General features: G+C 69.2%; 50 protein-coding genes and 11 pseudogenes. 27 read left to right on the forward strand and 34 right to left on the reverse strand.

Features of this window, described 5'->3' with window-relative positions; translation table 11 throughout:
- Positions 1–1,129: 1,129 nt before the first annotated feature.
- The gene (locus tag ACZ3X1_RS28390) at positions 1,130–1,336 is read left to right on the forward strand and encodes a hypothetical protein (RefSeq protein ID WP_467281445.1); all 207 of its coding nucleotides are present in this window, start codon (positions 1,130–1,132) and stop codon (positions 1,334–1,336) included.
- 723 nt (positions 1,337–2,059) lie between these two features.
- Here ACZ3X1_RS28390 and tpg read toward each other — a convergent pair.
- From tpg to ACZ3X1_RS28415, 5 genes and pseudogenes are all read right to left on the reverse strand, one after another.
- Positions 2,060–2,611 (reverse strand): annotated as a pseudogene (gene tpg / locus ACZ3X1_RS28395) (telomere-protecting terminal protein Tpg).
- 235 nt (positions 2,612–2,846) lie between these two features.
- Complete coding sequence (locus ACZ3X1_RS28400) at positions 2,847–3,128, reverse strand: GlsB/YeaQ/YmgE family stress response membrane protein (protein ID WP_467281446.1); 282 nt, start codon at positions 3,126–3,128, stop codon at positions 2,847–2,849.
- Between the two features lie 542 nt (positions 3,129–3,670).
- Positions 3,671–4,042: a hypothetical protein gene (locus tag ACZ3X1_RS28405; RefSeq protein WP_467281447.1), complete on the reverse strand. Its 372-nt coding sequence runs from the start codon at positions 4,040–4,042 to the stop codon at positions 3,671–3,673.
- Between the two features lie 31 nt (positions 4,043–4,073).
- Positions 4,074–4,756: pseudogene (locus ACZ3X1_RS28410) on the reverse strand (ATP-binding protein); the annotation flags it as partial.
- A 206-nt stretch (positions 4,757–4,962) separates the two neighbouring features.
- Positions 4,963–5,727 carry a hypothetical protein gene (locus ACZ3X1_RS28415; protein ID WP_390077303.1) on the reverse strand — a complete coding sequence of 255 codons (765 nt, stop codon included), beginning with the start codon at positions 5,725–5,727 and terminating at the stop codon, positions 4,963–4,965.
- A gap of 675 nt (positions 5,728–6,402) precedes the next feature.
- On the opposite strand from ACZ3X1_RS28415, the gene ACZ3X1_RS28420 reads away from it, so the two are divergent.
- Positions 6,403–7,065 carry a pentapeptide repeat-containing protein gene (locus ACZ3X1_RS28420; protein ID WP_467281448.1) on the forward strand — a complete coding sequence of 221 codons (663 nt, stop codon included), beginning with the start codon at positions 6,403–6,405 and terminating at the stop codon, positions 7,063–7,065.
- A gap of 47 nt (positions 7,066–7,112) precedes the next feature.
- Here the strand turns inward: ACZ3X1_RS28420 and ACZ3X1_RS28425 are convergent, their stop codons facing one another.
- A complete protein-coding gene (locus ACZ3X1_RS28425; protein ID WP_467281449.1) occupies positions 7,113–7,343 on the reverse strand; it encodes a hypothetical protein in 231 nt (76 codons plus the stop codon).
- Between the two features lie 2 nt (positions 7,344–7,345).
- A complete protein-coding gene (locus ACZ3X1_RS28430) occupies positions 7,346–8,365 on the reverse strand; it encodes a helicase-related protein (RefSeq protein WP_467281450.1) in 1,020 nt (339 codons plus the stop codon).
- Positions 8,366–9,576: 1,211 nt separating this feature from the next.
- On the opposite strand from ACZ3X1_RS28430, the gene ACZ3X1_RS28435 reads away from it, so the two are divergent.
- From ACZ3X1_RS28435 to ACZ3X1_RS28450, 4 genes and pseudogenes are all read left to right on the forward strand, one after another.
- A complete protein-coding gene (locus ACZ3X1_RS28435) occupies positions 9,577–9,990 on the forward strand; it encodes a hypothetical protein (protein WP_467281451.1) in 414 nt (137 codons plus the stop codon).
- Positions 9,991–10,449: 459 nt separating this feature from the next.
- Positions 10,450–11,718, forward strand: coding sequence for a HEAT repeat domain-containing protein (locus tag ACZ3X1_RS28440; protein ID WP_467281452.1), 1,269 nt, complete (start codon positions 10,450–10,452; stop codon positions 11,716–11,718).
- A gap of 72 nt (positions 11,719–11,790) precedes the next feature.
- Positions 11,791–12,078 (forward strand): annotated as a pseudogene (locus ACZ3X1_RS28445) (HNH endonuclease); the annotation flags it as partial.
- 803 nt (positions 12,079–12,881) lie between these two features.
- Complete coding sequence (locus tag ACZ3X1_RS28450) at positions 12,882–13,247, forward strand: hypothetical protein (protein WP_467281453.1); 366 nt, start codon at positions 12,882–12,884, stop codon at positions 13,245–13,247.
- Positions 13,248–13,791: 544 nt separating this feature from the next.
- Here the strand turns inward: ACZ3X1_RS28450 and ACZ3X1_RS28455 are convergent.
- The 4 genes from ACZ3X1_RS28455 to ACZ3X1_RS28470 all read right to left on the reverse strand — a co-directional run bounded on the left by ACZ3X1_RS28455 (position 13,792) and on the right by ACZ3X1_RS28470 (position 16,374).
- The gene (locus ACZ3X1_RS28455; RefSeq protein ID WP_467281454.1) at positions 13,792–14,055 is read right to left on the reverse strand and encodes a hypothetical protein; all 264 of its coding nucleotides are present in this window, start codon (positions 14,053–14,055) and stop codon (positions 13,792–13,794) included.
- 110 nt (positions 14,056–14,165) lie between these two features.
- On the reverse strand, positions 14,166–15,014 hold the full coding sequence (locus ACZ3X1_RS28460; protein ID WP_467281455.1) for an endonuclease/exonuclease/phosphatase family protein: 849 nt from the start codon (positions 15,012–15,014) through the stop codon (positions 14,166–14,168).
- 282 nt (positions 15,015–15,296) lie between these two features.
- On the reverse strand, positions 15,297–15,881 hold the full coding sequence (locus ACZ3X1_RS28465) for a DoxX family protein (RefSeq protein ID WP_467281456.1): 585 nt from the start codon (positions 15,879–15,881) through the stop codon (positions 15,297–15,299).
- A 172-nt stretch (positions 15,882–16,053) separates the two neighbouring features.
- Positions 16,054–16,374, reverse strand: coding sequence for a cupin domain-containing protein (locus tag ACZ3X1_RS28470; protein WP_390077287.1), 321 nt, complete (start codon positions 16,372–16,374; stop codon positions 16,054–16,056).
- A gap of 71 nt (positions 16,375–16,445) precedes the next feature.
- Here ACZ3X1_RS28470 and ACZ3X1_RS28475 point away from each other — a divergent pair, with 71 nt between their 5' ends.
- From ACZ3X1_RS28475 to ACZ3X1_RS28495, 5 genes and pseudogenes are all read left to right on the forward strand, one after another.
- Positions 16,446–17,438 (forward strand): GlxA family transcriptional regulator, encoded by a 993-nt coding sequence (locus ACZ3X1_RS28475; RefSeq protein ID WP_467281457.1) that lies wholly within the window; start codon positions 16,446–16,448, stop codon positions 17,436–17,438.
- A 607-nt stretch (positions 17,439–18,045) separates the two neighbouring features.
- The gene (locus ACZ3X1_RS28480) at positions 18,046–19,002 is read left to right on the forward strand and encodes an AAA family ATPase (RefSeq protein ID WP_467281458.1); all 957 of its coding nucleotides are present in this window, start codon (positions 18,046–18,048) and stop codon (positions 19,000–19,002) included.
- Positions 19,002–19,850, forward strand: a complete 849-nt coding sequence (locus ACZ3X1_RS28485; RefSeq protein ID WP_467281459.1) for an HNH endonuclease — start codon at positions 19,002–19,004, stop codon at positions 19,848–19,850. The genes ACZ3X1_RS28480 and ACZ3X1_RS28485 overlap by 1 nt, the downstream gene beginning before the upstream one ends.
- A 762-nt stretch (positions 19,851–20,612) precedes the next feature.
- Positions 20,613–21,089, forward strand: coding sequence for a transglycosylase family protein (locus tag ACZ3X1_RS28490; RefSeq protein WP_390077277.1), 477 nt, complete (start codon positions 20,613–20,615; stop codon positions 21,087–21,089).
- 236 nt (positions 21,090–21,325) lie between these two features.
- Positions 21,326–22,018, forward strand: a pseudogene (locus ACZ3X1_RS28495) (IS5 family transposase).
- A gap of 75 nt (positions 22,019–22,093) precedes the next feature.
- Here the strand turns inward: ACZ3X1_RS28495 and ACZ3X1_RS28500 are convergent.
- Entirely contained in the window at positions 22,094–22,357 is a 264-nt protein-coding gene (locus ACZ3X1_RS28500; protein ID WP_467281460.1) for a hypothetical protein, read from the reverse strand.
- A 237-nt stretch (positions 22,358–22,594) separates the two neighbouring features.
- Positions 22,595–23,101, reverse strand: a pseudogene (locus ACZ3X1_RS28505) (IS5 family transposase); the annotation flags it as partial.
- A gap of 25 nt (positions 23,102–23,126) precedes the next feature.
- Between ACZ3X1_RS28505 and ACZ3X1_RS28510 the strand changes: the two are divergent.
- Both ACZ3X1_RS28510 and ACZ3X1_RS28515 read left to right on the forward strand, forming a co-directional pair.
- Positions 23,127–23,846, forward strand: a pseudogene (locus ACZ3X1_RS28510) (transposase).
- 191 nt (positions 23,847–24,037) lie between these two features.
- Positions 24,038–24,493: a GNAT family N-acetyltransferase gene (locus ACZ3X1_RS28515; protein WP_467281461.1), complete on the forward strand. Its 456-nt coding sequence runs from the start codon at positions 24,038–24,040 to the stop codon at positions 24,491–24,493.
- Positions 24,494–24,807: 314 nt separating this feature from the next.
- Here the strand turns inward: ACZ3X1_RS28515 and ACZ3X1_RS28520 are convergent, their stop codons facing one another.
- Positions 24,808–25,167, reverse strand: coding sequence for a transposase (locus ACZ3X1_RS28520; RefSeq protein WP_467281462.1), 360 nt, complete (start codon positions 25,165–25,167; stop codon positions 24,808–24,810).
- Positions 25,168–26,359: 1,192 nt separating this feature from the next.
- On the opposite strand from ACZ3X1_RS28520, the pseudogene ACZ3X1_RS28525 reads away from it, so the two are divergent.
- Positions 26,360–27,045 (forward strand): annotated as a pseudogene (locus tag ACZ3X1_RS28525) (IS5 family transposase); the annotation flags it as partial.
- 304 nt (positions 27,046–27,349) lie between these two features.
- Here the strand turns inward: ACZ3X1_RS28525 and ACZ3X1_RS28530 are convergent.
- From ACZ3X1_RS28530 to ACZ3X1_RS28555, 6 genes and pseudogenes are all read right to left on the reverse strand, one after another.
- The gene (locus tag ACZ3X1_RS28530; protein WP_467281463.1) at positions 27,350–27,808 is read right to left on the reverse strand and encodes a DUF6228 family protein; all 459 of its coding nucleotides are present in this window, start codon (positions 27,806–27,808) and stop codon (positions 27,350–27,352) included.
- A gap of 762 nt (positions 27,809–28,570) precedes the next feature.
- Positions 28,571–29,464 (reverse strand): isochorismatase family protein, encoded by an 894-nt coding sequence (locus tag ACZ3X1_RS28535; protein ID WP_467281464.1) that lies wholly within the window; start codon positions 29,462–29,464, stop codon positions 28,571–28,573.
- A 284-nt stretch (positions 29,465–29,748) separates the two neighbouring features.
- Entirely contained in the window at positions 29,749–30,360 is a 612-nt protein-coding gene (locus ACZ3X1_RS28540) for a phosphotransferase family protein (RefSeq protein WP_467281556.1), read from the reverse strand.
- Positions 30,348–30,665 (reverse strand): annotated as a pseudogene (locus ACZ3X1_RS28545) (NUDIX domain-containing protein); the annotation flags it as partial. The gene ACZ3X1_RS28540 and the pseudogene ACZ3X1_RS28545, both read right to left, overlap by 13 nt.
- A complete protein-coding gene (locus ACZ3X1_RS28550) occupies positions 30,662–31,447 on the reverse strand; it encodes a class I SAM-dependent methyltransferase (RefSeq protein WP_467281465.1) in 786 nt (261 codons plus the stop codon). The pseudogene ACZ3X1_RS28545 and the gene ACZ3X1_RS28550, both read right to left, overlap by 4 nt.
- Before the next feature lie 150 nt (positions 31,448–31,597).
- A complete protein-coding gene (locus ACZ3X1_RS28555) occupies positions 31,598–32,014 on the reverse strand; it encodes a hypothetical protein (protein ID WP_467281466.1) in 417 nt (138 codons plus the stop codon).
- A gap of 306 nt (positions 32,015–32,320) precedes the next feature.
- Here ACZ3X1_RS28555 and ACZ3X1_RS28560 point away from each other — a divergent pair, with 306 nt between their 5' ends.
- From ACZ3X1_RS28560 to ACZ3X1_RS28585, 6 genes and pseudogenes are all read left to right on the forward strand, one after another.
- Positions 32,321–33,151, forward strand: a complete 831-nt coding sequence (locus ACZ3X1_RS28560) for an ATP-binding cassette domain-containing protein (protein ID WP_467281467.1) — start codon at positions 32,321–32,323, stop codon at positions 33,149–33,151.
- Positions 33,148–33,807, forward strand: a complete 660-nt coding sequence (locus ACZ3X1_RS28565; RefSeq protein WP_467281468.1) for a hypothetical protein — start codon at positions 33,148–33,150, stop codon at positions 33,805–33,807. Before ACZ3X1_RS28560 ends, ACZ3X1_RS28565 begins: the two co-directional genes overlap by 4 nt.
- Before the next feature lie 146 nt (positions 33,808–33,953).
- Entirely contained in the window at positions 33,954–34,106 is a 153-nt protein-coding gene (locus ACZ3X1_RS28570; RefSeq protein ID WP_390079558.1) for a hypothetical protein, read from the forward strand.
- 254 nt (positions 34,107–34,360) lie between these two features.
- Positions 34,361–34,777: a hypothetical protein gene (locus tag ACZ3X1_RS28575; RefSeq protein ID WP_467281469.1), complete on the forward strand. Its 417-nt coding sequence runs from the start codon at positions 34,361–34,363 to the stop codon at positions 34,775–34,777.
- 74 nt (positions 34,778–34,851) lie between these two features.
- Positions 34,852–35,106 carry a winged helix-turn-helix domain-containing protein gene (locus tag ACZ3X1_RS28580; protein ID WP_362628176.1) on the forward strand — a complete coding sequence of 85 codons (255 nt, stop codon included), beginning with the start codon at positions 34,852–34,854 and terminating at the stop codon, positions 35,104–35,106.
- Between the two features lie 559 nt (positions 35,107–35,665).
- A pseudogene (locus ACZ3X1_RS28585) lies at positions 35,666–35,833 on the forward strand (Tn3 family transposase); the annotation flags it as partial.
- 344 nt (positions 35,834–36,177) lie between these two features.
- On the opposite strand, the pseudogene ACZ3X1_RS28590 reads toward ACZ3X1_RS28585, so the two are convergent.
- Positions 36,178–36,827, reverse strand: a pseudogene (locus tag ACZ3X1_RS28590) (IS982 family transposase); the annotation flags it as partial.
- Between the two features lie 73 nt (positions 36,828–36,900).
- A complete protein-coding gene (locus ACZ3X1_RS28595; RefSeq protein ID WP_467281470.1) occupies positions 36,901–38,388 on the reverse strand; it encodes a SulP family inorganic anion transporter in 1,488 nt (495 codons plus the stop codon).
- A 423-nt stretch (positions 38,389–38,811) separates the two neighbouring features.
- Between ACZ3X1_RS28595 and ACZ3X1_RS28600 the strand changes: the two genes are divergently transcribed.
- From ACZ3X1_RS28600 to nhaA, 3 genes are all read left to right on the forward strand, one after another.
- A complete protein-coding gene (locus ACZ3X1_RS28600) occupies positions 38,812–39,222 on the forward strand; it encodes a MerR family transcriptional regulator (protein WP_390079568.1) in 411 nt (136 codons plus the stop codon).
- Positions 39,223–39,270: 48 nt separating this feature from the next.
- On the forward strand, positions 39,271–39,405 hold the full coding sequence (locus tag ACZ3X1_RS28605) for a hypothetical protein (RefSeq protein WP_467281471.1): 135 nt from the start codon (positions 39,271–39,273) through the stop codon (positions 39,403–39,405).
- 176 nt (positions 39,406–39,581) lie between these two features.
- Positions 39,582–40,904, forward strand: coding sequence for a Na+/H+ antiporter NhaA (gene nhaA / locus ACZ3X1_RS28610; RefSeq protein ID WP_467281472.1), 1,323 nt, complete (start codon positions 39,582–39,584; stop codon positions 40,902–40,904).
- A gap of 263 nt (positions 40,905–41,167) precedes the next feature.
- Here nhaA and ACZ3X1_RS28615 read toward each other — a convergent pair whose 3' ends face one another.
- The 3 genes and pseudogenes from ACZ3X1_RS28615 to ACZ3X1_RS28625 form a co-directional block, all read right to left on the reverse strand.
- Positions 41,168–42,418, reverse strand: coding sequence for a cation:proton antiporter (locus tag ACZ3X1_RS28615; RefSeq protein WP_467281473.1), 1,251 nt, complete (start codon positions 42,416–42,418; stop codon positions 41,168–41,170).
- A 6-nt stretch (positions 42,419–42,424) separates the two neighbouring features.
- Positions 42,425–42,895, reverse strand: a complete 471-nt coding sequence (locus tag ACZ3X1_RS28620; RefSeq protein WP_267038973.1) for a cation:proton antiporter regulatory subunit — start codon at positions 42,893–42,895, stop codon at positions 42,425–42,427.
- 289 nt (positions 42,896–43,184) lie between these two features.
- Positions 43,185–43,736 (reverse strand): annotated as a pseudogene (locus ACZ3X1_RS28625) (transposase); the annotation flags it as partial.
- A gap of 845 nt (positions 43,737–44,581) precedes the next feature.
- On the opposite strand from ACZ3X1_RS28625, the gene ACZ3X1_RS28630 reads away from it, so the two are divergent.
- On the forward strand, positions 44,582–44,794 hold the full coding sequence (locus tag ACZ3X1_RS28630; protein WP_467281474.1) for a hypothetical protein: 213 nt from the start codon (positions 44,582–44,584) through the stop codon (positions 44,792–44,794).
- 462 nt (positions 44,795–45,256) lie between these two features.
- Positions 45,257–45,577, forward strand: a complete 321-nt coding sequence (locus ACZ3X1_RS28635) for a hypothetical protein (protein ID WP_467281475.1) — start codon at positions 45,257–45,259, stop codon at positions 45,575–45,577.
- A 179-nt stretch (positions 45,578–45,756) separates the two neighbouring features.
- On the opposite strand, the gene ACZ3X1_RS28640 is transcribed toward ACZ3X1_RS28635, so the two are convergent.
- The 3 genes from ACZ3X1_RS28640 to ACZ3X1_RS28650 all read right to left on the reverse strand — a co-directional run bounded on the left by ACZ3X1_RS28640 (position 45,757) and on the right by ACZ3X1_RS28650 (position 49,624).
- Positions 45,757–46,671: an RICIN domain-containing protein gene (locus tag ACZ3X1_RS28640; protein ID WP_467281476.1), complete on the reverse strand. Its 915-nt coding sequence runs from the start codon at positions 46,669–46,671 to the stop codon at positions 45,757–45,759.
- A 1,253-nt stretch (positions 46,672–47,924) separates the two neighbouring features.
- Positions 47,925–49,010 (reverse strand): NAD(P)H-dependent flavin oxidoreductase, encoded by a 1,086-nt coding sequence (locus ACZ3X1_RS28645; protein ID WP_467281477.1) that lies wholly within the window; start codon positions 49,008–49,010, stop codon positions 47,925–47,927.
- Positions 49,007–49,624, reverse strand: coding sequence for a flavodoxin family protein (locus ACZ3X1_RS28650; protein ID WP_390079592.1), 618 nt, complete (start codon positions 49,622–49,624; stop codon positions 49,007–49,009). Before ACZ3X1_RS28650 ends, ACZ3X1_RS28645 begins: the two co-directional genes overlap by 4 nt.
- 159 nt (positions 49,625–49,783) lie before the next feature.
- Here ACZ3X1_RS28650 and ACZ3X1_RS28655 point away from each other — a divergent pair, with 159 nt between their 5' ends.
- The gene (locus tag ACZ3X1_RS28655) at positions 49,784–50,386 is read left to right on the forward strand and encodes a TetR/AcrR family transcriptional regulator (protein ID WP_467281478.1); all 603 of its coding nucleotides are present in this window, start codon (positions 49,784–49,786) and stop codon (positions 50,384–50,386) included.
- Positions 50,387–50,777: 391 nt separating this feature from the next.
- Here ACZ3X1_RS28655 and ACZ3X1_RS28660 read toward each other — a convergent pair whose 3' ends face one another.
- On the reverse strand, positions 50,778–51,716 hold the full coding sequence (locus ACZ3X1_RS28660; RefSeq protein WP_467281479.1) for an NAD-dependent epimerase/dehydratase family protein: 939 nt from the start codon (positions 51,714–51,716) through the stop codon (positions 50,778–50,780).
- Positions 51,717–51,757: 41 nt separating this feature from the next.
- A complete protein-coding gene (locus ACZ3X1_RS28665) occupies positions 51,758–52,831 on the reverse strand; it encodes an alkene reductase (protein WP_467281480.1) in 1,074 nt (357 codons plus the stop codon).
- Positions 52,832–53,043: 212 nt separating this feature from the next.
- On the opposite strand from ACZ3X1_RS28665, the gene ACZ3X1_RS28670 reads away from it, so the two are divergent.
- Positions 53,044–53,607 carry a MarR family winged helix-turn-helix transcriptional regulator gene (locus ACZ3X1_RS28670; RefSeq protein ID WP_467281481.1) on the forward strand — a complete coding sequence of 188 codons (564 nt, stop codon included), beginning with the start codon at positions 53,044–53,046 and terminating at the stop codon, positions 53,605–53,607.
- A 351-nt stretch (positions 53,608–53,958) separates the two neighbouring features.
- Here ACZ3X1_RS28670 and ACZ3X1_RS28675 read toward each other — a convergent pair whose 3' ends face one another.
- From ACZ3X1_RS28675 to ACZ3X1_RS28690, 4 genes are all read right to left on the reverse strand, one after another.
- On the reverse strand, positions 53,959–54,633 hold the full coding sequence (locus ACZ3X1_RS28675; protein WP_467281482.1) for a GntR family transcriptional regulator: 675 nt from the start codon (positions 54,631–54,633) through the stop codon (positions 53,959–53,961).
- Positions 54,634–54,734: 101 nt separating this feature from the next.
- Positions 54,735–55,121 carry a sensor histidine kinase gene (locus tag ACZ3X1_RS28680; RefSeq protein ID WP_467281483.1) on the reverse strand — a complete coding sequence of 129 codons (387 nt, stop codon included), beginning with the start codon at positions 55,119–55,121 and terminating at the stop codon, positions 54,735–54,737.
- On the reverse strand, positions 55,118–55,339 hold the full coding sequence (locus ACZ3X1_RS28685) for a histidine kinase (RefSeq protein ID WP_467281484.1): 222 nt from the start codon (positions 55,337–55,339) through the stop codon (positions 55,118–55,120). The genes ACZ3X1_RS28680 and ACZ3X1_RS28685 overlap by 4 nt, the downstream gene beginning before the upstream one ends.
- A complete protein-coding gene (locus ACZ3X1_RS28690; protein WP_467281485.1) occupies positions 55,336–56,007 on the reverse strand; it encodes a hypothetical protein in 672 nt (223 codons plus the stop codon). Before ACZ3X1_RS28690 ends, ACZ3X1_RS28685 begins: the two co-directional genes overlap by 4 nt.
- Between the last annotated feature and the right edge of the window lie 304 nt (positions 56,008–56,311).

Raw genomic sequence — 56,311 nt, forward strand, 5'->3', positions numbered from 1 at the left:
CCCGCCGGGCCGGTCGCGTGTCCCGCTTGCGGCATCGTTTGCCTTTCCTTGCCGCGCCGGCCTCGGTGGCCAACGACTGTCGCAGCCTAGACCGGGCCCACGGGCGCCAAGAAACCTGGGTCGGACGGGATGACACAGACAGCGGACCGCCCGCCCCCGGAGATGGCGGACGTCGGGCTGATCGCCCGCCGCCTCGTGTTGAACGCATACCGCACCCTCTGTGATCATGAACTATCTGGTGTTTCCAGGCCGGTGTCCCTGCGGGGCACCTTGACGGCTTAACTGCATGAGGTGTCTTTCCTCGAGATAGCCGAGGGAAGAAGCCCGCTCCGATTCTGGTGGCGGGCGGCGGTGTGAAGGGGCCGGGCGCCAAGGGACGACCCGTCGTGGGCCTCCCGGAGTCCCAGCAGTCCCTGCCCGAGGTCGACAGGCTGGAACACCTGCGGGAAGCACTCGCTGCTGTGGCCATCGCCCTCGCCCACGTACACGGACGCCTGGCCTGGTTCCTCGGCGCAGCTGCCACCGCCCTCACGCCAATCCTGCACTGGCGCGCCCTCCCCGCCGAAGACGGCCCCACCTGCGGTCACGGCCGGCGGCGGCCGCTAGGAGCACGACGAGCACGTGGGGGCTGCCGCGGCCTCCCGGCGCGAGCGGGTTGTTGTTCATGGAAGGACTCCTTCCCATGGTCACTGCCCGGGGGTGCCCCGGGAGGGCAGATGCAACGACCGGGAGTTCCGGAGCGGCTCTGCACACCCATTTCCGCATGCCGCCTCGGGCGCATTGCGGGAAACTTCGCGGGGGTAACTCCCGTACGGCTTTCGGCGGATCCCGGTGCGCAGGCAATCCGGACGGGGCAGGCTGGACGTCGTGGACCGGCTGGCGGGCTGGTCTGATCGTGCGCTGCGGGAGGGGCTGGTCGTGGGGGACGGGGTGCTCAAGGCGTTGGGGGCCGCACACGAGGGTCGGTGGGTGTGCTGCTGGCCGATGGCAGCGAGCCGGGGCCGGTTTACTTCGAGGTGGGCAGCGGTTCGCACATGCCTTCATCGCGGAGTGGCCCGTCTATGACGGCCGGTTCGGCCTGCCCCGGGCCACAGTGCTGCGGGGCAGCTGCTCGTGCGGCTGGCGGGGGATGGCCGAGTACCCGCTCGACTGGACCACCCTCCCCAAGGACAAGCCGCTGTACGAGGCGGACGTCGACCTGTCCGGGCCGATCAAGGACTACGAAGCACATCTGTCGGTGATCCGGGACGCGGCCGTCCACCCCCCCCGGACCTCACCGGGCTCCTCACCGAACTCGTCCGCCGGCTCGACGGCCTGGCTGCCGAGTAGCCGCTGATTGCGTTGAAGGCCCTGGCCGACCTGCGGTACGTCATCGCCCAGGTTGGCCGGGACGCGGCGGGCGATGTCGCCGCCGGGAGGTACCGATCGAGCAGGTGGCAACCGCGCTCGGCACCAGCGAGGCCCCGGCCCGCAGCTACCTCAGGAGCTACCTCCACCCCTGACCCCACCCCACCCACGCCCGCCCGGCACCGCGGAGCCGCTCCAGTTCCCGCACGCCGCAGCACTCGGCCGGTAAAACGGCGCGCCCGCCCGGGTGACGCGCGCCTGACGTCCCCGCTTGGCCTATCAGGTGTTCTGGAGCTGGGAATGCCGCACGGTTCGAATGACGCTCCCCGCCAGCTGGTGGTTGGCTGGACGACGGAGCGGCGTCGCCGGTACGCGAACGACCTGGGTTCGGACGTGGCCTTGGTCAGGGTCACGGCCCGGTCGAACCGTCAGAAGAGTGACCAGGACCCGGCGACGTGGATGCCGGTGCCGGCGGTGAGCAGGTACATCGGTGAGTGGGTGGCGACCAAGCATCGTTGGGGTCTGGCGGTGGACCAGGCCGAGCGGGAGGGGGTTGCTGGGGTACGCGGCCGGCTGCCCGAACGCGAACCTCGCCTTCGAGCGGGCCAGCTGAGACAACCCCTGCCCCGGGCAGGAAACGGCGGCGGCGACCAGCGCGACCGCCGCCGCCGTTTCCTGGAGGGGTATGCCTGCTCCGGGTAGACGTGACCGCCTAGAACGACACGTCGATGTAGTCGATGTCGGTGAATCCGACTTCGAGCTGGTCGGCGCGGGTGCCACCGTCCTTGAAGTACACCCCTGCAGTCCTTCGGCGACGATCCCGCGCAGTTCCGGATCGTGGGCGCCGTGCTGCTGGGCGTCGAAGAGGCGTTGCGCGTACGCGGGCGGGAGGTGGACGGTCAGCCAGCGCATCCGGCCGTCGTCGGTGGTGCCGATGGGTGCGGGGTATCCGAAGCGGGCGCGGGTCTCGACGGTAATGCCGGTGCGGGTGGCGGCTTCCTTTCGGCGGCGGTTGCGCACCACCGGCTGCCAGCGGGCGCGCGCGGCGGTGTCGATCCGGTCGGTGATCGCCTTCGGCGGGTTTTGCGTTCGCCGGTGCGGTCGCGCTCGATCGAGCGCTGGCCGACGCCGAGTTCCGCGGCGACGGCCTTGGTGGTCTTCAGCTTGCCCATCAGGAAGTTGATGCGGCCCTTGAGGGTCTTGGGCGGCTGGCGATGAAAGCCTCGCGGTCCGCGCGCTCCAAGGCGTCGTCGATGTCCCCCACGGCTTCTGTTCTCCTTCGTCCGCGACGGCGTCGCCGCCCTTGATGTGCCTGGCGGGGTTCAGGGCCTTCCCCATGAGGCCCACAGGCACAGCCCGGTACCGATCGGCCTGCCCCTCGTCCTCCAAGGGCAGACCAGCTTCCGTACCGGGCTGCACGCTGCAGATTGCGCGATGAACGAAACGGCTCCGCCCTCGAGGAGGGGGAGCCGTTTGCCGTGGGAGGCCGGATGTGTGGTTCAGGCGTGGCTGTGGTGGTGGCGCTTGTTGCCGGTGACGAGCCGGTAGATGGCGAGGAGGATGACGGAGCCGATGATGGCGGCGATCCAGGTGGAGAGGTCGAAGAAGCCGTCGATGGAGTCGACGCCGAAGATGACCTTGCCGAGCCAGCCGCCGAGCAGGCCGCCCACGATGCCGATGAGCATGGTGATGATGATGCCGCCCGGGTCCTTGCCGGGCATGATCGCCTTGGCGATGAGACCCGCGAGCAGCCCTATGAGAATCCAAGCCAGAATGCCCATGACACGTCTCCTACCTCGATGGATAAAGCTGCTGTCAGCAATCGTCTGCGCCGCGACGGCGTTTCCAAACGTCCCGGTCTTCTGATCCTGGCTCTCGCGATGGCACAGAACAGAGGCAAGGCGCGTCGCTTCCGCGCTTTGGGAACGGCCAGTTCTCCCAACTGCTGCCGGGCCGGGGTCTCGGCGGAGTCGGCGAGGTGAGCGGAGCGCTTGCCGTAGCAGACCGAGAACGGAGAGTGAACGACGTCGTGACCGAGTCGCCGGTGTCCGGCCCGGAACTGAGGGCCGGCGAGTGATCACTGCGGCTGCTACGTACTGGGCGGGATGTCTGCGGACTTGGACGCGCCCGGTTGCCGGAGCCGGCGATTTCCAGGGGTCCTCGTTGCGCTGCGACGCATCGACCTCGGCATCGGCCCAGACGGCTTGGATCGCCGGTGTCAGTGCTACGGGATCAGCCCTCGATGGGGGTTGTCGCGCCGTCGATGTGGACGTTCGCGCAATTCCCCAGGTGCCGTCTGGCTGGGGGCTTGTGACTCGTCTCGTCAGAGGTCGACGCGATGCTCGGCAGCCGATGGGTCATCGACGGAGCCGTAGCGCAAGACGACGTGCGCCGGCCGGAACGGCAGGTCGTTCAGGAGGGGTGCCATGACAGCGAAGAGTGCATCGGCGTCCGGTCCGTAGGCGTAGAGGACTACCTCGCCTCCTCCGTACTCGTTTCCGTCGAACTCGCCGACGTCCGCTTCCTCGATCGTCTCGGTCAGCAGGGACTGGGCCTGGCGGACGACCTCCCGTTGGCTTGGTTCGCCGAGGCCGTCATCGGACAGTCGATAGTGAGCGATGACGGCATGCTCAACGTCGGCTTCTGCTTCGTCTGTGTCGGCCAGGCGGGAAACGATCTCATCCCGGACCGGCATCCTCGCCAGCCTGGCCCTCCCGGACGCGGTCCTAGGTGATCGTGGGCTTGGCAGGCTTGTCGGTCGGGTTCTTGGGCCGCTTGTTCGGGCGGTAGCTGGGGCCGTTCAAGATGAACTGGTGGCTGGTGTTGATCAGCCAGTCCAGGAGTGACTCGGCGACGACAGGGTTGGGGAAGGGGGATACCAGTCGCGGGGAGCCCGGTTGCTGGTGATGATCAGGGACCGGCCCTGGCCTTCGCTGACCAGCTCGTATAGGTCATCGGCCTGGGCCGCTCAGAGCTGGCGCATGGCGAAGTCGTCGAGGATGAGCACGTCGAGCCGTACCAGTTCACGGATCCGCTTGTCCCAGGTGCAGTCCGCGTGGCCGCCAGCGAGGTCCGCGAGGATCCGGCTGGTCGTGGCGAACCGGACGTGGGCGCCCTGGCGAACCGCGAGGTGACCGAGGGCCTGGACCACGTGTGTCTTGCCGACCCCCACCGGTCCGAAGAGGATGACCGACTCGCATGAATGGAGCCAGCGCAGGGCTCCGAGGTCGCGGATCTGGGCGGCCGGGAGCTTCGAGGAGGCGGTGAAGTCGAACTCTTCCAGGGTGACCTGCTGCTCGAACTCCGCCCGCGCCAAACGCCGTTGGAAGGCAACGGTCCCGCGGCGGGTGATGTCGTCCTGGCAGAGGACCTGCAGGAAATCCAGGTGCCCAAGCTCGCCGCCATGAGCAAGGTCGCGCGGCGGTGCGTCGAGCGCTGCGATGTCCGCTGCGGAGGCTGCCGTCCAGGGCTTGGCTGCGTGGATCAGCCCTTCGGCGGGCTGTTGGTCGAGGGACTGCAGAAGGTCTTGGAGGGGGGAGCACGGTGAGAGGCTGCGGCGCGCGCCTCGAACGACGTCGAGCCAGGCTCACAGGACCGCCGAGCACGCAGGTCAGGTCAGCTGCTGGCTGCGTCGCGCAGGGCGAGGGTGGTGCGTGCGGCGGTGGAGAGGTCGGTCTCGTGGACGTGGCGTACACCGACGAGGTTGGCGGCGTCGCTCCATGCACACAGGGTCTGGTCGCCGTCGGGTCCGCTGACGTGGCCGCAGGCGAGGCCGCCGCCGTGCTGGCCGGGGTCGAAGCGGGTCACGTCGCGGGCCTTGGTGGCGGCGAAGAGGTTGCGGAATTCCTGGGAGATGGACTTGGTGGCCTTGGACTCGGCGACCTTGGGGTCCCAGTCGGCGCTGTTGACCATGACGAAGAGGTCGTAGGAGCCGTCGGCGTCCTGGTCGTAGTAGCCGGTCCGGATGCTGTGGGGGAGTTTCCGGTCGGCCAGGACCTCGTCCTCGGCGCGCGTAGCGTCCTCGCCCTTCAGCAGGCGGAAGCGGTCGAAGAGCTCCGGGAGGATGATGACGGGGTATTCCTCGGTCCCGTCCGCGGCGACCGTCTCGAAGGCGCGGGGCTCGGGGTCGTAGGAGGCGAAGGCCTTCACGCTCGCGACGGCGGCGATGAACACGCTCACGCCCGCGATGAACCAGGTCCGCTTCCTCTTCCCCCGCACAGTTTGTGCCGGATCACTGCCGGGCGGGGTGGACTCCTTGCGCCAGGCGTGGGTCAGCCACCACAGCACACCGATGCCTATGGCGGCGGCGGTCATGTAGCCGAAGACCTCGCCGAAGGCCCAAGCCTGCGAGGTGGGGTCAAGAGAAGAAGCAACGATCACGCCCGGATCGTACAGGCGACCGAAACCTGCTGAACTGCAATTGCGTCACGGATTAGGCTCCATCCCGGCCCGTGCCGGAATGGAGCGCGCCGGACAGGCCCCGGTCCCCACCCATGGGACGCAGGGGCCGCCCCCACCTTCCGACGCCGCCGCGCCCCGTCGGCGGCCACAGGCGCCCGGGACGGGCGGGCGCTGCGCCGGGCCGGGCCGGCGCGAGGGCGACCGCTCGTACCCTGTTCGACGTCGTGATGACGACACCGTTTGAAGGGACGTAGCCCGTGGAGACGATTCCCGGCCATCCGCACGGGAGGCGCTTCCGGTACTGCTACGCCTGCGAGGGCAGCTTCTGCTCCTGCGGGCGGCCACTACCGCGGGGAGGACACCGGCCCCCGCCTGGAGCTACCCCCCGCGCCCTTCAACCTCCTCGCACCCAACGGGGACTGCGCGGCGAGCCGTAGTATCCGGTGCGGTGCGCCCCCACGCTGGCCGGATGCTCCGGACCGGGCGTTCGCCGTGTCCGGCCGTCGGCCCCGGCACGGGCGCGCCGGAGCGGAGGTCAGCCGTTGTCGTCCGGGTTGTAGACGTCCTTGTCAGCTGGGACATCTACCTGCATGGGCTTGTTGGCAACGCGAATCAAGCGGCGATTCGACAGCATCGGGGAAATCGTTGAAACGCATGGTTGGGGAGATCATGTCATCTGGTACCCGTGAGAACTGGGAGCCCAAGACGCTTCCGGTGGATTCCGAGGCATCGGACCGGCTTCGGGAATGGCTCACTGAAGAGGGCTTCAGCCTCTTCGGTGTCGAGCTCGACTTCCGAGGTGCGGACCTGTCGGGCGGAGATTTTTCGAGCTCGTGGTTCACTGACTCGGTCCTGGCGGGCGTGCGGCTTGCGGGAGCGGTCCTCTATCGCGCCGACCTTCAGTCGGCGGATCTCACCGGCGCGGATCTGACCGGCGCCGACCTGGTCAGGGCGAACCTCGACAGGGCAGCGCTCAGATCGGCGCGGCTCGATGGCGCCGACATGGTCAAAGCCTCGTTGCACGGGGTCGATGCGTCACGAGCGAGCTTCAGGGGAACGCGCATCATGGGTGCATCCCTCTACGGTGTGGACATGAGGGGAGCGGACCTGACCGACGCGGTCCTGTTCCAGAACACCTTCAAGGTCTCAGTCGACGACTCCACGACGGTGCGCGGCCTGATGGGCAGTGTTTTCGGGCCGATCTCCGTCTTCAGCGGCGAATCGTCCCGAGAAGTGGGCGGCGCGGAGCTTGAGGCATGGGTCGCCGAGCGGGGTGGGAAGGTTGAAGTGATCGCTCCGGGAAGTTCCCCGCAATAGGTCCCGACGGCGAGGCGTGGATTCCGCCCGCGCCGGTCCCGCCCGGCTCACCGGGGGCGCAGCAGCAGTCTGTCCTCGGGCTTGCCCTCCTCGGGCGCCGCCCCGAGGGGCAGTGACGGGTCGACGTACCTCCTTGGCGGTTCCTGGGGGGATCGCGAGAGCTCGACGGCCTCTTCGCCGTGGGCCCGCAGCCCTTCGAGGACCTTCACCAGCGGCCGGTAGCTGCCCGAGGTGAACATGTCCTCCGGCTCCTCACCGGGCCGCAGGAACACGGGCACGATCAGGGAGGCGAATCTGCCCTCTCCGGCTTCTGGCGCAGGGCCCGGCCGATGGCCTGGACGATGTCGTGCGGAGCTCCCTTGGGATCCAGGAGCGCCACCGAGTCCACTGCCCGGATGTCGACGCCTTCCCCGAGGACCTTGCAGTTGGCGAGGACCGCCCGCCGGGCAGTCGAGCCGAACTCGGCCAGGACCTCCCGGCGCCGTTTGGGCTCGGGTTCACCGCACAGCCAGTCCGTCCACATCGGGCGGGGGTGGGTGTCGGAGTCGTCGACATGGAGTTTCGCCGGGACGGCCGGCAAGCCCTCGGCGTAGGCCTGGGCCTCTATGGTCCGGTGGTGGAAGGTGATGGTGGTCTGCAGCCGGTGCGCGGCCATGGTCCGCAGCAACGCGGCCTGCAGCCCGCGATCCTCTGCCCGCGCACCTCCTCCCCGTGCCGCTCCGTACCGCGCAGCTTTTTTGGGGGTGAGGACCTGGTCCTGGATCTCCACGACGGTGATCTGGTACCGGGCCAGCAGCCCGCGGGTCACCGCCTGCGCCATGGTGAGCCGGTACAGGACGGGCCCGAAGATGCTCTCGTCGTCCATGGAAGCCGCCATCTCCCGCGGCAGCCGGTTGCGCACCCCCTCGCCCACATCCCGGGGTGCTGACCGCTCCTGCCAGATCCGGGCGTGGCCGTCATGTACAGGCGGCGGGCCGCCGGGATCACAGTGTGGGCGTGGATCTCCGCCCACGCCTTGCCCATCGACCCGCTCGTGCTGCGCCTCGTCCACGACCGCGAGGTCCACCGGCGCTAGCTGCGCGTAGGTGGCGTAGATGGTCACCGGCCCCTGCCCGTGCCACAAGGCCAGCTGCACCGGGTTCGTCGTGCAGCGCACCTTCAGGGACCACAGCTCCGGATCGTCCTGCAGCGAGCACACCGCCACCGCCGGCCCCGTGTGCCCCACCGCGTGCCACGCCTTCACCGTCTGCGCCAGCAGCTCCGGCGTCGGCACCAGGACCAGCACCCGCCCGCCCGGCACGAGCCGCCGCGCCGCCTCCGCCGCCCATGATCGTCTTCCCGGTTCCGCACGCGGCGACGTCCCCCCCCCCCCCCCCCCCCCGCAGACCGTTTCGGCCAGGGCGGCTTCGCTGGCGCTCCGCCACATCCCGCCTTTGGGTTACCGGGTCGTGTGGGCGGCCCGGGGCCCGGGGGCGTCACCTGTGGTGGCGCCCCCCCCGGGACTGGTAGCCGCCGATGCCCGCGGCGACGAACAAGCTCAGGCGCCGCAGCGCAACCGTCTCTGGCAGGATCACCCCATGACGTTCTGCAGAGAGGACCATGCCACGTAGACGGTCCGGGCGTGTCCGCGCCGCGCAGTGGCCGCGGCACCGGCTCACCTATCAACCCCCTGTTGCCTGCCGCAGTTGCGAGGGTCGAGGGGAGCCGGAACTACCTGTGGCCTGGCGTCACGGCTGAGTCCGTGAGGATTTGACGAGGTTTCGTGCGGGACCCGTACCGCCTCCTCTGGAGTGAGTACGAGGATGGCGGCTGCGGTGTGTGGCAGGGCTGCGGCAGCCCCTTCGAAGCACGAGAGTTCTTGGAGGCCGTGATCCACGGTATGTCCCGCCGCCGAGCTCGTGAGCTTCGCTTCCTCGTAGACCAACTCGACAACTCGTACTGAGCGAGTTCAGGCAGGACGTCCAACGGCGAATTAACCGCGTTCCCAGTAAGTACAGGAGCGTGGGACGTCCCTGGCCTCTGCGGTTGGGTCGGGACAGAGCGAAGGCATACCACTCGGAACGGGAGCCCGCTCCCAGTGCGGTGACATCGAACCAGGATTCTCCGATTGGTCCAGGTAAACAGTGAATGCATCACATAACAGCACGAGAGCCAACCATCCCGTACCTGCCCACAACCAGACCTTCCGCGACACCACTCCCCCTCGACCCCGATCAACCCGGGAACAGCTTGCCTGGCACACCCACGCGGCGTTCCCCCAGCCTCAATACTTGCTAGCCGAAGTCGGGGGCGGACGCGGTGTTGGCGGTGCAGGTCGGCCGGATCCAGCCGTGATCGCGCTCGCAACGGGAGCCGCCCGGTGCCGCGCCGCCGAGGCGGCTGCCCCTCCGCCGGTCTCAACGCGTCCTCGTTGAGGCCCGCCTCACCCGCAGCAGAGCACGGCAAGCAGCTTACCGCCGGATCCTTGACCGCTGGGGGTCGCGCAGAATCAGGCCGCGTACCCTCGGCTGCGTGCCTCGCCATTCGAAGAAGCCCAGGCGGCTGGTCGTCGACGGACGCGTGTTCATGTGGACCATGCGCCACAGCCACCGAAGGGACGGCGACGGCCGGGCCGTGGACTGCTGCCAGACCCTCACGCTGTCCCCGCAGCCGGCCGGCACCGGAGGCCCGCTGCGCATTGTCTTTGCCGACGGCCCCGGCCGGTACGTCCCGGGTGGGGCTCCCTTCGGCTCTGGGGACGTGGGCTTCATCCGGGGTGCAGACCTGAACCTGCACGAGCCGGGCGCCGTGCGGGCCCTGCTCGACGTGGCGATGGCCCGAGGGTGGCAGCCGGGGGAGCGGCGGGCGGTGGAGCTCGACGGCTGGTCCCTGCTGGTGGAGGCGGCCGCCGCGCGAGCCGGGGACGCCGACCCCGAGAGCCCGTAGGGTGGGCGGCCGACGGGACAGGCGGTAACTCGTCCGATGCTCGGCCTCCACCCGATCACGGCCGTCCAGTGGCGCCGCCGCGCCGCCACCGACTGGACTGCCTACCTCCAAGCACGCCAGCGCGCCCTTATCGACGAGCCTCCACACCCCGGGCGCTGATCCGGTCGTCAGGGAACTCCGCCGGGGAGAGCCGGGCAGGCAACCTCAGTACAGGGGGGGGGTGCCGCTCGTCGGCGCATGAGCGGCTCACGTGGGGACGCCAGTCGGCCTGCATGTGCCGGGCGGGCCCAATGCGGTCGCAGACACCACGGTCGGCCGTGCTACCCGTTCATACCGATTCACTGCGAATTGATGGTATTGGGCAGGTTATTGCCCTGAGTTCCAGCATGGGTGCCCATAGGTGGGGCTGGATGGGCAGACCTAGACTGGGCTGCGGGAACACGGCGGGGGAGTGAAGTCATGGATGTCGGTGAGCGCGTGAGCGGTGTGGTGGAGGCTCCGCTGATCGCCGCTGCTCGGGCTGGGGACACGTTCCTTGTGAAGCAGCTTCTGGAGGATGACGGGGATTACGGGGACTGCGACGAGCGGACCGCCGCGTTCGCTGTGGCTGTCCAGGCGTTCCACGGTGACATCGCTGAACTGCTGCTCTGGACGGGGGCGGATGCCAGCAAGTGCGCGCCGGACGAGCTGCTGCCCCTGCGCGAGGCGGTTGATTCGGGTTCGCCCGCGCTGGTCGACGCCCTTCTGACCCACAGCATCCGGGACAGGTACGCGGCGTCCGAGCTGATGGAGATGCGGGATCTCGCGCGCAGATGGCACGAGGCGGGGGCCGAAGCCGAACTGCGACGCCGCACCGGATCCCAAGACGATCTTGTCTATACCCGGGTCCAGGACGTTGAGTACTACACAGTCGGCGAGCTCACTCTCGGCGGAATGACCGTGCGGGACGGGCACGGGGCGATCCTCACGGGCCTGGAGGAAATGCTCGGCATCCGTGCCTCGTGCGAGGAACTCATCACACGCGCGCTGGACCGGGACCAGGACCACGCAGCGTGGGGACGGGCCGCGATTCTGCTGTCTCACCGACGTGAGCATGAGACCTGGGCGGCCGCTGAGACCTTGCGCGCTGATGCAGACCCGTCCTGCCGGTTGTTCGGTGCCGAGCTGATGCGGCTGATCGAGCTCTTCGCCGACAGCCACGAGGAAGAGTTCTGCGTCCTCGCCGTAACCGCCCTCACCGACTGGTCGGCAGAGGAGACGGACAACGCCGTCCTCACAGAGGTGCTGCACGGCCTCTATTCGTCCGCCGGACCGTGTGCTGAAGCGGCCCTCCTGGCACATGTCGGCCACCACAACGCTGGCGTCCGGCGAGCGGTGGCCGCCGGGCTCGGTACGCGCTCGGACTCCACATACCTGTCCGACGAAGCTCGTGAGGCACTCCTGGTGCTGATGAGCGACCCTGACACAGACGTACGGATCGCGGCCTGCCTCAGTGTTGGCGCGGTCGGGAACGGCGATCTCGCGCTGACCGATGCCATGGCGGCTCTCCTCGACCACCCGGAGCGCCGGGTCCAGCTTGTTGCGGTGTACGGTCTCGCACTCCACAACGACGAGCGGTGCGCGGAAGGGGCAGACCGTCTGGGCCAGCCGCGGCGCGGCTTTCGCAACGAGGAAGCGGGCTACCTCGACGCGGCGTGGCGGTATCAATGGCGCCGCGACCACAACTGATGTCAGCCTGCCCCTGTTGTCAGGTGCATCGGAGCCAGGAGTACCGCACGACTCGAATAGTGCTCCCCGCCAGCTGGGGCGTCGGCGTGGACGGCGGCTCGTCGTGAGGCGTACGCGAACGACCAGGGCCAGCCGGCCTCGCTGGTCGCGGTGACGGCCCGCTCGAACCGGTCCAAGGCAGACCAGGACCCGGCGGAGTGGCTGCCGTCGCCCCCGGACGCGCTGTGCCGGTATGGCGCCGAGTGGACCGCGAACAAGCTCCGCTGGGGCCTCGCGGTCGATGAGACGGAGCGTGACCGGCTGCTCGACATCGCGGCTGGCTGCGGCGGCACGGATGTGGAGTTCACCCCCGCCCCGTAGGACAGCCCGAAGCCGAGGGCCGCCACCGGTCACGGTGGCGGCCCTTATTCGTGCTGCTGGGCTGCTCGTGCCCGCGGCGTGGCCGGGACGTGCGTTGTTGGCAGGCGGGGGTGTGGGCGGCGCGGGCGGTGCAAGGCGGCAGGCGGGAGGGAGGCCAGCGGCTTTTTGGCGGGCCGCGCCGGATTGGTCGCCCAAGCGCCCGATGCTGACGCCCGACCAGTCACCCATGCTGGCTACAAGGCGTCCCAGGCGTTCGACCCGCTCCAGATTCGCTTTCTGCGGCCGTCGCTGGACGCCTGGCTGCTCGAGGCCACTCGGCCCGGTTCGTTGCCGACCTGGTCGACGAGGAACTCGCCCCCTCTCACCAGGTCTTACCGGTGCGCTGCACACCGCTGTGCTTGATCGTCCGGGACGTCACTTCATGTCTCGATGCGGGCCCCGGTCGCGGTGACGTACGTCCGGTGCGCCCCTGTGCGGGGCCCTCGGCGAACTGGCCCTCGGGGGCGGGCTGGACCTGGCGCTGGCCTGGGCCGCGTTCTGCCGCACCTTGAGCGTCTGAAGCGTGATGGCGTGGTCTGTACGGATGCGCTGCCTTCCGGATGCGGGGATCACGTGATCATCCTGCCCCTCCCGTGCACTGTGCGGTCTGAAACCCCAGCTCGGGTCACGCTGTGCAGGGTGGAGCTACCTTCTGGTGTTGATCACCGAATAGGTTCCCGGAACGTGTGTATGCAGGAAGTGCCGACGGGTTTGCGACGTCTGGACTGTATTCCTGCTCGGTAACCATTTTCATGGGGGAATCGATGAAGCGTAGGTTGGCTGTCACCGGCGCGATTGCGGCCGGACTGCTCGTGCTGTCGACCGGAAACGCTTGGGCGGGGACGAACATCACCGTGAAGACAACGGACAGCACTCCGGGTGGAGGCGCCACCTTCCAGGCCAACGGCGACAGGGTGGTGGTCTGCGATCTTCAAGAGGACGGGCTCCCGGCGGTGGGGTATCTGCGCCGATACGACGGCGCACTGTGGTCGACCACTGTCGCCGGGGGCTACAACACCTGCAAGGAACGGTCCATCGACATCCCGGAGGGTCAGAAGGTGACGCTCACCGTCTGCCTCATCAAGGACGGCAAGGACGTCTTCTGCCGGACGGCCGCCGGCGCCGCCTGACCCGCAGCCGCGAAGATTAGCCCGCCCCCTCGTGCCGAGGGCGGGCATTTCGCGATCGCCGTACCGTCGGGCTCGCGTCCGGTCGCCAGTCAGTGGTTGCGGCGTGCCCGTCTTCAGGCGGCGGGGGAGAGGCGCTTCCCACTCAACTCCCGGCTGGCTGTGCTCCAGGGAGACGATGTGGTCTCCGACTTGATGCTGGGAGAGGCGGGTCTCCTCAAGGCGCTCCTGCTCGCTGCGGGCCTCGCGACTACCGCTGGAGATGTGTCCCGCTTCCCGTCCGGGCCCGCTGGCCGGACGGCCCATGAGGGTGCTGCGTCCGGGCCAGCGGGTCAGGAGCGTATCTAACACATGCGGGCGGATGTCAGCCGTTGTTACAGAGCCACCGGGCGGCACGGATGACTTCGTCGTGGCGACGATGGGGCGACCGCCGATCCGGCCCGGCTGGCCGGCCAAAGGCTCCGGGCGTCGGCCGTCCAGGGTCGGCGCCGCCCCGGGGGCCTTGATCTCGCGACGTACGTTGCTGCAACGGGATTGATGGCGCACGTCATCGTGGCCAGCCGCCGAAGGTCGTCGGCGTCGCGGCGAGCCTGCGCGCGAATGCCGTCGACGGCGGTCTGCGCGTCCAACCCTGCCGAGCCCAGGCTTCGGCGAGCTGGTGGGGCAGGGTCGCCACCTCATGGCTTTCGGTCAGGAACTGGATGACGCGCCCGTACCGCGTTCCAGCCGTCCCGGACTGCCGGAGCTTCGTGTATTTCACCCCGGTCGCCTGCTGCGTCTTGCGGGCGCGGCGCTGGTGCACCTGCGTCACCTGCTTGTGAGGGGAGCAAGCTGACCGGTCAGGGCTGTGACCCGGGTGGGCTGGGCACGCCGCGGCCCCTCAGGAACCGTGCGGTTCCTGAGGGGCCGCGGTTGCTGCGGTCAGTGCTCCCAGGCGGCGGCGCCACGCAGGAGGTGGTGGTCCGACATACCCGGAGTGCAGGCCGCGGAGTCACCGCGGACGGTGGTGAACCAGTAGTAGCTCAGGAAGATGTAATCGATCTTCCCGGGTTCGCTGACCTTGGGTGAACACCCCGGCTCGGCGGTTGCTTCACCGCTGCGGCAGCGATCCCCGCTCTGCGGACAGTCGACTCCGGTGAAGTAGTCCTTGTCGTTCTCGTCGACCTCCTGGAACACCCCGGTCCCACCACTGTGGGCGTAGAGGGGTGCCATGTCCACGTCCTTGGGGAGCTGATTGAAGTCACCCGCGAGGACCACCGGGTCGCCCCCGTTCGCAAAACCCCTGGTGATATCGGCAACCCTCTGAATCTGCGCCTTGGGGTTGTTGAGGATGGTCGGGGGGACCTTGGGGTCCGGGTCGGCGATCACTTTGTACGAGTAGTCGATGTGGGTGTTGCAGGCACGGACCGTGCGCCCGGTAACGGTCGTCCTGGCGCACAGAAGGATACGGTCCTCTCCCGGTGTCTCCTCCGGAAGGAAGTTGACGGACCGGGTGCCGTTGTTGATCGTACCTGGGGCGCCCTTGGCGAAGATGGCCAGACCGTAACGCTTGTCGGTGCCCCACTTCGCACACCCGCTCGTGGATGCCAGTGTCGCGCCCCAGACCGAGTCGTACTTGTTGCCGCTGGGGCGGTCCTCCAGCGAGTCGCGCAGCAGGGTCCACTGCCCGTAACACATCTCCTGCAGCATGACCAGATCAGCGTCCCAGCCGTCCATGGCGTTCACGATCTTGTTGCGCCACGCGTCCTTGATTCCTCGTAGATGGCGCACGCAGCCCCGCAGACGTTGTAGCTGATGAACCTCGGCTTCGGCCAGTTCTGCGCATCGGGAGTGTCGGCCTGCGCGGGACTGGGCCCGGAAGCAAGAACCAGTCCTATGAGGAAGACCGCTGCGAAGAACGCTCTGAATGCCGCTCGCATCGGGGCACCCCTTTCATGATCATCGGATGCACATCGTGGCAGTCATGCAAGGCATCCGAACGGGCAGTGGCTGGACAAGCTGTCCCTGTCCGATACGACTGTCGTATCTCGACGGAGAATTCGATTCGCTCGGTCAGTCGCCGGTGGTCGATCCGTGTGGTGGTGATGGCGGTGTGAGCCCCCCGCTCGCGGAGCCATCGCGAAACGATGTCCAAGCCGGGACCCCGCCGGCCCGGTGGGCGGACGCGGCACGGGCCGGGACGTAGGCCCACAGCGCGACACCGATGAAGACCACCTGCTCGGGGATCCTGAACCACAGAGGTGTCGCCGTCTCTCCGTTGAGCGGGATCTGCTCGACGGCCGCGTGGATGTTGGCCGGGAGCATCAGGACGAACAGCGCGGCGAGGCCGAGCCCGGCCGTCGGCCGGGTGGTCTCCCGGATGAGTCCGGCGGCGCCGAGGAGTTCCAGGACGCCGGTCGCGTAGACCGCGAGGCGGGGGAACGGCACGAACGGCGGAACCATTGCGGCCAGGTCGTGGTGGCCGGGCACGGGGCCGAGGGCGGACGGGACGAAGTGCGCGCCCGCCGTGAACACCAGCATGACCGCGAGGCCGTGCAGGACGGACACCCGCCAGCTCCCGAACCGTCCGACGCCGAACGCGCCGAGCAGCCTGAACAGCACGGCGGGGACGGCGAAGAGCATGAGTGTGCCGAACATGGGAGGAAAATCCCTTCACTGGGTGGGTGGGTCTGCCGGTCGCGCTCGGCCCCCATGCACATGCCCGGCATGGCGTACGCACAGAACAGAAGCGTTTCGCCATCCCCGGCTGACGCCGACCGGACTCGACTGGCACAGCACCGCGCCCGCGCGCCGGGCGGCGGCCGACCGGTCACCCGAGAAGGGTGATCCCGATCATGCGCGCCCCGGTCTCCGTGCGCGGGCGGTGCGTGCTGCCCGGCGCGAACACCACGTAGCTCCCGGCCGCGAGGCGCCGACCGTGGTCGATGAACTCGCCGGACACCACGTAGTAGCGTTCCTCGGTCTCGTGCACGTCCTCTTCGGGCCATTGCGCACCAGGGGCGAAGTCGTACACCCACCCACGCGCCCACGCCGTGGCGGGCAAGCGCCTGCGGACGATGCCGGGAGCGACCTCGGTCGGGTCGATGTCATCGACGTGGACGATCTGTACGGTGTCGGGTTCTTGAGTCACGGAGATCATGCTCGCGGCCGATCCGCCGCCGCCCCAGAGTCAGGATTGACGCGGAGAGGTACTTTTCTGCCATGAGCCTTCACCGCGTGGTGTGCCTTCTCCTGCCGCCGCAGTCCACGTTCGAGCTGGCCAGCGCCGCCGAGGTCTTCGGCCTGAACCGGCCCGGTCTGCCCGCCCGTTACACGTTCGAGGTCTGCACCGAGCGGCCCGGCCCCCTGCCGACGCTGGCCGGCTACGACATGGCGGTCACGCACGGGTTGTCGGCCTTGCAGCGCGCGCAGACCGTTCTCATCCCCGGTTGGCAGCAGCGCGCGAGCGCTCCCTCACCCGGCGTCGTGGACGCGATACGGCGGGCGCATCGCCGCGGCGCCCGTATCGTCGCGCTGTGCTCCGCGGCCTTCCTGCTCGCCGAGGCCGGACTGCTGGAGGGCCGCAGGGCGACCACCCACTGGCGCATGGCCGACGAACTCGCCGCCCGGCATCCCGGGATCCAGGTCGAGCCGGACGTGCTCTACATCGACCTGGGCGACGTGGCCACGAGCGCGGGCACAGCCGCGGGCATCGACCTGTGCCTGCACCTGATCCGCACGGATCAGGGCGCCGCCTACGCAACCCAGGTCGCCCGGCACATGGTCATGCCGCCCCATCGCGAGGGCGGGCAGCTGCAGTACGCCACGCTCCCCCTCACCGACCGCACGCCCGACTCCCTGGCCCCCGTCCTGGACTGGGCCGCCGAGCGGCTGCACGAGCCGTTGACCGTCGACGACCTCGCCTCGTTCGGGGCCGTCTCCACGCGCACGCTCGCCCGCAGGTTCGCCGAGCAGCTCGGCACGAGTCCGGGCAACTGGCTGCTGCGGCAGCGGGTCATGGCGGCCCGGGCGCTCCTGGAGGAGACGGATCTGGCCGTCGAGACGATCGCGGTCAGGACCGGCCTGTCCTCGGCCGCCAACCTCCGCCGGCGCTTCCACGCGCTGGTGCACACCACGCCCGCGGCCTATCGCCGCTCCTTCCGGCACGAGACGGTGGGAACGCGCAAGCGGGGCTCCGACGTGGCCCCCGCCTGACCAGGTGCGGCACGGCCCCTGGTCCAGCGTCGCGGCGTCGGCGCGAGGCGGCGTCGCACCCACCGGAGCGACTGCCTCGGCGCGACGGACTTGTCGCCACGAGGGCGGGTAAGCATGCAGGGTTGGCTCGCCCTCACGCGAACATCGCGCGGGGGCCGGAGGGCGAGCAGGGATTGCGGGACCGGTTGGAGACGGACATAGTCGTCGAGGCGCGCGTATACCGGCAGCCCCCAGGCCGACGGCCGTACTCGAGCCGGACCGGTGGGACGACTTCGGGTTCCGCACCCAGTACGCCCTGTCGATCCTCAACACCGACGGCGCACGGCACGAAATCGGCAGCGCCAAGATCGCAGATCGCGGCATAGCGGAACGCGAGAGCGGTGCGATGCTCCTGCCACCGCGATTCACCGCACTCGACGACACCTTCTTTCCCTCGGGCAGGACGACACTTACTACGAGCGGCTGCGCCAGCTCGGGGACAGCATCCGCGTCAGCGTACTGGCCGGGCTGCGGGACATGCCTTCGACGGACGTGCCTATGACCTCGCCATGAGCCAGGCAGCCACCCGCACATCGCTGCTGCGTTTCATCCGGCTCGGCTCGGCACGGTGCAAGAGCAGTTCCGCCGCATCGCCCGTGGCGGGGCCGTTGCCGACCCGCACGCCGACCCGGAAGCTGTCGGCCGGGTCATCGAGGACAACCGCGACCAGAGCCGGTCCTTCGCCAACCTCGTGAGTGTCTCCTTCAGCGCCTTCGACGACCTGCCCTTCCTCCCCGAGGACGACGAGACCTTCCCCACCATCCACGTCGGGCTGCGCACACCCTCAGCCGGCCGCACCCCACGCATGAAGTCGCGGTGGCAGCTCAAGCGCGACTTCGCCGACAGCGTCGAAGCCTGCCTGACCGGCGAACAGGGACACCGCTGGCTCAGCGCCCTGCACACCCTGACCTACGCCGGCAGCGGCCTGCTGGGCGAGGACTGGCTGGGGGACTTCCAGGGCGCCGACAACGCCGGCCGCCGCCGCGCCAAGGCGCGCAAGCTGTTCGCCTCCCTCAGCTCCGGCCACAAGGTCGTCCTGCTGACGGTGACCCGGCTGGTGGAGCACGTCGGCGAGCGCACCCTGGTGATCCTCGACGAACCCGAGACCCATCTCCACCCTCCCCTGCTGTCCGCCTTCATCCGCGTCCTGTCCGATCTGCTCACCGACCGCAACGGCCTCGCGATCGTCGCCACCCACTCCCCGGTGGTCCTGCAAGAAGTGCCCGCCCACTGCGTGTGGATTTTGCGCCCCTACGGCGACCGCGTGATAGCCGACCAGCCCGGCATCGAGACGTTCGGCGAGAACGCGGGCGTCCTGACGCGGGAAGTGTTCGGCCTGGAGGTCACCGCCACCGGCTTCCACCGCGACCTGGCCACCCTCGTCGACGACGGGCACTCCTACCAGAGCATCATGGAACGCTTCGGCGGCCGCCTCGGCGGTGAAGCCCGCATCATCGTCCGCTCCCTGGTCGCCGACCGCGACCTCGGCGACGAAGCCTGGGTCATCCCGGGGGACAACTCCTGATGAAGCCGCTGCCCAAGCCCGTCCTCGACGCCCGCACCGCGTACGCCACCTGCATTTCGAAAGCCCGCCCCGCGAAGACCAAGGCGCGCCTGCAGAAACTGGAGGACCAGGTCGCCACCGCAGCGGCTGACTACGTGAAGGCCGCCGCCGGCGCGGCGCTGCACACCCTGGACCACCTGAAGGGTCAGCCGGACGGCGACGACGAGAACGCCACCGGCAATAAGGCCCTCACCGGCTGCTACACCTCCCGCATGGCCCGCAAAGGCAGCCCCGGCCGGGCTCTGTACGAGCAGCTTCTGGCGGCCGCCAAGGGCCTGTGCCCCCTGTGCGGGCACGGCTACGCCAACACCCTCGACCACAACCTGCCCAAGGCCACCTACCTTCTCCTCGCCGTCACCCCGGCCAACCTGGTACCGGCCTGCCTGACCTGCAACCATGCCAAAGGCGAAAGCGCGCCGGCCAGCGCCGCCGAACAGACCCTCCACCCGTACTTCGACGACATCACCGACCACGCCTGGCTGGCTGCCCGCCTCACTGCACCACCCGGTCCGGGCGTCTTCCACTACGTCAACCCCCACCCCGACTGGACTCCGACACTGACCGCACGGGTGAAGCAGCACTTCCGCACCTTCAAGCTCGGCAATCCGTACTCCGCCCAGGTCGGTACCGAACTGGCCGCCCTCAACGACTACCTGCGCAGCAAGCCGTACACGGCCATCGTGGACGAACTGCAACACCGTGCCGCCAGCTACGGCAGCCGCAACTCCTGGCAGGCAGCCCTGTACCGGGCCCTGGCCGCCAGCCCCTGGTACGTCACATCCGGCTACCTCAACGAGTGGGACGACTGACCGGCGCAGCGCTACACCGCCGGGGTCTGCAGGGGTCTCGAACAGGGTCTGGCCGTTAATGGGGCCAGGGCTGTGGGAAGGTCCGGCGGGGCACAGGCCGTAACCGCTACCTGCCCCCTCGGCCGGGGCTGCAGTGGCGCTGGCGGCGGCCGGCAGGCGGCGCCTGCGGCTGTCCCATAGGGCTGGGGCGGGAAAGATGACCGTGGCCGCAGTTGCTTACTGCCGTGCCGCGTCAACGGACAGTGTCGCGTTGGGTGACCGGGTAGCCACCACTGGCCCCGCGGGCGCAACAGGAGCATCGCTTCCGAAAGTACATCGGACGTTGCCGCTGGTTCTGCTGTCGCACGCCAGCTGGACCATCTCCTTTGAGGCGGGTCTTCCGCGCCCCGTCCCGTGGGTGCGCAGGCCGTGGGCCGGAGTCGGGCACTGCGGCAGACGCCGCAACAGGCCCCGCCCTGCGGTAGCCGGACAATGCCGCACTGGTGCCGGGCCAGGTGCGTCAACTCGATTTCACTGAGGCGGAGTTTGGCGAGCGGCCGCCGGGTGAGACCGAGGAGGGTGGGTGCGTAGCACGGTGGTCTTGCGGGCGTTGTACTCGCCGATGACGGCAATGGTGTGCCGGGTCGGCTCGGAGGGCGCGCTGGTTGGAGCCGTCTCCTCGGCGTGTCACGTTTCTGGGCGCGTTCTTTCTGCGCAGGGGGGACCTCCCGAGGGGGCTGCAGAGCGTCCGTTCGGGTGGCGTCACTCCTTCGCCGACGGTAAGTGCTGCTGAAGGTGCGTCGGTCCGTGCTGTGCTGTGGCAACGACCTGGAACGTGGTCGTTCGCGGGCCCGCCCGCTGTTCGTGGCGGGCCCGCCCAACAGCGAAGGAGGACTGATGTCGCGTCAACGCAAGGACCGGCGAGGCCGGGGCATGGTCAGTCAACTGCTTTCCTGTGCAGTCTTGTTGACTGTGGCCGTGCTAAACGCCTCCGGGGCCAATGCCGCTGCGGTGCACTCCAAACCGAACCGCGACTGGGACGCCATCGCACGGTGTGAATCCGGCGGAAACTGGCGGGCGAACACTGGCAATGGCCATTACGGCGGATTGCAGTTTACGCAGTCGAGCTGGAAAGCGGCAGGAGGTCGCAAGTACGCACCACGCGCGGACCTGGCCACAAAGGCGGAGCAGATTGCGACGGCGAGGAGACTCGCCAAGATCCAGGGCATGGGTGCTTGGACCTGCGCCCGCCGCCGCTAGCCCATGCCCGGCAGTTAGGCCTGGTCAAGCGCCTGACTGGCGGCCCGCTCGTGAAAAGCCTTGCCGACGTCGGCTATCAGGGCCTGGGCGCCCAGACAGCCGTACGTACCGCAGTGCCTGAGTGGAGGGGGCTGCCGTCGGCCACGTGACAGGGGAGCGGCGCCTTACTGATCGTTTCGGAATGAGTTGAGCTGTGGGTCTTGCGCTCGGCGATCTTGGTCGGCAGGGTGTCCGGGGTGCGTGCTGATCTTGTTCCGGATGACCTGTGGGAGAGGGTGGCACCGCTTCTGCCGCCCGCTCCCGAACGGCGCCACCGCCACCCGGGTCGACTGCGTGTTCCAGACCGGGCGGCCTTCGCGGGCGTCATGTACGTCTTGCGGACCGGTGTCGCCTGGCGCGATGTCCCGGCCGAGACCGTGGGCTGCTCCGGCGTGACGGCCTGGCGCCGGCTGCGGGAGTGGACCGAGGCCGGTGTCTGGCCGCTGTCTGCACGCCGCCCGCCCGTCCCGGCTCCAAACACCATCTGATCGTCGACCGCCACGGCACCCCGGTCGCCGTCACGCTCACCGGCGGGAACCGCCACGACGTCACCCAGCTCCTGCCATGCTGGACGCAGTCCCAGCGATTCGAGGTCTACGAGGCCGTCCCCGCCGCAAGCCCCGGCGCCTGTACGCCGATCGGGGCTACGACTTCGACAAGTACCGCCGTCTGCTGTGGAAACGCGGCATCAAGCCGATGATTGCCCGACGCGGCGTCGCGCACGGCTCCGGGCTGGGCAAGGTGCGCTGGGTGGTCGAGCGCGCCTTCGCCTGGCTCACCAGTTCAAGCGGCTCCGCATCCGCTACGAACGACGCGCGGAGCTCCACCAGGGCCTGCTCGAACTGGCCTGCAGCCTCATATGCCTTCGCCGCCTCCGAACTTCATTCTGAAAGATCAGTAAGGGGTGACACGTCGGAGTCGGTGGCAGGGTAGCGAAGTCGGTCTCCTGTCCTTGCGAGCTGCACTCAGGTGAGGTCGAAGGTGACGTTCACGGAGCCGTCCCAGTCCGGTGCCTCCGTGAGCGTGAGGGTTCCATCCCGTGCCTCGACGACTCGCACCATGATCCCTCCGCGGTCCTCGCCGGGAAACGCAATGGAGAAGTGGGGATCCATCTCCATGAGGAAGTCCCAGCCCTCGCGTTGGGCCGTGTCAAGGGCGTTGGTATGCCGACCGGTTGCCCGCCACTGGCCGACCGCGTCGACAGCGACGGTGATGTCGATGTCGTACATCTCAAGGCAAAGTCGAGTGATTGGCCCACCATTCGAGGCGGCCCTGACCCACGAATTGATCCATGAGCACACTATGCACGGTGCCTAGGCTGGCCGGGCAAGCCTGCACGGCTGCATGGCCGTCGTGGGCCAGGCCGCGAGACAGAACTGTACGGGAAAGACCCGATAGGGCCTCGCCTCAGCCAGCGGCGCCCCATATACCTTCGCCGCCTCGCGACCTCATTCTGAAACCATCAGTTAGGCGGTGTCTGACAAATGATCACGGACTGGTTTCGCGAAGCCAGAGGATCAGCGAGGCCGGGACGACTCCGGCGCGGTAGCGGTCGGCGAGCTTGTCGAACCTGGTCGCGATCGCGCGAAACTGCTTGAGGCGTGCGAGGCATCGTTCGACCACGTTGCGGTCGCGGTAGACCTCCTTGTTGAAGCCGGGCGGCCGGCCACCGAGGCGCCCTCGGCGCCGGCGGTTGGCTGCTTGGTCGCGGCGCTCGGGGATCGTGACGGCGATGCCGCGGCGTCGCAGCAGGTGCCGGATCGCCCGGCTGGAGTAGGCCTTGTCGCCCAGGACTCGGGTCGGTGTCGTGCGCGGGCGGCCGGTGCCGACTCTCGGAACGCGGATCCCGTCGAGGACCTGACCGAAGGCGGTGGAGTCGTTGACGTTGCCGGGCGTGAGCACGATGGACAGGGGCAGGCCCCGGCCTTCGACGCGAGGTAGACCTTGGTGGTCAGCCCGCCTGTGAGCGGCCCGGATCTAGCGTCATATGTGGCTGACGTGTTCGCCTCTCTGAGGCGCAAGGACCAGCGGGTCAAGAGTGACTGTTACCTGCGGGGACTGATGCTGGACGGCCGTCGCAAGTCGATCCATGCCATGGCCGCGCGGCTGCCGGACGGCAACAAGCAGAACCTGCAGCAGTTCGTGAACCAGTCCACCTGGGATCCGGTGCCCGGTGCAGCGTCGGATCTGCGAACGCATGCTGCCGCTCATTGCCCCGACGGCCTGGGTGATCGATGACGTCTCGCTGCCTAAGGACGGGAGAATGTCGATTGTCAGGTCGCGGTCAGCGTCCATGCCGCGACGGACACCGCCTCTTGCCCGCTGCAGTGGAGGCTGTTTCTGCCTCGATCATGGGAAGCGGACAACGATCGCAGGACGTCCACCCGCGTTCCGTCCGAGGTCACACACCGTGAGAACGTGGTGGCGGACGCCGCCTACGGCACCAACGCACACTTCCGGGCCGCGCTCACCGACCGCGGGATCCACTACGTCTTGCCCGTCCGAGCGGACGTGAGTGCCCATCCGCTCGACGCTCAGCCCGAAGCACCGCCCCGCAACGGGCCGGTCGGCTGCTGGCCCCAGCCCGCCACCGACACCCCGCACCCTCGGCGGCAACCCTGGCCGCAGGTCTCGGGCCGAAAACAGCAGGAGGTGGAGTCGACGCTGACCATGCTCCAGCCGAGTCGTAGGCCACGAGCTCGGATGCGTAGAGCATGACACGGACGCCGGCCGGACCGGCGAACTCATCGCCCTCGGGCAGCTCCTCCAAGCCTGCTCCCGGGGCGTCTACCCCCACCTCGCCCCGCTCATCGCCCGCCGGGCCGAGCACCTCACCGGCGTCCCGTCCCCACGCCGCTCGGCGAGCGACTACTGCGCCGAGTGGGCAGGCCGAGTTCTAGGCTCAATGCATGAAGATCACTGTGCGGTCGGCGGTTGAGGCGGACCTGCCAGCATTGCTGGCTCTCTACAGCGAGTTGAACCCGGACGATGCCCCGTTGCCCCGGGCGTCCGCAGATGCCATCTGGGCAGCTATATCAGGGCAACAGGGACGGACGATCCTGGTGGCTGATGCTGGCGACACCGTGACCGGAACGGCGGATTGCATCGTCATACCGAACCTCACGCGCGGCGGGCGGGCCATCCTGTTTGTGGAGAACGTCGTGGTGGCCAGCTCCTTCCAGCGGCGTGGTGTCGGCCGTCAGCTGATGGAGTCCGCCGTCCAACTGGGTGAGTTGGCTGGCTGCTACAAGGTCCAGCTGCTGGCGGCGGATGACGAGTATGTCCACACCTTCTACGAAGCGTGCGGTTTCAAGGCCCTGGCAGAGGGTTTCCGCCGCTACATCCCTCAGGAGCCTCCCCGTTGAGGCGATGTCTTCCGAGGAGGTGACAGGGCATGTGCTGTCTTGGGCGCGGGCCTCCCGGCCCCTCAGCTGCGCTTCCGCTTCTTGGTCTGGTTGAGGACCCAGCGGCCGGGCTCCACCGTGTCCCGGCCGGCGCGGATCCGGAGCACGGGCCACCGGCTGGGCTTCTTGTATCGCGCGTGGGCAGTCCCGGTCTCGCCGGGGTGGAGGCAGGCGGCTGCGTGCCTCCTGCCCGGCCTCGGTGAGGGAGCGAGTGAGCTTGGCGGTGTTGGCTCCGAGCTGGGAGGGAATGCTGCGACGGATGATGCGGACGCACTTCAGGTAGGACACGCGGTCGGCGTCCACAACCGGGGGGCGAGCGCCGCTGCATGGGCGACCTGGCGGATCGCGTGGTGGACGGCAAGGTAGGCCCACAGTTCTTGCCGGACACCCTCCGGCGTGCGCGACCTAATCGGCCCACCGGGATCCAGGTGGTTCTTGATCTCGTCGAAGGCCAGCTCGATTTCCCAGCGTTCCCGGTAGAGCGCGACCAGCTCGGCGGCCGGGTACTGCTCGGGGTCCAGGAGTGTCGTGCCCAGGTAGGCGACCTTGCCGTCCTTCGTAAAGGGCAGGGTCCGGCCCTCCCGTGCGGGTGGGAGCCGGACCTCTAGAGGCCGCTTTTCCTCAGGTCGGACCATGCACGCCTCGGACCGGCCCGGCCGGCAGGCGGCCGACCCGGCACGCTCCGGGACGTCGCGGGGGCTCCCTCCCTGCGGACGGTGCTGCTGGATATCGCGGACCCGGTCTCCTGCGGGGAGGCGATGGCCCGGGTGGAGGAGATGACGGCAGGTGGGGTTTGGGCGGTGGTGAACCGAGGTGGACGAAAGAAGGAGACCGGCCGCTGGTGGACGGCGCGGATCGGGGTACACGGGCCGGCATGGCACCGAAGACGCAACACCTCAAGTCCCTGCGGGCCGTACGCCAGCTGCGCCGAGTCCGCACCTTCTACACGGCAGGCGTCCTGCTGTGGGCGGCCGCCACGGTCTGGACGGGATGGACTCATCCCGGGAGCCGGCAGATGTGGGTCTCCGTACTCCTTTTGGCAGTCTTCACCGGCCTGCTCGGCGTGGCTTCCCTGTGGTTGCAGCGTCTCCAAGCCGCCGCAGGACACCTGCCGGCGCATCACGCCGCACCCCGACGAGCCATCGCCCCACGGCATGCAAACGCTTGAACCCCGACGACAGGACGCTTATGGGCCAGAAAAGCCGGCGTCGGCACCAGGGTCCCAGCACCACCCCGCTGTAGGTCCCTGCGGGTCGGTGACCATGGGCCGCTGCGATGACTCAGGAGTCCAGGAGGGTGGCCACCGACTGCTGCATATGCCGCTGGGTGCCTGGACCATGCCGTAGCGGTCCCGCAAAATGGCGGCGTCGGCCGCGTTGGGGTGTCTGGGCACTCGGAGCAGTCCGGCTTCTTCACCGGAGGCTGCGTGGACAGGAGGGGTACTAGGTCCGGGCCGAAGGGGGACTTGTCTGCCGGTTCCCCCGCGCTCCACCACAGCGACACGTACTGCGGCGCACGTGTGTACTCCAGCACCGCCGTGCCGTGAACCACCCGGGACTCGTAGCGGCGCGACAGCACTAGGGGTTTGCTGCAGAGCAGGGTGTCTCCCGAGTTCGCCCAGTGATCCGTCAGGGCAGCCCGGTCCCGGCGAAGGTAGGTGACCGAAGCTATCGCGCACAGAAGGTCGTAGCCGGCGGGTTGCGGGAAGTGCACGATGCGATCGGTGCTCAGGTCCCCACCCGGCTCCAGAACGGTCACTGTGCCCGGCCGCCCGAAGACCTGGCCCTGGGCGGGGAGGACGTAGCGTTCCACCTCCGTTCCCCGCCTCCCCGCCGCGAGATCGTCGACGCGATCCGCCACGTCGTGGACACTGGCTGCAAATGGCGGGCTCTGCCTGCGGATTTCCCGCTCTGGCGCATGGTCCGGGGTTCATGGCCCGCTGGGCCGCCGCCGGGATCATCGGTCAAATCCGGGACCAGCCGGCGGGGCGGATCGGCCGTGACATGGGCAAAGGCCCTCGGCCCCCGAGCGGTGGCCACCGTGATCGACTCCCGGAAGTGAAAGCCGCTGAGACCATCTCCAAGGCCACCCGCGGCTACGACGCGGGCAAGAAGATCACCGGCCGAAAACGGCACCTGGTCGTCGACACCCGCGGCCTGCCCCTCATGGTCATGGTCACCCCGGCCGACCTGCGTGACGCCGCAGCGGCGAAGGAAATTCTCTTCCGCCTGCGCCTGATGTACCCCGAGATCACGATCGTGTGGGCCGACTCCGCTTACGCCGGCAAGCTCGTGGACTGGGCAGAAACAGCACCTCAACCCCACCACCGCCGGTCAACCGTCCCAAGGATGTCGCGGCTTCGTCGTGCTGCCCCGCCGCTGGGTCGTCGAGAGGCCGCTCGCCTGGATGACGCACGCCCGCCGCCACGCAAGGGACTACGCACGACTCATCCAGACTCCGAAGCCCTGATCACCTGGGCCGCCATCACCCCCATGACCAGGCGTCTCGCCCGTAAGAGCGCCGCGCTGGCGCGAGTGTGCCCGTACGCCGAGCGGCGTGCCCTGCTGGAGAACCTGTTCACCGAGGACGCCCTGACGGCCCCGTGGACTCTCTGCCCGATGACGACGGACCTGGCCAAGGCGGGGGAGTGGCTGGAGTCCTGGACGGACGTGTCGGGCGTGGAGGGGATCCTGGTCAAGCCCCTGAACGGCTGCTTCTGCCCGGGTACCGAGGGTGGTGTGTTGACTGCACCAACGAGGATCGATTCGACATCGGCGGATGTGACTCAGTCCTGACCGGTCGAGGGCCAACCCGATGTCAGCCGACGCGGTCTTCGAGGAAGTGACGGATGTCGGAGGCAAAGGATGCCATCTGCCCGCCGGCTTCCAGCTCTGTGGTCACCGAGGCACTCCAGCCGCCTGCGGCGTTCCGCCAGGGGCGCAGCGTCCAGGTCAATTCGACGCGCCCACCTGACCGGAAGACTGCGGCCACGGCGAGGTCGCGGTCGTTGCTCTCCCAACACCGCTCGCCCTCCCAGCCAGTGAAGTCCGCAACCAGCTTGTCCAGGAACGGCGCAAGATCGCTGGCGTCCCCGATCCACGCCACGGCCTCGTCGAGACGCGCGCTCAGTCCTGGCGCCTGTACTTCGACTGCGTAGTGCACGCAGTAGTCGTCAGAGCTGTAACGGTCAAGGAAGCGGACCCCCACGGACGAGTTGTCCTGACAGCGGATGGCCACGCACGTCCGCTCATCGAAGTTGTCGCCTCGGGAGATCACGAAGAGAAGCCTAAGGGCTGTCCCGTAATCCCCGGTGGATCAGCGCGCGGCGTCAGACGCGGTGCATCGCAAGGCGGAGGAGCGTGCTGATACTGGGCGTATCCGGGCGTTCCGACAACGCGGCGAGGTGCCGTGGCTGTCGTCGTGCGCCCGCCGGGGATTACGGGACAGCCCTTAGGTCAGCGCAGGACCTGCCGTTCAATGTCCGGAACGGATCCCGGATCGCAGGACAGGACAACCACGAGCGAGAGCGAGCGCGGGAAAGGCTGGGGGGTCGGGCCGTCGAATGCTTTCGTGGGCTGCCCGCTGCTGGTGGTCCGCTCGCACCACCGAAGGCCGGCCGTTCTTCGCCGGCGCCGACTCGGTTCCACCGGCACGAGGCGGACCGTGGCCAGCGCCAACAGCCGCCCGGCGCCCTTTCCGCGACGGGGTCGACGCCCTCGGGCCGTTTGGCGGAGCACCATCGTTGCTCTGCCCGCAGCAGGGTCCCGAAAAGCTGCCGTTGTCCGGCGGCGTCGCCCGACAGCGCCTCGTCCGCAGCCTCGACGATCAGTAGTACTGGTCCACGGGCGGCCAGTGCAGATCGCCGGGACCCGGGGATGCCCGGGTCAGTCGGTCGGTCGTGCCGATGGCGCTGCGGGCCGCGAGGCGGACGTCACCGGCTGCCTGGTTCCCGAGTCCAGGGGCTCCGGTCTGCCCTTCTCGTTCTCCGGCCGGGTCGCCGGGACTCCGAGCCCTCGATCCACCGACGGGAACGGCTGCCTATTCCGCGGCGAGGGCCTTCAGGTAGGAGGCCGCGGCGTGGACCTCGCCGAACCTGGGGAAGATCCTGCCTACGGCGAACGCGTGCTCGTCCGCCGCGAAGGCGGACATCGCGTCCTCGACGAACTCGATCTCGTATCCGTGGTCGCTCGCCGCACGGGCGGTGGACTCCACGCCCATCGTCGTCACCAGCCCGGCCAGGACCAGCCTGTCCACGCCCAGGCCGCGCAACTGCTCGTGCAGGCCCGTCCCGTGGAAGGCGCCCACCGTGCGCTTGACGATCTTGATGTCGCCGGGGCGTGCGACGCCCTCGACGAAGCCGCTGCCGGGCGGCTGTTCGGCCACGTTCGGGCGCTCAACTCGCACCGCCACCACCGGGCGGCCGCCGGCTCGGAACGCCTCGGCCAGTCGCACGCACCGCGCGGCCACCTCCTCACCCGTGTGGGGGGCCAGTGGCAAGGCCACGATACGGGGCATCAGGTCGATCAGGACCAAGGCGGTGCCGGGGCCGGCACCCGGCTCGGGCTTCGAAGTCTTCATCACCAGGTGATCGTAGAGCCGGTACGGCCGGGAGCGCAGCCGTGCGGTGCGCGGGGCGTGACGGGCGGCCCGACGGCCGGGCCGGGCCGGATCGGCCGGCGCCGGCTGACGACCACGGCGCAGGCGGGGACGGCCCTCCTCCTCTGCGGGCAAGCGGGTCATGCGCACCAGCGTCGGGTCGGACGCGAAGCCGAGCTGCTCGTACAACGGGGCGGACCCAGCGCTGGCGCGCAGCTCGTAGAGGGTGGCGCCGTCGCGCTCCAGGTGGTCGAGGAGCTTGGCGAGAGCGGCCTTGGCGTAGCCGTTGCGCCGGTGGGCGGGGTCGGTGGCGACCGCGTAGATCCGGACGGCCACCCCCTTTGGGTACTTCGGGGCCGGAAGGACGGCGTGGACCAGGCCGGGGGCACAGGTGGCGAGCCCGCCGGTGGGGGAGTCGACGACGTACGCGCGGGCGTCACCGCCGTCCCGGAGGCGTAAGGCGAGCTGTTCGGTGCACGTGGTGAGCCAGGCTTCGTCGAGGGATTCGCTTGAGGATGTTCTCGGAGCGCAGGCGGGCGGTCTCCGCGGCGTCAGGAGGGGTGGCAAGGCGGGGTTCGGGCACGGGGTTCCTTCCTCGAAGGCGGCGGGTGCCCCACGGGTCATGGGCGCCGGGTCGCGTGGAGTCGGCGCAGGGTGCGGTGGCCGCGTTCGGCCACCTCGGGGTCGTCGTGGCTGGTGCCGTAGGCGATGCCGGAGACGGCGTCGAAGGCGGCCTCGCAGTCCAGGCGCAGCTCTTCGCTGGGGGTGAGCGGTGTGCCGTAGCCGTCGAGGAACGCGGCGCGCAGGCCCGGACGGCCAGTCCAGGTGTCGCTCAGGCGCACCAGGTCCCGGGTTGCGGTGTTGTACTCGGACCGTTCGAAGTCGAACAGCTGCGGTTCTCCGTCTTCGGCGAGCAGGACGTTGCGGTACTGCAGGTCTCCGTGGGTGGGCACAAGCGAAGGCTGCGGAAGGTCCGCGTAGGCACGGGCCAGCGCAGCTCCACCCCGCCAGTCAGCGGTCCGGCCAGGAGGCGGGTGCGGTCGGGGCCGCCCTGGCCGTACTCGATGGCGTCGCCCGGCTGTTGGAAGTGCACGGCGGCGGGCAGGCCGACGCGGTAGGCGTCCAGCCCGGCCCGGCAGTACGCCACCATCGGCCCGGGGAGGGCATCCAGCGGGTACCGACCCATGCCGTCGCACCGGTCCGGCTCCATGATCCGGGGCCGACCCGACCACTGGCGTACTTCGAAGAAGACACCGAGACGGGAACGGGATCCCGTCGGTGGGCGGTGGTGGACGGTGACGGCCGCGGTCACGTCCTCCGTCGCGATGACGACGCCTGCTTCCTCGCGGGCCTCCCGAATGACGGCCTCGACCATGTCCTCGTCGGGGTCGAGGTGCCCGGACGGGAGATGCCACAGGCCCGACGCGTACACGGGTCCGGCGCGGCGGGACAGCAGCACCTCCGGGCCGCCTTCGCCGTTGCGGCGCAGGATGAGGTGGACGTCGACCGGCACCGTGTGCCGGGTCCCGCCGCTCACCGCGATGCCCCGGGGCGGCGGGCGAGTAGCACGGTGAACACGCCGTCCTCATGCAGGAGCCCGTCTTGAGCGTGTTGGAGGAGGAGGGCTTGGGCCTGCTCCTCGAATCCGGGGCGGTCGGCGAAGAGGTCGGGCCGGGCGAAGCTGGTGGACCTCAGGTAGACGAGGACACTGGGGGGAGTCAAGGCGCGGGTGAAGAGGATGCGGTGCTCGATGATGTCGCTGAACGCGGAGTCGGCCAGGTCGTCTTCGTAGCGGCGGCCGGGCTCGCGGTGGGTGCCGGTGGTGCCTGCGCGGCGGTCCTCTCCGCGGTGGGACTGGATCAGGCCCTTCAGCGCGGCCGTCCACTCGGCCGGGTGGGTCCACAGGCTGCCGTCCCCCATGACCGCGACGGCGGCCTGCGGGGCCACCACCCGGCTGGCCATGGCCAACACCGCGGGGCGGACCATCCAGTGGAAGGCCCGGCAGCAGGTGATCAGATCGGCCTGGTACGCGGACTGGGCAGGGGCGAACTCTTCTGCTGGGATGGCGTGCACCGTGGCGGTGTGCCCGCCCAGGTGTGGTTGGAGTTCGTCGAGTGCGGTGCCGAGCATGCCCTGGTCCTGGTCTACGAGGTCCAGGTGGGCCGTGCGAGGCAGGGCGGGGAGCATGGACAGGGCTACCTGCCCGGTGCCGGCGCCGAGGTCCAGCAGCGTGGGCGCATGCACCCCGACCAGTTCCTGGACCAGAAGCTGGACGACCTCGTCGGGCAGCCTGGGGCGGTAACGGGCATAGTGGACCAAGCCGAACAGGGTCACGTGTCTCCGATTGCGTGGTGCGGGCGTGAACGGTGTCTCAGAACTGTGGCGATCAACTGTGGGGGCGGTCGCGGGTGTCGGGGACCTGGGGCAGCCAGGGCACGGCGTTCTCGCGGAAGCTCTGGTTGACCGTGACTAGTTCGGGCGGGTTGCCCAGCACGGAGAGGGTGAGCGCGACAGAGGGTCGGTCAGCGCTTCCCGTGCAGCGAAGCCGTCGCGAGCGTCGATGATGTTGCGGTGCAGCTGGTTGGTGATCCGTTGGGCGGCCGGGCTTGCAGGGGAGGCGATGGCGGCCAGGGCCGTGAGGCGGAATCTGGTGTCGAAGACCGTCATGCCCTGCTCGACGGGGACGGCGAGCACCGCGGCCTCGAGTTCGTTCTCCTGAGCGTGGCCCAGGCCGTCGGAGGCCCGGTGGCACAGCGCGTGCAGGCAGGCGGTGACGGCGTGTTCCCACGGGTCGCCGGCGGCGGTCTCGGCGATGGGTTCGGCGGCGTGGCTGGTGTCGCCGCTGGTGAGGGAGGCGACGACGGCGATCTGTCGGCCGTCGAACATCCGCTTGCCAATGCCTTGGTGTTCGCGTGTGTGCGCGAGGGCTTCGGCCCCCCGGCCGGCTCCGGTGAGGGTGCGTTTGTGGGGTATCGGCCTCCCAAGCGAGCATCAGAATGAGGAATAATCACGCAGTCACGAACGCTCGCCGCCGCGATATGGGCCTTCGCGTAGTCGGCATCATGGATGCGGAGCGGGCGGGCCTCGCAACCACGAGCATCTGCGGGCGTTGTGCCGGACGGAGGAGATCAGTTGCTACGTCTTCAATCGGTGAGCAAGCGCTACGGCCGTGGCGATTGGACGCTGAGAGACGTGGACGTGGAGGCCCCGGCCGGTGAGGTCGTGGCATTCGTCGGTGGGAACGGATCGGGAAAGTCGACGCTGTTGCGGATCGCGGTGGGTTTGTCCCGGCCGACCCGTGGCACGGTGGCCGCCCGGCCGCTCGTTGTCGGGTACGTCCCGGACCGGTTCTCCCCCAACGAACGCATGTCGGCCGCGGCGTACCTGACGCACATGGGTCGCGTCCGTGGTCTGACCACCTCGGTCGCCTCGGCTCGGGCCGGCCGGCTGCTGGACCGACTCGCGCTGGTGGGCGGCAAGCACGCCCCCCTGCGTAGCCTGTCGAAGGGCAACGCGCAGAAGGTCGCGCTGGCCCAGGCCCTCCTGGTGGAACCTGGGCTGCTCGTCCTGGACGAGCCGTGGTCCGGGCTGGACGCCGATGCCCACGGCGTGCTCGCCGAGATCATGACCGAGGTCGCGGCCTCCGGCGGCACGGTGGTGTTCACCGACCACCGTGAGTCGGTCACCCGGGCCCGCGCAACCCGGACCTACGCGGTCGGCAATGGTCGCGTGTCGTTGCGGGGACCGGAGTCGTGGGGCACCGGGCAGCGGCCCACCTCCGATGTCGTCCTGGCGGCGGGCAAGGAGGGCCGCGTACCGCAGGACCTCGCTTGGGAGCAACTGGACGGCGTACGGGCGGTAAGCCGGGACGTCACGGGCGTCAGGATGTGCGTGGAACGTGAGTCCACCGACGCTCTGCTGTTGACCGCGCTCCAGCACGGCTGGTCCGTCGAGTGCGTCACCGGGACGACCACGGACCACCACCGGATGCCGAGCGTCGCGACGAACGGGAACATCCGGTGATCGCGCTCATCCGCTACACCTTCGCCACCGTGCTGCACACGCAGCGCTACCTCGCTCCGCTGCTCCTGTTCATGGGTCTCATGGGCGTGCTGACCGTCAACGGCAGCGGCCCGCTGCCCCCCGCCTACGCCTCCTCCGCCGGCGCGCTGTTCGTCTGCTCGACCTGGCTGACCATCGCTGTGATGAGCCTGGACGACCCGCCGCAGCGGGCGATCGTCGTCATCACCGCGGGCGGCCGGTCGCTCACGGTCCTGCTCGCGGCCGTCGGCACGGCCCTGCTGAGCTGTCTCGTCCTGATGGTCTTCGGACTGTTCTTCCCGTTGTGGATGGGCGACTACGTGGTCACCACAACCGACCTCCTGCTGGGCTTCGAGGCGCAGCTCACCTGTGCCCTGGCCGGCATCGCCATCGGCGTGCTGTGCTCGCGGCTGGTTTTCAAGCGGCAGGGGTACGCGTTGGTCGCCGCTCTCGCGCTGGTGATGGGAGCCCTCTTCACCAAGGGTATGCCTCCGGTCAACCGCCTGTTCACTCTGATGTCCACGACCCCAGACGCGGCAAGACTGCTTGCCCCCGCCGGCGTGATGCTGGCGATCTCCACGGTCATCCTTGCCGTGTTCACCGCCGCCGCGCAGTTCGTCGCCGGGCGCAGGGAATAGTGGGAAGCCGCGCACTGGCTCGGACGGGCCGCCGACCGCGAACACCCCGGCGTCCTCTTCCGGCTCGCCGTGGTGGCCGGCCGCAGCTTGGGCTCCGCAGCTTCAGCCCGTGCCGAGCTCGTTAGGCGGTCTCGGCTCCGGCCGGCGTGGCGGAGGCCAACTCGCTGCGGCAGAGCGACGAGACCATGCTCCAGCTCGAGGACGCCGCCATCCACGACGCCTACGTCGCCAACTACAACAAGACGTGGGCTGCCACCACGCACCAGCCCGCCAACGGCTGCGCACCCGCGACCTGCTGACCCCCGCAGTCGCCGGAGACGCGCAGGCACAGGCGTACCCGACCAGCTGCTCCAGTGGCAGTCAGTCCCTGACCGACCCCTTGCGTGGTGCATAGCGGGCGGCCGGTCCCGCGGGCTTGGGAGAGGCGACCGGAACGCGGAATCCTGCGCCCGAAGCCGTTCGGGTTGTTCCTCGGCGGCACTTAGTTGCTAAAGTGGCAAGTAGATGCCAGCACGGACAGTGGGGTAGCTGACGGCCAGGGGAGGGGTATGTGATGAGTGCACAAATCGATGCGGTCACAGCATTGAAGGGGATCGCGCGGGTCGAGGCGACCGCACGGGGGCGAAGCCGCTGGTACGTCGGCTACCTATGGATGTTCGCCGGCTGGCAGCTGGTCCTGGTTCCCGCCGTGCTGCTGTGGCGCGGGCCGACGGGGACCGTGGTCGGTACGCTGGCGAACGCGCTCGTGGTTGTGGGACTGTCCTTGTTCGCCACGCGGCAGCCGGTGGTCCCGCACGGCTACGGCCGGCTGCACCTCACAGTGATCGGCGCATGGACGGGTGCCTACCTCTCGGTACTCGCACTCGGCTTGACGCTCTTCGTGGGCAGCGTCGCCTTCGCGGCCGTGGCCGCCCTCGCATGCGCGCTGCCCGCCGCCGCGGCGGCCTGGCGGGAAGCGCACGCTGTATGAAGCCGGAACCCGAGACGGGCACGAAGCAGGGTCCTCACCCGCGACACGCACTGCAGCCCCTACTGGCTTCGGCGGTGCGTCTGTCGATCGTCGCAGCCCTCGCCGCTGTGGATAAGGCCGAGTTCGCTTACGTACGAGACCTCGTGGAAATCACTGACTCCGCCTTGTCGAAGCAGGTCTCGCGGCTCGAAGAAGCCGGCTGGGTGACGGTCGAGAAGGGCCAGGTCGGACGTCGGCCGCGGACCTGGCTACGGCTGACCGAGGACGGAGCAGCCGCCTACCGGCGCCACCTCACCGCGCTCACGGCAATCGCGGGCCCCCTGCAGTGATAGGCGGGGCGAACGGCTGGTCGCAGGCGTGACCAGCCTTTCACTCGGCCCTGACGTGTGCGGTAAACGATTGTGGGCGAGCCGTGCACAACATGCGTGCTGCGGGGACGGGCCTTGGACTGCGCCCGAAACGGCCGCTGCCGACACCCGTAGATGTAGGCGGCGGCCGGCGGGGAAGGCGCCAGGACGGCGGGGCCGAGTTCGCCCGCCTTGGTCAGGGCGTACGTGGCCGGGTGAGCAGGCAGGCGAGACCCTGGGGTGGATCACAGATGTGCTGGGCTTTCTGCTGATGACAGCCGTGTCTACGGCCTTCATTGCTGCTCTCGAGGCTGATTCTGGGCCGTCGATTCTGAAAATGATCTCCTGGGTCGTGGGTCTGCTGTTCCTGCAGATCGGCATGTCCGTCAGAAGAGAGGGATGTCCGGCCCTTACGCGATCATGGCCGCCGGCACCGCGATGAATGTGGTTGGGATGCCGGGGGCCGCTGGCTGGCAAGTATCGTCGGGCTGATCTAGCCGACGATGCCCGGTCCACTTGGGACCGCATCTAGGCCTTGCGCCGCCATCAGGTGAAACGCCAGCTCACCGTGCAGGAGTCCCGCCACAAGTTCGCCCGGGACGGGCGCCACGGCAAACGCGGCACCATCCACCATGCGTACCGGGACGGCATGGAGGATCAGCTCGGCGCGCTCTGCCTGGTCCTCAACGCCATGGTGCTCTGGACCACCTGATTCACCCACGCGAGCACGACGCCAAGGTGGCTGCGGCCGCGCTCGCCACCGAGACCGGCTGACCGGCGCAGGTCAGCAGTCAGCCCCTGTTGGGACCAGTAGGACCAACAGGGGCTGACCGATGTTCACGCCTGCAGCGCGCGCGTCACGTGGCCGAGTCCGGGTTTGCTCGCTGGGGCCCTGAGCCTCAGGAAGAGACAGCCGGAAGGGGAGAAGGGAGTGCGGAGTCCTGGACCGCGAGGGTGGAATACGTGGGCCAGTTCCTCGACGCGTGCCGGGAGGACGCAGGCCGGTCGCTGACGAGGCGCCAGATCGGCTGGACGAGTAAGTCCGAAGCTCGGTCAGTGGTCGTAGGCGATGAGCGACCTGGTTAGCGGTGTTCCGTTGGCCCGGTTGTGCCGGATGGCTGTGGTCAGGGCCAGAACTCCGGCGGGGGTCCTGGCGCCGTGGCGTTCGAGGTCAAGCTGGCCTTTGAGGGTGTCGTTGACGGACTCGATCAGCTACCGGATCGGCTTGAGCAGGTGCTCGCCCGGCCGTGGCAGCCGGTTGCGGTAGATGGGCCGCAACAGTGTCAGGCCGTGGCGGGCCATGAAGGCGTTGAGGTGTCGGGAGACATAGCCCTTGTCACCGATGACCGTCTGTCCGGGGTGGGTGGCCAGAAGGTCCTTTTCGCCTGTGAGCATGTCGGCCAGCCCTTCACGTTCGTCCGTTTTCGGGTTGGCCAGGGCCCAGGCGACCGACAGTCCGCCCGGTGTGAAGAGCAGGTGCAGACGCAGGCCCCAGAAGAACCGGGAGTGCGGAGGGCAGTAGGAGTAGGCGGCTCAGCCGGCCAGGTCGGAGCGTTTGACCGTCGGGCGTGAGCGAGCGCATTCCACGGGGTGGAGTCCACGATCCACACGTCGTCGTGCCACGGGTCGGTGTCCCGGGCCAGGGTGCGGATGAACCGGCTGATCAGCGTATTTGCGGCCCGCAGACGCTTGTTGTAGCCGGATGAACGGTCATTTGGGAGAACGGCGGAGGGTCCCGACCGATGGTCGGGACCCTTTGCCGTGCTCGGTGTTGCGTCAGTGGCTGGTGAGTTCGCCGGTGAGTTTGCCGTGGAGGTCGGCGCTGGGGTCGTTAAGGCCGATGATCTCCACGCTCTTGCCGCGCTGGGCGTACTTGGTCTCGATGGCATCGAGCGCGGCGACCGAGGAGGCGTCCCAGATGTGGGCGGCGGACAGGTCGATGACGACCTTGTCGGGGTCGGTGGCGTAGTTGAACTGGCCGACGAGGTCGTTGGAGGAGGCGAAGAACAGCTCGCCGGTCACGGAGTACACCACCGTGCTCCCGCCGGGGTCGGTCACGGCCGTGACGTTGGCCAGGTGGGCGACGCGCTTGGCGAAGATGACCACCGCGGTGATCGAGCCGACGACGACGCCGATGGCGAGGTTGCCGGTGGCGACCACGAAGATCACGGTGATGACCATGACGGCGATCTCACCGGCCGGCATCCGCTTCAACGTCTTGGGGGCGATGGAATGCCAGTCGAACGTCGCGAAGCACACCATCACCATGACGGCGACCAGGGCGGCCATGGGGATGTCGGAGACGACCGGGCCGAAGGCGATGCACAGCACCATCAGGAACGCCCCCGCGAGAAATGTGGACAGGCGGGTCCGGGCGCCGGACACCTTCACGTTGATCATCGTCTGGCCGATCACGGCGCAGCCGCCCATGCCGCCGAAGAATCCGGTGACGATGTTCGCGATGCCCTGACCGACCGATTCGCGGGTCTTGGAGGAGTGCGTGTCGGTGATCTCGTCAACCAGCTTGGCCGTCATCAGGGACTCCATCAGGCCGACCAGCGCCATTGCGAAGGCGTAGGGGGCGACGGTGGTCAGGGTGTCCAGGGCGAAGGGCACGTCCGGCAGGCCCGGGACCGGCAGCGAGGACGGCAGGGCGCCCTTGTCGCCGACGGTGGGCACGGCGATCGCGGCGGCGACGGTGATGGCGGTCAGGATGACGATGGAGACCAGCGGTGCCGGGATCACGGTGGTGACCTTGGGGAAGAACACCATCAGCGCGAGGCCGCCGATGATCAGCGGATAGACGGCCCACGGGACATCGGTCATCTCGGGGACCTGGGCCATGAAGACCAGGATGGCGAGGGCGTTGACGAAGCCGACCATCACCGAGCGCGGCACGAACCGCATCAGCTTCGCCACACCCAGCGCGCCGAGCGCCACCTGGATGACGCCGGCCAGGATGACCGCGGCGACCAGGTAGCCGAACCCGTGCTCACGGTTCAGCGGCGCGATCACCAGCGCGACGGCACCGGTCGCCGCGGAGATCATCGCCCGTCGGCCCCCGACGATGGAGATGACCACGGCCATGGTGAACGAGGCGAAGAGGCCGACCGCGGGGTCGACGCCGGCGATGATCGAGAACGAGATCGCCTCCGGGATCAGCGCCAGCGCGACGACCAGGCCGCCCAGGACTTCGGTGCGCCAGACCTTCGGGTTGTTCAGCCAGTCCGGACGCAGGCCGCGCAGTCGCGCGGCAGGGGACACAACGGAAGAAGACAAGGAAGCAGGTACCTGTCGTGCTCGGGCACACCCTGCTCAGGGCAGGCCAGGGGCGTGCGGCAGAACGCGGAAGGCCGGGCCGGCACCCCGCGGACGGCCCGCAACGGAGCGGGCCGGAAGTCGAAGAACGGGACGAAGCCGGGCTGCGCGACGCGCGGCAGGGCGGCTCACATCCAGAAGCGAAGCGTCACGGCGGGCAGGCGGCGGCGATCAGCGTCATGGGCTCGCGCACGCTCTCTCCTGCAAGAATCGGATCTTCGCCGGGGGCACCGTCGGCCCCGACACGGCAGTAGCGGGGCACCCTTGACGGCCCTCGCCACCAGTAACTCTACCCTAACGTTAGAGTAGAGATTGGTGGGGCTGCAGAGAACGCGGCCCGCCACGACGAGAAGGGTCAGGACCGCGGGCGTGGACGACAGGCACATGCAGATCGGCGAGGTGGCTGCGCGGACGGAACTGTCCCTGCGTACCATCCGGCACTACGAGGAGACCGGTCTGGTCGTCCCCTCGGCCCGATCTCAGGGCGGCTTCCGCCTCTACACCGAGACCGACGTCGCCCGCCTCATGGTCATCCGCCGCATGAAGCCGCTCGGCTTCACCCTCGACCAGATGCGCGACCTCCTGGATGCCACCGACCGCCTCGACAACGAGCCCGGCCTCGATTCTGGCGAGCGCGAGGGCCTGCTGGGGCGGGTGCGGGAGTACGAGCAGGCCGCCTCCGAGCAGGTCGACAAACTCCGGCTCCAGCTGGCCCGCGCCGAGGACTTCGCCGAAACGCTCCGCACACGCGTGCACCAGCCCGCACCTACCGGGTCCTGACCCGCGATGCCCCGCCGCCCCGCCCGCTATACGGCTTCGCCTCTGCTGGTGATGGGCGCGATCCTCACGATCGCGGGGGCCGCCCTCTACGCGATGCCCGGCGAGCGCCCTGCGCTGTACTCGGCCGCAGCACTGGTGCTCGCCGCCGTCGCCTCCTGGTGGTGCGCCTCCCGCCAGGGCTGATCACAACCTGACACCGATGTGATCTTGCGGAGACGTGCGGGGCAGACAGCCGACCCACCAGTGGATACGGTGTAAAGAACGCGTCAAGAACTGGCGCGCGGTGTGCCGGGAAGTCTGGTCGGCATCCTGGGGGCAGTGTGCCCCCTCGTCGCTGACACACCCGGAGGCCCACTGCCATGGCCGGCACCCGCTCCCCCTTCCTCGGACTGCTCCCCCTGCCCGAACGGCAGGCGATCACCCGCGCCCTGCGGACGGAGACCGTTGGCGGCCTGGTCCTCCTCGGCGCGGCCGTCCTTGCGTTGATCTGGGCCAACAGCCCGTGGAGCGCGGCATACGCCTCCGTGCGCGACTTCCACTTCGGGATACCGGCCCTCGGCCTGGACCTGTCCGTGGGCCACTGGACGGCGGACGGGCTGCTGGCCGTGTTCTTCCTCGTCGCCGGGATCGAGCTGAAACGCGAACTGGTCGTCGGTGAACTGCGCACCCCGGCCACCGCCGCGCTGCCCGTGATTGCCGCGCTGTGCGGAATGGCGGTACCCGCCGCCCTCTACCTGGCCACCACCGCAGCGGGCGGTGGCAGCAGCGCGGGTTGGGCAGCCCCGATGGCCACCGACATCGCCTTCGCGCTGGCCGTCCTGGCGGTGTTGTCCACGCACCTGCCGGCCGCGCTGCGCGCCTTCCTCCTGACCCTGGCCGTGGTCGACGACCTGGGCGCGATCCTGATCATCGCGGTGTTCTTCACCTCCGACCTGAACCTGTGGGCTCTCGCCGGAGCCGTTGCGGGCCTGGTCCTCTTCTACCTGCTCCAGCGGCTGCGGGTGCGCGGCTGGTGGTGGTACGCCCCCCTCGGAGTGGCGATCTGGGCGCTGATGTACAACGGCGGCGTCCACGCCACCGTCGCCGGCGTCGCCATGGGCCTCATCCTGCGCACCACCCGCGACAAGGGCGAAGAGGTCTCACCCGCTTCACGGGTCGCGCACCTGGTCCACCCGCTCTCCGCGGGCGTCGCGGTGCCGCTGTTCGCGCTGTTCGCCGCCGGGGTGAGCGTCTCCGGCCCGGCCCTGAGCGCGGTGTTCACCAGCCCCGAACCCCTCGGCGTCGTGATCGGCCTGGTCGTCGGCAAGACGGTGGGTATCTTCGCCGGAGCCTACCTGGCCGCCCGCTTCACCCGCGCCCAGCTCAACCCCGACCTCGCCTGGGCTGATGTCCTGGGCCTGTCGGTGCTGGCAGGGATCGGCTTCACCGTCGCCCTGCTGATCGGAGAACTCGCCTTCCCCGGCGGCCAAACTGCCGAGCACGTCAAGGCAGCCGTCCTCGCCGCCTCCCTGATCGCCGCGGTCCTCGCCGCGATCCTGCTGCGCAGGAGGAACACCGTCTACCGGCGCCTGTACGAGGCGGAGAACCTCGACGCCGACCACGACGGCATCCCCGACATCTACCAGCACGACACGGTCAAGCCCGCAGGCACCACTGCTCGTACGGACGGGCAGCACATCTGATGGCCGGCGGCGATGCCTCACTGCTGGCGCCCGTGATCGTCATCGCCGCCCTGGTCATCCGCACCGCCATTACCGAGCTCCGGCACCCGGGCAGCGCCCGGCGCCAGTGGGCGTGCGCCACGAACCCGCGGGCCGCCGGTGCGACGGTCGCCGCGGCCGCGGTTTTGATCGGAGACACCCCTTACGGCTGGGTGGCGGTGGCCTGGGCCTTGCTCACCGGGGCACTCGCCGCGCTCGTTACCGGCAGCACCTCTTCGGCTGCCTTACCGCCCACAGTGCTCCTGAGCCTGGTCCTTGAGGTCCTTCGAGGATCCCGGCTGGGTGGACACCTCGGCCAAGGTGGTCGGCCGCGGCGGGGTGCGGCGGCTGCTGATCCAGGCGGCGACGGGTTCGGTGTATCGGGCGGTTAGCGGGCCGATCACTACGAGGATGAGCACGTACGCGGTGGCGAGCGGGCCCAGGGCGGGTTCGATCCCGGCGGTGACGGCGAGGCCGGCGATGACGATGGAGAATTCGCCGCGAGCGACCAGGGTTCCACCGGCCCTCCACCGGCCCTTGATCCCGACCCCGGCCCGCTTCGCGGCCCAGTGCCCAGTCGCGATCTTCGTACCGGCAGTGACCACCGCCAGTGCGAGGGCGGGCAGCAACACCGGCGGGATGCTCGCGGGGTCGGTGTGCAGGCCGAAGAAGACGAAGAACACGGCGGCGAACAGGTCCCGCAGCGGGCTGAGCAGGGTGTGCGTGCCCTCGGCCACCTCACCCGACAGGGCGATACCGACGAGGAACGCGCCGACGGCGGCCGACACCTGCAGCTGCTGGGCGATGCCCGCGACCAGCAGGGTCAGACCGAGTACGACGAGGAGGAGTTTCTCGGGGTCGTCGCTGGAGACGAAGCGGGAGATGTGGCGTCCGAAGCGTACGGCGATGAACAGCACCGCTCCGGCGACGCCGAGGGCGATGGCGAGCGTCGCGCTGCCGGCGGCCAGGCTGACGCCGGCGAGGAGGGCGGTGATGATCGGCAGGTAGACCGCCATCGCGAGGTCTTCGAGGACCAGGATGGACAGGATGACGGGGGTCTCGCGGTTGCCGACCCGGCCGAGATCGCCCATGACCTTGGCGATGACCCCGGAGGAGGAGATCCAGGTGACCCCGGCCAGGACGACGGCGGCGACCGGGCCCCAGCCCATCAGCAGAGCTGCGACCGCACCTGGTACCGCGTTCAGGGCGAAGTCGACCAGTCCGGCCGGGTACTGGGTCTTGAGGTTGGACACCAGGTCGGTGGCCGTGTACTCGAGGCCCAGCATCAGCAGCAGCAGGATCACGCCGATCTCGGCGCCGATCGCTACGAACTCCTCACTGGCTCCCATGGGCAGCAGCCCGCCGGTGCCGAAGGCGAGGCCGGCCAGGAGGTAGAGGGGGATGGGGGAGAACTTCAGACGCCCGGCGACCCGGCCGAGCAGGCCCAGGCCGAGGATGATCGCACCGAACTCGATCAGGAAGAGAGCGGAATGCACGGGCGCTCACTCCCGACCGAGTATCGCGGCGGCGGCGTCGACGCCCTCGCGGGTGCCGATGACGATGAGGGTGTCGCCGCCGGCCAGACGGAAGTCGGGTGCGGGGGAGGGGCGGGCTTCCGCGCGGCGCAGTACGGCCACGATCGAGACGCCGGTCTCGGTCCGCATGCGGGTCTCACCCAGCACCCGGCCGTTCCAATACGAGTGTGCCGACAGTTCGATCCGCTCCGCGACCAGCCCCAGATCGGTGGTGTGCAGGACATTGGGGCTGTGGTGGGCCGGCATCAGGGCGTCGATCAGCGAGGCGGTCTCGGCACCCGTCAAGTGCAGCGACTGGGCGCAGGCGTCGGGGTCGTCCGCCCGGTAGAGGTTCACCGTCCGCGTGCCGTCGCGGTGCGCGACCACGGACAGGTGGCGGTGTTCGCGGGTGGTGAGGTCGTACTGGACCCCGATGCCGGGCAGTGGTGTGGTGCTCATGCGTGGAGCAGGCACAGCTGTCCCCCCTCGTGTTCGTTCTCGTACGTGACGCCGGCGAACGCTCGTTCTCGAGCAGGAGCAAGCCGCTCGGCGGGCCCATCGTGCCACTTATCGCGTGTCGCACATATGGGTGCCGGCACGGATGGACAGCAGTCTCCACCGGCGTGAGGATGAGGCGGGGAAGTGGGCTCGTCGCAGTTCAGAGCATGGACACGGGTGGCAGGATTGTGGAGTGCCGGGAGACCGACTGGAAAGGCGTGTGGCCGTGTCGTTGTACTGGCGAGATCGGTGTGGTCACCCAGGGGCCGGCGCCGATGTAGGCACGGTCGGCAAGGATGGGAACGCCCTGGCGTTCGCAGATCCGGATGATGCGATGGGTGCGGGCCGTGGTCAGATCATGCGTGCGGCCGGGCAGCGCGGGTGAGATCCACAGCAGCTTGCCCGCGGAATCGACCACGACCTGCACGTTCACGCCGTGACGGCGGTGTTTCTGGGAGAAGTCGGCCCGGCTGTCGCCGATGCGGTCGCACTCGGCGAGTGTCCCGTCGAGCAGGACGTGATCAGGGTCGGCTTCTCGCAGGACACGCAGCAGTCCGGGCGCCCGGCCGGACAGATGCTGAACGACGGCTTTGACGCAGGCGTGGGCGGTGCCAATGGATATGCCGAAGCCGACGGCGATCTGTGCGAGCGTGTCGTGCCGGCGAAGGTAGACCAGGCCGACGAGGGCGCGCTGGTGGGGCGGCAGCTTGCAGCGTCGGTCACCCTCACGGGTGACGATGAGCATGGATACCCACTCGACCACAGCGTGCGGCAGGTCGAGTGCGGCAGGATGGGGAACCAACAGGGCTCCTGCGCCGATGGGTTGAGGCTTTGAACACCTTGCTCAACGGCGCAGGAGCCTTGTGCGTTGCGATCCCCATCCTGACTCGGCCTGGGTCACTCGATCAGTGGCCACTCTGAAAGAGCTCACTGATATTCACCCTAGCGGCATCGGAAGGCATTCCTCCATTTAGTGGATTGTGACACGCCCGGCCCGCGACCTCAGACGCATGTCGCTCGCCGATCTGGCGCTGCTCCTGGACGCCCCCGTGGAAGCGCTGCGCGGCCCGAAGCCGGAAGAGCATGTGTGGCACGTCTCGGTCCGCAATGCGCCCGGCGACCGGCTGCTGTCGGACGCGGAATGGGCGGAGGTCGCCGCCGCCACGGTGCATGCCGCGGGCATCGCGCAGCACGGCGATGAAGATCACTACAGACCCGACGAAGTGGAAGAATACGGTGCTTCCGGTGACGGGCTACGCCGCATCAGAGACCCGAAACTACCGGGTGATGAAGTCCCCGAACCTCAGCGACAACCTCTTCTATACCCTCAGGCATCACGTGGTCGGGGACGACAGCAGGATGCAATATCAGACGATGATCGTGCTTCCGGGCCAAGTACGGCTTCTACATCCCGAACAGTGAGAGCGACCTCCCCAGCGGCACCAACACCTGCAACCACCTCCTCGACTGCGCATGGGTGCCCGCCCCGTATGGGGTATGCCCAGAAGGTGCCTCTATGGCCTTCGTCAAGCTGTAGTGGGTGTGGGTGGTTGGTAGAAGGTGCCGTCGCGGAGCATGGCGCAGAGGCATGGACCTCACCGCCCGCCGCTCCCGCACCGGCGAACTACTGTCCACCGTGAAGTTCATGTGCAGACCCTCGCCGCCGCCGGCGAACTCCAACGCGCCTCGCTCTACCGGGCGCTCGTCGAAGCCGAGGAAGCCGCGGTGGACGAGCACCTGCCGCTGCGGTCCAAACCTGTCCGTATCGGCCGGCCCGGGGATCCGCTCACCGCCGAGGAGATCACCCTGCGCGAGTGGCTCCAGTCCCAACCTCACCCGAACACGGAGATCCGCACCTAGAGACCGTGATCGATCTCAGCGCCAATGGCTCTCCACTGTTCACGTCGAGACACTCGCACAGGACGACGACGAGGTACGGATCCGGCTGGCCTCCACTCGGTGCACCCACCGCCTCCGGGCGAACCATCCGGTCAAGGGGTGGTCAAGGGATAACGACGTGGCCTTCGACGATGCCTGAGTTTGAGCGGGGAACCGGGAATGGGACGTCTCGTCGGCCGCAGGGGTGTCGGTTCGTGGCCTCGTGGCCCTGCATGCCGTTCGGGGGCTTGTCCGGTGCCAAAAGGTCTGTCCGGGACAGGGGTGGGACGGGAACGTGACAGCCCCGATGAACAGCGAGAATGGGAGATTGGTGTCCGGGATTTGTCCCGGACGGGACTTTCGCTGGGGAGAGGCCGCGCGCGGTGTGAGAGTTGTTCACCGAGGCAGCCAGCCTCGATGTCCAGACCGTGAGCGGAGATCTCGATGAAAAAGACCCTCGCCATATCCGCAGCAGCCGCCGGCCTGATGCTGGCGGGAATCATGGCCCCGGGAACGGCCACAGCGGCTTCGGCCACGGGGACGCAGACGCAGGCCGTTGCTGCCTGCTCGACCTGGATCGATTACGCGAACGGCCGCGGGCGGGCCCACGCCAACTGCCAGGGCATGGGGGTTGACGTGAGTGTCTACGTGAAGTGTGGCAACGGCCGCTCCTACGCCAGCAGCCCCTACTGGCGCTGGGAGTACAACAAGGCCGAGTGCCCGTCCGGAATCGGCGCGACGGGCATGTCGTACAACGTTCGGTAGCTCGTCCGGTTACAGCAGAGGGCTGCCTCTCACGTAGGCGTGTCGGGAAGGGAACCCTTCCCGACACGCCTCTACGGGCAAGCGGAACGGCTGGGGCGCCCTCCCCGAACTCACACCTCGGCGCGGCGTGCCATTCCCGCTGGTGGAGATACCGTCGCTCACGGTGTGACAGGAACCGGTCATTCGGCGGCGTCCACCAGGAACGCCTGGTCGGGTGCCTTCGTGCAGTGTTGCTGAGTGATCTCGGCACCCGCCGAATGGTCGTCGGCGCCGTTGATACCGAGGCACATCCCGTTGTGCACGATGCGTATCCGATAGCCCTCGGTCCTGGAGCGGCCGAGGGGTTCGAAGAGGAAGTGCTGACTGGTCCGGGACGCCGAACAGCTCTCCCAAGGCCAGGGTTCGAGCATGCCCTCGACCACGTGGCCGCTACCGAGCGCCGTGAGACAGCCGTCGCCGCGAACTGGGTGGCTCCACTGGATGTAAAAGGAACCGGTGCGGCCCACGGACACCAGCGCCGTGTTCGGTGGTGTGGCATCGGCACAGTCGCGCTGGACGGCGATCTGGCTTCGGTAGCGCCCCTGACGGTCATGGCCCTCGGTGATACACAGCCGCGGGGCGGACGCAGGCCGGATCCGGGACCGGCCCGGCGCGGGAGCAGGGCCGTCGGCGGCGGACTGGGCTGCGGAGGAGGCAAGGGGCGCAGCGACGCCGGCCCGCGCTGCCGAGTCCCGGTTGCCCGGGCGGCCGGGCAACAGCGCCCAGGTCCCCACGGCTGCCAGCAGCAGCACGGCGCCGACGGATGCGGCAAGGACCCGTCGCTTCACGCTGCTGTCGGCGCCAGGAACCGCGACCGATTGCCCGGCGGGAAGTTCCGGCGCCTGGTCGCGGGGCGCCGCGTCGCCTCGGAGCGATGGCACGGCGGCGGCCAGCCGGTTCCTGGCCTCCAGCCAGATGTCAGCGGCCTCGCCTCTACCGCATGCACGCACGAACGCGACGACCACCTCCGGACGCGGCAGCGAGTCCCGGCGCAGCATGTCGGCCGCGGTACTCCGCGCCAGCACGTCGCCGCACCGGTCGGCGTTCGACTCCAATTGCCGGTAGGTCAGGCCAGCCTGTTTCTGAGCCGCCGCAGACAGCCGACGAACTCGGCGGCGTTGTGCGCCTCATGCGGCAACGGATCTCCTGTCCCCATGTCCAGCCATCCTTGTCCTGCCCATGGCGGGGAACAATCCGGAATTCTGCCAATCCGCGTCGCCGCAGTTGTCGTCCGGGTCACCCTTGCGACGGGGACTGGCGACTCAGGGTCTCGCCGTTCACCACCCCTCCCGCTTGCTGACCAGCCGCCGGGCGGGGTGCGGCGTTGGCAGCTGCCGCTGCCGTCCACGCTCACCAGCAGGCGGCCGGAGCGACTGGAGCGTCTCCCAGCGGCCCGCTTGCCTGCGGTTCCGGTCACGGACGAACCGTCCGGTCAAGGGGTGGTCAAGCGCCAAAACGGGCACGTCGCTCGGGGGCGCGGGTAAGAAGGCGACCCTGGGTAAGCCCGCGTTGTCTGTGGTGGCTGGGCGGCTGGGACGCATTGACAGGGATGAGGAGTTGCTGCGCGGCCGGATTCACGGCGAGCCCAGAGGAATTCCAGGGGGGACATGGGACATGTACAGCCCCGTGATGATCTCGGTCACCTGGCCATCCTCGGCGCAAGGCACGCACTGCCACATCAACCCCCGGTCCTGCATATGCAACTGGAGTCGCACTCGCGCACGGCAGGCCGGCGACCATGGTCCGACCACGGGAGGAACCAGAACTCATCCTGCGATCGCATCTCAGCGCGGTTTCAGACGCCGGACTCGCGTGCCCCGCAGGCTCGCGGCCTATCCAAAACAGGGCGGCACCACGTGCCGGTCGGCGCGGGCTTGCATGCACCGGAACCGGCCCCGCCCCCGCTGGACGCGATGGCGGCGCCGGCCGCCACGTGACGCCGTCGTCCCCGCTTCCCTCATCGAAGATCCCAAGATGACGCACGGCGCGGGCATGGGCACGCCGTGACGCCCGGCGACGGGAGCCAGGCGTGAGGAACCGGCCCGGGCCCGGTGTCGGCAGGCACGGCCCGGCGCCGTGGAGCGGTGGGACCGGCGATGACGCGCCGCTAACGGACGACAGAGCAGCGGCGGGTGGCGGGACAGCGGGAAGGCGCGGCAACCAACGGTCCGTGAACAACAGGCAGCAGCCGCGCGGTGAGGGCGGGACTGCGACCGCGCGGCTGGCAGGCGGCGCACGCCGGGCCTCCGTGGCGGGCGGGACAGCCACCGCATGTCAGCGCGCGGCGGGGAGCGGCCGCGCTACGCGGTCAGGCTCCCCGACCTGCCCGTGCCCGGAAGTCGTCCATGAGCGAATCGAGGCAGTCCCGCGCCCCACGTCCGCTGCCGGCGAGTGCCGCGGCCTGACCCGCCCACAGGCTGCTGAGATCCTCCCGCCCTTGGGCACCGGCTTCGCGGCGAACGGACTGCATCAGTGCGCTCTGCATGGGGTACGCGGGCACGGCCTCCTCGTACGGGGCCATGTCACGGACGAACCGGTTCACGATTCCTCGGGCGGTACGGCCCGTGAAGAGACGCGTGAGAACGGTGGTGCGGGCCTCGGGGGAGCCGAGTGCCCTTTTGTGGGCTTCGCTCGCCCCCGATTCGCGGGTGGCGAGGAAGGCGGTGCCGATCTGGACGGCGTCGGCGCCCAGGGTGAGAGCCGCGGCCATCCCCCGGCCGTCGGCGATCCCGCCGGCGGCGATGACGGGAACGCCGACGGCGTCGGCCACCTGGGGCACGAGCGAGAACGTCCCCACGAGCGACTCCCGTACCGGCCGCAGGAACGCGCCCCGGTGGCCGCCGGCATCGGCGCCGGAGGCCACGACGGCGTCGACGCCGGCGCACTCCAGTTCGACGGCCTCGTCCACGGTGGTCGCCGTGCCGATCACTGCGATGCCCCGGCGGCGGGCCTCGTCCATAACCCTTCGGGGCGGAATCCCCATCACGAAGCTGATGACCGGGGGCTCGGCTTCGAGCAGCGCGTCCACCTGGGTATCGAAGTCCGGCCCCGGCGTGACGTCCTCGGCCGCAATCGCGGGCAGCCCGAGTTCGGCGCGGTACGGGTGCAGCCGCCGGATGTGCGGGGCCAGTTCGGCGGGGTCCGGCCATGGCCCGGCCTCGTCCTGCTGGGGCACCCAGAGGTTGACCGCGAACGGGCGGCTGGTCCGGGCCTTCAGCTCTCCGACGAGGTCCGTGATCTCCTGCGGTTCAAGGATGTGCGCCCCGTAGGAGCCCAGCCCTCCCCCCTCGGACACGGCCACGGCCAGCGCTACCGAGGACAGGCCCCCGCCGAACGGGCCCTGCACGATGGGAAGGGCGATGCCCAGCAGATCACCGAGGCGTCCGGCGTTCATGCCGTCACCGCCAGGGCTTCGACGGCCGGGCGGCCGTGCAGGAACTGCAGCGCGGTCCGGGCGACATGCTCGCCGAGGTGCCGCGCGGTCCGCAGATCGGCCTCCGTGGGCGCCTCCTCCGGGCCGAGGTCGGAGGGCGACTGCGCCATGGCTCCCACGAACGAACCCAGCCGGTTCAGGTCCTCGGGCCTGCCGCCGGAACTGTAGATCCAGCCGGGCATCAGGCCGAGCGGAACCCAGTTCATGCCGTGCTGGGCCGCAAGGACCGTCATGGACAGCAGCGCGTTGTCCTTGTTGCCGTTCACCCCCGCCGAGTTGGTGAACCCGGCGGCGAGCTTGCCCTGCCAGCCACGCGCGGCCCAGACGGGGGCACTGGCCTCCACAAAGCGCTGGAACACGGCCGAGGTGGCGCCCATGTATGTAGGGGAGCCGAAGACGATCGCCTCCGCCTCCGCCAGGGCCGCCCACAGGCCCTCGTCGAGCGTGGAGACGTCCCGCAGATCGGCCAGGACGCCGGGCACCGCCGCGGCGCCCTCCGCCACGGCCGCCGCCTGCCGGGCCGTGTGCCCGTATCCGCTGTGGTAGGCGATGACGACAGAGACTGGTACGGACATGTGGTCCTCCATGAAGTGGTGCATGCCCCGGAATCGGGGCGAACGGTCAACCGGACGCGGGTGGCGGGGCCGCCTCCGGAGAGCACAGTAGGCGACCGGTCAACTATTACGCCAGTCGGTGGACCTTCGAATTAGTTGACCGACCGTATACTTGCCGCCATGGGACGCACCAGCACCGCTCGCGAGCGGCTCCTCGACGCCACCGGCGAACTCATGCAGCACCGGGGGTACAGCAGCTTGGGAGTGGCGGAGATCTGCGCCGCGGCAGACGTCAGGAAGGGCAGCTTCTACCACTTCTTCACCTCGAAACAGGACCTCACCCTCCAGGCGGTCAACGCTTACTGGGAAGGCCAGCGCGGCGCCTGGACCGCCGCGCTGGACGGCCCGAACCCCGCGCTGGTCCGGCTCCGCCGGCTGCTGGAGGGCATGGCACAGGTCCAGCGGCACAGGAAGGAAACCTGCGGCACGGTCGACGGCTGCCTGCTCGGGAACCTCACTCTCGAACTCAGCACCCAGGAACCTGACGTTCGAGCCAGGCTGGAAGAGATCTTCGACGAGCAGACCGCGCTGATCGGCGACGTGCTCGGCCAGGCCGCGGACGAAGGAGACATCCCTCGCGAGCACGCCGAACAGTCGGTCGCACGCGCAGTGATCGCCCATCTGGAGGGGCTGGTCCTCTTCGCCAAACTCAAGAACGATCCCGCGATCCTCGACACGCTCTGGCCCCACACACTGCTCCTCCTCAGCGCCGAAGAGCCGTAGACGGCCCCGGTACGGACACGGAGTGGCGGGCGGCGCGACACCCGCCCGCCCACCCGTATGGGCGGAGCAGACAGGCGGCTCGGCCGCTCCGCGAAGCGTCCGGAGAGTCATTACGAGGCCCGGTCACGGCAGATGACCTCGGCGCCTGTAAGCGGTTTCGCCGGCTTCCTACGACAGGACCTCGACGCCGTCACCGCCGGACTCACCCTGCACTGGAGCTCAGGCAGACCAGTGGCGCGCGGCACGGCCGCGGCGGGAGCCGGTACCAGGACGGTCACGCGGCCTCCTCCCGCGTGCAGCCCCGTGATGCTCCGCCCGGTGCCGAGGGAGCCCGAGCTTGACCGGAGGCCGGCGGCCGGTTCCGTGAAGGGGTCGTCTCCGCCTCCTGGGATCAGCCGGCGGCGCGGCGCAGGAGTGCTTCGGACGCGTCCAGGAAGCGGTCGTTGTAGTCCGTGCCGAGTCCGGCGCTGGGCAGGAGCACCTGGGCCTTGTTGTTGAACATCAGGGCGTTGCGGCCGTTGAGGTCGTCGGTGAACAGCAGGGGGACGATTCTGGCCGCGTAGGTCTCTGGGGAGGGTCCGGCCAGCCCGACGACGGCTTCGGCCAGACGGTGCAGGAGGCTGCCCTCCCCCAGGTAGTTGGAGCGGATGTCGGTCTTGATCAATCCCGGGTTCAGGCCGAAGTACGCCGGCCCGGGGAGTCTGCGGTGGCCCGCGAGTACGAGGATCTCGTTGCCGGCGACGGTGTTCATGTGCGCGGCCATCGGTTTGTAGCCGTGCTCGGAGTTCAGGTCCTCGAGCCGGCCGACGTTGCCGGCCCCCGGTGCTCCCATGATGAACACCCGAGGTTGGCGGGCGCTGACCGGGCGGGCGGCGCCCAGCCGGGGGCTGAGGCCCTGCAGGACCGCGAGGCGGCTGAGGTAGCTGACGGCCAGGTCCCGCTCGATGCCTTCGGCGGTTTCCTCCCGGGTCTTGGCGGCCATGATCCCCAGTGAGAAGAAGGCGGTGTCATAGGTTTCCGCGGGAAGCTCCTTGCCCAGACGGACTGCCTCGCGCATCGAGGACAGGTCCGCCTGGACGAAGGTGAGCCGGTCCGTGGTGTAGTCGCGGAAGGTCCGCCCGACCACGGTCACCTCGGCGCCGAGGGCCAGAGCCTGCTGGGCCACGGCCCGGCCCAGGCCGCCTGTCCCGCCGACGACGAGCACGCGCTTGGATGAGAGATCCAGCTGCTCGACGGAGGGGGTGTTAATCGTGGTCGTGCGGTCGACGGTGCCGTTCAGCCGCGCTTTGGGCTGCTTCGGTGCTGCCGGGCTGTAGGGGCCAGCGTTCATGGCGGGTGCCTTCGTTCGTTGTGCCGGTTGCGTGTGTCGGGTCAGGGCAGGGCGGGGTAGTCGGTGTAGCCGTGCTCGTCGCCGCCGTAGGTGGTGGCCCGGTCGGGGGTGTTGAAGGGGCCGCCGCGTTCGAGGCGTTCGGGCAGGTCGGGGTTGGCCAGGAACAGGGCGCCGTAGGCGATCAGGTCGGCGGTGCCGTCCTGGATCAGGTCCAGCTCCTGGGGGCCGGTGGGCTCGGTGCCGGTGAACGGGTTGAGGATGAAGGTGCCCGGCCACTGGCGGCGCAGCCGAAGCGTCAGCCCGCGGGCCCCGGCGGACTCCATCTGGTGCAGGTAGGCGAGGTTCAGTGGGGCCAGGGCGTCGACGAGAGCGGCGTAGGTGAGCTCCATGTCGTCCTGGTCGGCTTCGGAGATGTCGTTGAAGGGGTTGCCTGGCGACATGCGGAAGCCCACCCGTTCCGGACCGATCGCCTCGGCGACGGCCTTCGCCGTCTCCACCGCGAACCGGATGCGGCGCTCCGGGGAGCCGCCCCATCCATCGGTTCGCGTGTTGGAGTTCGGGGCGAGGAACTGGTGGATCAGGTAGCCGTTGGCGCCGTGCAGTTCCACGCCGTCGAAACCGGCCTCGACCGCGTTGCGCGCCGCGGTGGCGTAATCGGCGATGGTCTGGGCGATCTCCGCCTCGGTCAGCGCGTGCGGGGTGACGAAGTCCTGCGGGCCCTCGTTCGTGTAGACCTGGCCGGCGGCTTTGACCGCAGAGGGTCCGACCGGGGTCAGGCCCATCAGGCTCGGGTGGCCGACCCGCCCGGTGTGCATCAGCTGCAGGAAGATCACCCCGCCGCGCTCGTGGACGGCGCCGGTGACCTTCTTCCACGCCTCGATCTGCGCGCCGGAGTGGATACCGGGGGTGTTCGGGTAGCCCTGACCGACCGCGGACGGCTGGGTGCCCTCGGTGACGATCAGGCCGGCTCCGGCGCGCTGACCGTAGTAGGTGGCCATCAAATCAGTGGCTGACTGGCCGGGCCCGTAGGCACGGCTGCGGGTCATCGGCGCCATCACGATGCGGTTGGCCAGACGCGTGCCGGCCAGGTCATAGGAGGCAAAAGCCTTGTTCATGTCGTCGTTCCTCGTTCGTGCGGGCCCAGCAGGGCCGCTGACATTCTCAGGTTACCTGCTCGAACAATTAAAGCCGCCTGGACATTCCTGCCTCGTGCCAGTCGACTCAAGAGGGAGGATTTCGTCCTAAAACGGCGTTCCGCTAGGCCGGTTTGGAGCGATAGACTCGGATATAGATGTTCGAGCAGTTACATGAAGGAGCGCAGCATCACATGATCGGCCCAGACTCCGAGGCTTCCCGGCCCGACGCTGCCGAGGCGGCTCGCATGCCGCTGCCGCCCTCGGTCCAGGCCGGGCCGATGGCGAACGCGATCATCCGGGTGGCCCGCCTGCACCGCATGCTCGCCGGGCAGCTCCTGCGCCGGGTCGGCCTCCACCCCGGCCAGGAACTGGTGATGATGCAGCTGTGGGACCTCGGACCGCAGCGTCAGATCGACCTGGTCCGGCTGCTCGGCTCCGACGCGGCCACCATGACCCGCACCGTCAAGCGGCTCGAACACGCCGGCTTCGTTCGCCGCCGCCCCAGCCCCACCGACAAGCGGGCGACGATCATCGAGCCCACCGAGGCCAGCCTCGCCCTGCGCCACCGGGTCGACGAGGTCTGGGCGGAGCTGGAGGAATGCACGGCTGGACAGCTGCCCAAGGAGCGGCAGGCCGAGGCTGTCCAGATTCTGGAGCAGATCGAGGCGAGCCTGGCCCTCGCCGCGACCCGGCATGCGCGACAGCAACCCGGCGCCCAGACAGCGCCACCCGAGGGCCAGGCCGGTTGCGTGTAGCCGGCGCCCAGGGTGCGAAGCGGCGGCCGATGCCTCGACCTGCGTTCCGACAGCCCGGTCCTGTGTCCGTGTCGGCGGCGTTGTCGCACCGGGGCCGGCGTCACGCTGGCCGGGTCTACGGTCCCGCTGAGTCCGGAGACGGCCCGGCGGCCACATCGGCCGGCCGTCGGCCTCGGGTTTTCCGGCCCGTAGTGCGGCTCGCTGCGGCGTAGGGGAGCGGTGACGTCCTGGACGTGGTGTTCGTTGCTCCTCAGCTGGTGGGGGAGGCAGCGCCGCCACGTCGTTGACCGCTTTGCCGTGATCGGCTCGGTGTGGCGCGTGAACGTCTGGCGTCTGCTGGTTCCTGATGTCTCAGGTGGCGGGGTGGGTGAGGCGGTGGTCGATGTTCTGCCAGTGGTGGTCGAGGTGGTGGAGGGCTCGCTTGCGGTCGCCGATGGCGCAGGCGGTCAGGAAGGGGCTCCACTCGGCGTCCGCGACACCTGATGGGGACAGGTGGATGCGGTGGGCTCGTTGCCATACGGGTTTGAGGTGGTTGACGGCGTCATGGAGCGGCGGGTTGGCGCAGGTGTGGAGGATGGTGTCCCACAGGGCCAGTTCGCAGGCGAGGGCTTCGGCGCCATCGCCTGCGGACGCGGCGCGGGCGTGTGCTGCGGCGCAGTTGCGCACGGCTTGGACGCGGTCGTCGGTGAGGGGCCAGGGGGCGGTGAGGAGGGCGGTGCGGTAGAGGCCGTGCAGGACGGTCGCGGTGTGCCGGGCTGCGGCGGTGCTGGTGTGGGTCACGCGTGCACTGTCGGGGCCGCTGTATTCGATCAACCTCTGTGAGGCCAGAGTCAGCAGGGCTTCCCGCACGCGAACCTGGGGGACATCCAGCCGCCGGGCAGTGTCCCCTTCGCCGAGCAGTGTGCCCGGCGGCAGCCCACCGCTGGTGATCTCCGCGAGCAGGGTCTCGTGAACGCGTTCGCGCAGTGCGTGGGGATCGTCGGTGCCGTAGCGGGCGTCGAGCGGTGTGCGGGCATCTTGGGGCACGGTGTCCTCGTTCTTGGTGTCGGTCCGGTCGTTTCGGCAACAGCCGCGGTTCCTCGAGCGGCTGCCTGGGCAGGGCGGGCGACGCCACGCGCCAATCGGTGTTATGCGCTGCTCTTCTCCGTATGCATGGCGTCATCGCGGTGGGCGGCGAGGCGCTCACTGAGCGGGATGTGCGCGCTGACGCGGTAGCCGCCGGTGTCATCGGGCCCGGCGGTGAGGTGGCCGCCGAGCATGGTGGTGCGCTCGCGCATGCCCAGGAGTCCATGTCCGGATCCGGGGGAGGGCGGAGCGGGTGTGGTGGAGGCGGTGTTGGTGATGTCGAGTTCGAGGGCGTCGTCGGTGTGGATGAGGCGCAGGTGGACGTGGGCGCCTGGGGCGTGGCGCAGGCAGTTGCTGGGGGCCCCTTGCGTGATGCGGTAGAGGGCCAGCTGCGCGCCGGGGTCGAGGAGCCGGACAGGGCGGCCCGTGATTTCGGTGGTTACGTTCAAGCCGGCCCCGCGAACGTTGGCCACCAGCGCGTCGAGGTCGTCGAGGGTGGGCTGAGGGCCGTGGGGGTTTTCGGTGTCGTCGGAGCGTAGGACTCGAGCATGCGGCGCAGTTCGGTCAGGGCGCCCAGTGCGTTCTGCCGGATGCCCGCCAGGTTCTCGGCCAGCGCGGTCGGATTTTCGGTGAGGTGGGGTGCGACCTGGGCCTGGATGGAGATCACCGACATGTGGTGGGCGACGACGTCGTGCAGCTCGCGGGCGATGCGCCCGCGTTCTTCCAGCAGGGTGCGCTGTGCCCGTTCCACGGTGGCCAGCGCCGCCTGCTCGGCCAGCTGCGCATGGGCTGCGCGCCGGCCGCGCAGGGTGTACCGAGAGCGACAGCGAGCGAGAACAGCACCAAGGTCAGGAAGGTGGTGCCCTGGTGTCGGCCGACGGCCGCAGCGAGTTCGATCAGGAAGGGAAGGAGGACGGAGGCGGCGAGGGCCGCGCACGCGGCGGGGGCGCGGACGCGCAGGGACAGCAGCAGCAGGACCGCGGCATGTGCGCACAAGCCTGGGATGGTCCAGGGCCAGGGTGTGTTTTCGAGGAGACGGGGAGTGCTGGCCGCGGCGGCGATGCCGGCCCCTGTCAGGGACAGCCACCAGGCGGGGGCGGGGTGGGCGAGAGCGAGCAGGAGCGCGCCGCCCTGGAGCAGTGCGAGGAGGATGCCGTAGCCCAGGCCGAGCTGGTTGCGGTGGCCGAGCTGATCGCTGGTGGCGATCACCACGACGGCGGCGGCCGCGGCAACGCATGCGTGGGGCAGACGGCGGAGCCGACGGGGTCGACGCAGGGGCGGCAGCGGGTCGGACCTGAGCGTCAGCAGATCCTGCAGCAAGGAGATCGCACCCATTCGGAGGGCGTTCACTTTTCGGAGCCGGTCTGCGGGTGGCTCGTCGTTCACGTTCACCTGTATCGAGTGAGGCCGGCCGTCACCGGGTACGGCGGTGGCAGGCCGGGAGTGGCGTCCATGGTCTGAGGTGTCGGGAGGGCGTCTCAACCGACGTTAGGGATAAGCGGCCGTGGTCGGCATCACCCTGCAGAGCTGCTCTGCTGCGTAGCTCTGAAGTATGACGAGAACCGGGCCGCCCTCGCGCGTGCGCCGGGGCAGCGCTTCAGTCCCCCGCGCGGATGCCGCCGGCGGGTGCGGCGGCTGG

Source organism: Streptomyces sp. NPDC023541 (genome assembly GCF_055559995.1).

What these genes read in the sequence shown, in the direction of transcription:
- ACZ3X1_RS28575 (WP_467281469.1), top strand. Translation starts at nt 34,361, where the DNA reads ATGAGTGCACAAATCGATGCGGTCACAGCATTGAAGGGGATCGCGCGG.
- ACZ3X1_RS28515 (WP_467281461.1), top strand. Translation starts at nt 24,038, where the DNA reads ATGAAGATCACTGTGCGGTCGGCGGTTGAGGCGGACCTGCCAGCATTG.
- ACZ3X1_RS28665 (WP_467281480.1), bottom strand. Translation starts at nt 52,831, where the DNA reads ATGAACAAGGCTTTTGCCTCCTATGACCTGGCCGGCACGCGTCTGGCC.
- ACZ3X1_RS28450 (WP_467281453.1), top strand. Translation starts at nt 12,882, where the DNA reads ATGAAGCGTAGGTTGGCTGTCACCGGCGCGATTGCGGCCGGACTGCTC.
- ACZ3X1_RS28440 (WP_467281452.1), top strand. Translation starts at nt 10,450, where the DNA reads ATGGATGTCGGTGAGCGCGTGAGCGGTGTGGTGGAGGCTCCGCTGATC.
- ACZ3X1_RS28390 (WP_467281445.1), top strand. Translation starts at nt 1,130, where the DNA reads ATGGCCGAGTACCCGCTCGACTGGACCACCCTCCCCAAGGACAAGCCG.
- ACZ3X1_RS28400 (WP_467281446.1), bottom strand. Translation starts at nt 3,128, where the DNA reads ATGGGCATTCTGGCTTGGATTCTCATAGGGCTGCTCGCGGGTCTCATC.
- ACZ3X1_RS28485 (WP_467281459.1), top strand. Translation starts at nt 19,002, where the DNA reads ATGAAGCCGCTGCCCAAGCCCGTCCTCGACGCCCGCACCGCGTACGCC.
- ACZ3X1_RS28670 (WP_467281481.1), top strand. Translation starts at nt 53,044, where the DNA reads ATGATCGGCCCAGACTCCGAGGCTTCCCGGCCCGACGCTGCCGAGGCG.
- nhaA (WP_467281472.1), top strand. Translation starts at nt 39,582, where the DNA reads ATGGCCGGCACCCGCTCCCCCTTCCTCGGACTGCTCCCCCTGCCCGAA.
- ACZ3X1_RS28620 (WP_267038973.1), bottom strand. Translation starts at nt 42,895, where the DNA reads ATGAGCACCACACCACTGCCCGGCATCGGGGTCCAGTACGACCTCACC.
- ACZ3X1_RS28690 (WP_467281485.1), bottom strand. Translation starts at nt 56,007, where the DNA reads ATGGGTGCGATCTCCTTGCTGCAGGATCTGCTGACGCTCAGGTCCGAC.
- ACZ3X1_RS28465 (WP_467281456.1), bottom strand. Translation starts at nt 15,881, where the DNA reads ATGTTCGGCACACTCATGCTCTTCGCCGTCCCCGCCGTGCTGTTCAGG.
- ACZ3X1_RS28420 (WP_467281448.1), top strand. Translation starts at nt 6,403, where the DNA reads ATGGTTGGGGAGATCATGTCATCTGGTACCCGTGAGAACTGGGAGCCC.
- ACZ3X1_RS28645 (WP_467281477.1), bottom strand. Translation starts at nt 49,010, where the DNA reads ATGAACGCCGGACGCCTCGGTGATCTGCTGGGCATCGCCCTTCCCATC.
- ACZ3X1_RS28520 (WP_467281462.1), bottom strand. Translation starts at nt 25,167, where the DNA reads ATGGTCCGACCTGAGGAAAAGCGGCCTCTAGAGGTCCGGCTCCCACCC.
- ACZ3X1_RS28650 (WP_390079592.1), bottom strand. Translation starts at nt 49,624, where the DNA reads ATGTCCGTACCAGTCTCTGTCGTCATCGCCTACCACAGCGGATACGGG.
- ACZ3X1_RS28660 (WP_467281479.1), bottom strand. Translation starts at nt 51,716, where the DNA reads ATGAACGCTGGCCCCTACAGCCCGGCAGCACCGAAGCAGCCCAAAGCG.
- ACZ3X1_RS28555 (WP_467281466.1), bottom strand. Translation starts at nt 32,014, where the DNA reads ATGTTCGACGGCCGACAGATCGCCGTCGTCGCCTCCCTCACCAGCGGC.
- ACZ3X1_RS28635 (WP_467281475.1), top strand. Translation starts at nt 45,257, where the DNA reads ATGAAAAAGACCCTCGCCATATCCGCAGCAGCCGCCGGCCTGATGCTG.
- ACZ3X1_RS28475 (WP_467281457.1), top strand. Translation starts at nt 16,446, where the DNA reads ATGAGCCTTCACCGCGTGGTGTGCCTTCTCCTGCCGCCGCAGTCCACG.
- ACZ3X1_RS28405 (WP_467281447.1), bottom strand. Translation starts at nt 4,042, where the DNA reads ATGCCGGTCCGGGATGAGATCGTTTCCCGCCTGGCCGACACAGACGAA.
- ACZ3X1_RS28655 (WP_467281478.1), top strand. Translation starts at nt 49,784, where the DNA reads ATGGGACGCACCAGCACCGCTCGCGAGCGGCTCCTCGACGCCACCGGC.
- ACZ3X1_RS28500 (WP_467281460.1), bottom strand. Translation starts at nt 22,357, where the DNA reads ATGTACGACATCGACATCACCGTCGCTGTCGACGCGGTCGGCCAGTGG.